This is a genomic window from Alicyclobacillus sendaiensis NBRC 100866, assembly GCF_001552675.1.
Taxonomy (GTDB): Bacteria; Bacillota; Bacilli; order Alicyclobacillales; family Alicyclobacillaceae; genus Alicyclobacillus; species Alicyclobacillus sendaiensis.
The window spans coordinates 1-57,671 of record NZ_BCRQ01000002.1 but is presented as its reverse complement, the minus strand read 5'-3'; the positions used below and the strand labels follow the sequence as shown (position 1 = coordinate 57,671).

The following is a 57,671-nucleotide window of genomic DNA, read 5'->3' as shown; positions in this document are numbered from 1 at the left end:
ACGGCGTGAGGATAAATACCTCTTCAAACGGCGCCAGGTGCAGCGCCGCGTCCTCCTCGCGGGCAATGCGCACCGCGGTCTGGAGCGAGGTCCCGGCCGGATATCCCACGTTGACAATCACGGGCATCCGCCTCAGGCGATGGCGGATGGACGTCAGCAACTGCAGCGTGCGCTGGCAATGCGGACACCAGTACGCCGCGAAGAGCAGCGGTTGGCGATCCGCCGTCAGCACCTCCTGCCGGCCGCTCGCCGTCCAGACCGTCACCGCGCCGTACAACCCTGAGGAAGCAGGCCGGGGATCCCAGCGCGGATCTTGTCCCTGGTTCATCGCGCCCGTGAGATTCTGAAACACCAGCGGATGCGCGCGATCCCGCCCGCTGCCTTTGGCCACTTGTCCACTCCCCGCCGAATGCCCGATGGCCCCGCACCCCACCGCCAGCACGGCGACCAGGCTCACCAACATCCACGCCCACGTCCGGCGCATGCGCGGCCACCTCCACAAAGGTCATCCCCACCACCCTAACGCGGCGCGAAGGGTGTCGCAATCGCATGCGGCAGACCTTCATCGCCTTTGGGAGACGCGCACATCAGGCAAGCCCACGGGGCCGAAAGACGCGCGCCGCCTCCAGGCTTCGCGCGTACTCCGTGAGCCGAACTGTCATCTCGTAGCGAAGAAAAGGCGTGACGAGGTAGATGCCTGGAAAGTGTCGGATGGCCACCTCGACCAACTCTCGCGCGATGGCCTCGCCGACGGCCGGCGCTTCCTCCGGCGCGGCCTCCTGCATGCGGCGCAGCGCCTGTTCGGACAGGCGGATCCCGGGTACCTGGTGGTGCAAAAATTCGGCATTCCGAGCGCTCGTCAGCGGCATGATGCCCACGAAGACTGGGACACCCAAATCGCGCGTCGCCTCCGCAATCGCGGTCATCAGCTCGGGATCGAACACAGGCTGCGTCATGACGAAGTCCGCGCCCGCCTCGACCTTTCGCCGCAGGCGCTCCACCGCCTTGCGAAAGTTGTGCACGTGCGGGTTGAACGCTGTGCCAATGACAAACCGCGACGGCTGCTTCAGCGGCTGACCAGAAAACCCGATGCCCTCATTCAACCGGCGCACCATCTTGGTCAGGTCCATGGACGACACGTCGTACACGCTCGTGGCACCCGGCAACTCACCGTACCGGGACGGATCGCCCGTCACAAGCAGCACGTTGCGGATACCAAGGACCGCGAGCCCCATCAGGTGCGACTGCTGGCCGATGAGGTTCCGGTCTCTGCACGTGACGTGGACGAGCGGCTCGATGCCCCGCTGCTTCAAAAGGCTCGCCAGCGCCATGTTGGACACGCGCACCGACCCGAGCGAATTGTCCGCCATCGTAATCAGATCGGCGCCAGCCCTCGCGAGCGCTTCGGCCCCCTCTAAAAAGCGGGCGATGGACAAGTGCTTGGGCGGATCCAACTCCACCACGATGGCCTTCTTTTCCTTGGCGATCTCGACGACGCTGATGCCGTCGTGATACGTCCCCCCGTCGGCGGTCACCGCCATCGGCCGACTCGCCGCGTGAGGCTCCACCTGAACGGAGCCATGTGGTTCGCGATCCGCGCGCATCAGGGCATCCCGAAGGGTCCTGATGTACTCCGGCGTCGTTCCACAACAGCCCCCGAGCCAGCGGACGCCGAGCTGCGCAATGCGGAGCATCAGGCGCGAAAAGTCTGCGGTGTCCCCCGTGTACGCGATCTCGTCTCCCTCCGACCGCTGCAGAATCCCAGCGTTCGGCACGGCCGCGTACAAGGCGTCGCCTTGGACGCCCGCCTGCTCGTAGGAACGCAGAATCCCGTAGGGTCCGAGGCGACAGTTCAACCCCACCACATCGGCGCCCGCAGCCTGGAGCCTGCGGAACGCCTCCCCCAGCGGCACCCCGTCGCGCGTCACCCCGATCTCCTCTGGCGACAGGTTGACCACAAGCGGCAGATCTCCCAGGATGGGGCGCACGGCGGCCACCGCGACGAGCGCCTCTTCGAGATCCGGGAAGGTTTCAAGCAGCAGCCCGTCGATCCCGGCGCTCACGAGCGCCTCGGCCTGTTCCGCGTACACGCGCGCAAGCATATCGCGCTCTTCATCCTGCAACAGGGCCCCGTATCGGTAGCCGCCCATCGCAGGCCCCATGGTGCCGTACACGCTCGCCTCGTCGCGAGCGGCGGAACGGGCGATCTCGACGCCCCTTCGATTGAGCGTTTGCACGTCGACGGCCAGGCCGTGGCGTTCCAACGCGACTCGGTTGCCCATGAAGGTATTGGTCTGCACAACGGTACAACCCGATTCGATGTAACGTCGATGGACGCGCGCGACGAGATCGGGCGAAGTCAAGTTGAGTTGCTCGACCGGGGTGCCAATGGGCACGCCCATCTGGTGCAGGTAGGTCGACATGGCCCCGTCGAAGATGACGTATGCGCCGAGCGGTCCCTCCACGTCTCGGGGCGGACGGCGCCACTGGCGCCACACTGCATCGCTCATGGCGGACTCTCCTTCTCGTTCACTCGATGCGTGAGAGGTTTGCGAGATTTTCGACATTGTAACACATGCGCGCGCCGCGAGGTCTCGCGAGCCGAAAAAAGGCGATCCGCCGAAGCGGACCGCCCAGGGCGTGGGTTGGTCTCACCCGTTCGACTGCCTCTTGCCGTGAGGCACATTCGCCCGGTGATATGCCTTCCAGGGAACCACCGCATCCAGACGCGAACTGAGCATCTGGTTCCGCCGCTCCACAAACGCCTCCACGTCGTGGTTGTGGCTCAGCGCGCCCACGAACGTGAACTCGTCGTTGTGATGTTGCGTGTGTTCACCTGACATCTGGCCCACCCCCGGTTTAGCATGGCACCGCGACGCCGGTTCAATGCGCTCACCAGGTCGCGCCGGACGCCCGCAGTTGGTCGTCCAGCCACGTGCGCACGCCCTCGATGGGAATTCGCACCTGTTCCATGGAGTCGCGCATCCGGACAGTGACTTGCCCGTCCGATTCCGACTCGAAATCGTACGTCACGCAGAAGGGCGTGCCAATCTCGTCCTGCCTCCGATACCGTTTCCCGATGGATCCCGTCTCATCGTAGTCCGCACTGTACGCCTTGATCAGATCAAGATACAGCCGGTGCGCGGGTTCATTCAGCTTTTTCGACAGAGGCAACACCGCAACCTGATAAGGCGCGAGCTTTGGGTGCAAGCGGAGAACGACCCGCGTGTCTCCTTCCGCCACTTCTTCTTCGTCGTAGGCATCGGCAAACACGGCGAGGAAGAGACGGTCCGCCCCGATGGAGGGCTCGATGCAATACGGAATGAACGGTTCCCGCCCTTCCTCCTGCACCGTCATGTTTTCTCCAGAATGTTCCTGGTGCGCCTTCAGATCATAATCGGTGCGATTCGCGACGCCCAAAAGCTCGCCCCAGCCGAAGGGGAAGTGGTACTCGATATCCGTCGTCGCCTTGCTGTAGTGAGACAGCTGCTCCTTGGCGTGATCGCGAAACCGCAGGTGTCCGGGCCGGATGCCGAGCGACAGCAGCCAATCCATGCACGTCTGCCGCCAATACGAAAACCAGTGTTCGTCGTCGCCCGGCGCGCAGAAGAACTCGAGCTCCATCTGTTCGAATTCGCGCGTGCGGAAAATGAAGTTCCCGGGCGTGATCTCGTTGCGAAAGCTCTTGCCAAACTGGCCGATGCCAAACGGCAGCTTCTTGCGCATCGTGCGCTGCACGTTTTTGAAATTGACGAAAATGCCCTGCGCGGTCTCGGGGCGGAGATACACCTCGTTGGCCGCGTCTTCCGTCACACCTTGAAAGGTCCGAAACATCATGTTGAACTGCCGGACATTCGTAAAGTCCTGAGCGCCGCAGTTGGGGCACGCGATGTGAAGTTCCTCCATCAGGCGCTCCATTTCGGCAAACGGCAGGCCATCGACAACCAGGGACATGCCCTTCGCCTCGGCGGCCTCCTCGATCAGCTTGTCGGCGCGAAAGCGGGCCTTGCACTGGCGGCAATCCACCATGGGATCGTGGAAGTTCGCGACGTGCCCGGACGCGACCCACACCTGCTTGTTCATCAGGATGGCCGAATCCAGGCCGACGTTCAAGGGGTTTTGCTCGATGAAAAACCGCCACCAGGCGCGCTTCAAGTTGTGCTTCATTTGAGCACCAAGCGGCCCATAATCCCACGTGTTGGCCAATCCGCCGTAGATCTCAGAACCGGGGAAGATAAAGCCTCGCCGCTTCGCGAGCGACACCAACGTATCCATCGTCACCTGCATCGACTGTTCCTCCTGCTCGTCCTCAATATGGTCATGATAGCCGAGGCTGGTGCGTGCGCGCAACGGAGCGCGTCCGCTGTGCCTATTTTGGCAACGTGTTGTGTATAATGAAACTCCGACTGGTCTCACACCGGCGCGAGCGGTCGCAGCATGGGGGGAGTGTTCGTGAAGACCAAGCAACGCGTCAAGATGGTGTTTCTCGACATCGACGGAACGCTGTTTGTGAACGGCCGGATCGTGCCCAAAAGCGCCGCGGCGGTCGCGAAACTCATCGAAAACCACATCCCTGTCGCCGTGTGCACGGGTCGCAGCGTCATTCACGCCCAGCACGTGCAGGCCTCGCTGGGGATCCCATACGGCATCTACTTTAACGGCGGTTTGGTCAAGGCCGGAGACCGTGAGATCTTTGCCCTGCCGTTTTCGCGCGATGTGGTTCGAGGCATCCTGGAGTCGGCAGAGCGCCGCGGCATCCAGACCATCATTCACACGCACGATCACGCCTTTAGCCTCAAGCCGATCCCGCCGGAGTACCTGCCGGTTCTCGCGTCCTACGACTTCCCGCCCATCGCGTGCGAACCGACGATGGCCGACCGGCTGGATGATATTGGCGTGTTTCAGCTCAACGCCTTCATGACGGCCGAGTGGGACGACGTCTTTGAGCGCGAGTTTCCCGAATGCTACGTGTACCGTTGGCACGAACAGGCCGTCGATTTCCAGCGCCGCAAGTCGGATAAGTCCATCGGCGCTCTGCACCTCCTCTCGTACCTCGGCATCTCCCCGGAGGACGCCGTGCACATCGGAGACGGCGGGAACGACGTCGGCATGTTTCGCATCATGGGATACTCCTTCGCGATGGGCAACGCCAGCGAAGAGGTCAAGCGGGCGGCGAAACGCGTCACGTCGAGCGCCGACGAGGGCGGCGTCGCAGACGCTTTGGCTGAACTCGGGCTCCTCTAACGCCCCTCGAGAACGCCCCGATGCCGAACACGTGTTTGCAAACGTGCGTTCGGCGTGGTACAATGAGCCGGAAGGGAGTGGGGACGGTGAGCGGTCTCACGGCTCGTCAACGCGCAATTCTCGAGTTTATCCGAAAAAACATCCGCGAAAAAGGATATCCGCCATCTGTTCGCGAGATAGGAGAGGCGGTCGGGTTGGCGTCAAGCTCGACGGTTCATGGACACCTCGAGCGGCTGCAACAGAAGGGTTACTTGCGCCGAGATCCGACCAAACCGCGAGCACTGGAGCTCCTGGTGGACGATGAGCCGGAAGATGTCGTGCTCGCCCCCATCGTGGGTCGCGTGACGGCGGGACTTCCCATTTCGGCGCTGGAAGACATCGAAGGGTACTTGCCTTTGCCGCGTGACGTGGCGAAGGGCGACGAAGTGTTCGCGCTGCGCGTCGTCGGCAACAGCATGATCAATGCGGGCATTCTGGATGGAGATCTCGCCATCGTGCGGCGTCAGACGTCGGCCGACAACGGCGACATCGTCGTGGCCATGACGGACGAGGACGAGGCCACCATTAAGCGGTTTTACCGGGAGGATGGGCATGTGCGCCTCCAGCCGGAGAACGACGAGATGTCGCCGCTCTACTTTCCGAGCGTGACCATCTTAGGGAAGGTCATCGGGATCTTTCGGCAGATCCGATAGAGAAAAAACATGCGGCGCAAGCCTTTCCGCTTCGCCGCATCTTCAGAACACCTCTTCGAGACCAGGTTCATCGAGAGACGCCTCACGCGGTCACAGCGAGCTTCCTCGCTCCGACTGGAGCCAGTCGCTTTGGATCTTCTCCATCGTCTTCTTGCTCGTCTCCGGCACCATTCGTTGCATGAAGACGGCCATGGCGATGCAGAACAGCGCGAAGATCCAAAACGTCCACGTGCCGCCGATGGCTTGCAACAAGATGGGGAAGAACTGCGCGACCAGGTAGGTCGCGAACCACAGCGCAAAGGATGCGATGGCCATGGCGCGCCCGCGAATGGCGGTCGGATAAATTTCGGACAAGACAATCCATACGCCGCCTCCCCACGACAGCTCGTACGCAATGGTGTGCGCGAACACCAGCGCAAGGACCAGCCACGTGATCATGTGTGGCAGGGAGAAGGCGACGCCCAGGACGGCGAGAAACAGCGCCATGAGCAGCCCGTTCCACACAAGCAACCGCTTTCGTCCGACGCGATCCACGATGAGCATCAGTACGATGACAAACAGGACCTTGATGGCGCCAATCCACACTGTGTCGTAGAACGAAGCGTTGGTGCCTGCCCCGGCCGCCTTGAAGATCATGGGGGCGTAATAGCCGACGGCATTGGTACCGGTGAACTGTTGGAAGATGGCGAGGACGACGCCAATGCCGAGCGCCTTTCGAATGCCCGGGCGCGACAGTTCCTGGAACAACGAATCAGGTACGACTTCGAGCGACTTGCGAATCTCCTCGGCGTCCCGGCGCGCCTGTTCGGGCCCGCTCACCCGTTGGAGAATGGCGACGGCCTGCTCCTCCCGTCCCCGTTTCATGAGATACCTGGGGCTTTCCGGCACGAAGAAAAGCAGGGCGAAGAAGATCACGGCCGGGATGACCCCCATGGCAAACATCCACCACCACCCCGTCGTCTGGTTCCAGGCCGCGGTGTGCGAACTCACGATGGCCGCGTTCACAAAGTAGACGATGAAGATCCCGGACACGATCGCCAACTGGTTCGACCCGACCAACCGGCCGCGGATTCGCGGCGGGGCAATCTCGGCGATGTAAAGCGGCGACAACAGCGACGCCAGACCGATGCCGACGCCCCCAATGAACCTTCCCAGAACCAACACGCCGACGCTCGGCGCAAACGCCGAGATCAGGCTCGAGGCGCCCATGGACTCCCTTCGGCGTTTTCGCGTCCATGAGCCGCGTGTCCCACCCCCCTTTCAGCGCTCTGGCCCGTCATAACGAGGCGACGGCCTGAACCGGGCCATGGTGCAAGGCCGTGTCCACGAAACGAACCCATTCCTCCAAGACGCCAGGCACCTGGGTCAGATCTGTCGACCAAAGCGCGGTATCCGATAGAATGGCCTGGGCCGAGGCCGCGAGATCGTTTTGCCACCATCCCCGCAGCCGTTCCGCCGCCGGATCGGGTTCCGCTGTGTGCTCCATCCCAGGTCGGTACGCAAGGCAGACCGCCGCCACAGCCGCCGTGAGCCGTCGCGCGTCGCCCGAGCGCTCCACGGCGTCGAGGAGCGTCGGCACGAGCCGGATGCGCGCCTTGGAGATGGCGTTCATCGCAATGGAGCGCAGCCTGTGCTCCAGAAAGGGGTTCTGAAACCGCTCAAGCACATCCCGGGCGAACGCGCGCAACCGTTCCGGCTGCGACACGCGCGGCTCGGTGGCCGGCACGATTTCCTCCTCCACGAGCTGGTGAACGTACCGCGAAAGCGTTGGGTGCTTCATCACGTCGAGCACGGTTTCGAGGCCCGCCATGAGGCCGAGATTGGCAAGCGCGGTGTGCGTCCCGTTGAGGGCGCGAAGCTTCTGGAGCCGAAAGTCGCGGATGTCGTCCGCGTAATGGACATTGAGGCCGACGTCCTCAAACGGCCACAGCGACTTGAGCCGATCACTGCCGCGGATGGCAAACAGATAGTACGGCTCGACCGTCACCGCCAGATGATCCTCGTAGGCAAGCGGCGGATCGCCGGTGTAGGGCGTCACGATGCGGTCGACGAGCGTGTCGCAAAAGTCGACGCGGTCGCGCAACCAGCGATCGAAGTCCTCGCCGAGCTGCCAGTCGGCCGCGTGGCGCTCCACAATCGACCGCAGCTGCTGGCCGTTGTCGTCGATGAGCTCACACGGGACGACGATGAGCCGGCTTTCTTCCTGCCAACCGAGCGCGGCGTACCGCTCGTACAGAAACTGCGTCAGTTTGGCCGGATACGTGGCCGGCGGCACATCCGGCGTCGGCCTCGGCACCGGTTCATATCGAATGCCGAGCTCCGTCGTGTTGGACACGGCGATCTCGACGAGCGGATCGCGCGCCAACTCGAGGACCTGCCCCCAGGCGCGAGTCGAGTCGTACGCGCGGGCGACGGAGGTGACCACCTCCGCGTATTGCACGGATCGGCCGTCGCGCAGGCCGCGCACGAGGACCGTGTACAACCCGTCCTGTTCTTGCCACTGCTGAATACGGTGAGCGCCGCTCGGCCGCGGATTCACCACGGCGATCCGCCCCTGAAACGCGCCGGACTCATTCAGGTGGTGAACCAGCCAGTCGACGAAGCCTCGCAGGAAAATCCCTTCGCCGATTTGAACCACCCGGACGGGCATGGCCCGCGCGCGCTCGAAGCTAGCGCGGGCCTCCCCTTCCAATGCGCCTGCGTGTAACCGCATGGTCTCGTCTCCCCACGGAAATGTTCGAACGTCAACCCCACGACCGCTCGCGGACCCAGGCGTGGGCCGGATCGTCGTGCGGGATCATCACGCGATCTACGGGCCCCGCCATCAGCCACAGGTAGTACAGTTGGTATCCGCCCGCGGCGCAAACGGGATGATACCCACGCGGGATCATGAACGCATCGCCGTGTCGCACGCGATACGTCTCGTCGATGGCGCCATCCGATGTGTAGATGGACTGAAGCCCAAATCCCTGAGGCGGATCGAGTTGATAGAAATAGATCTCCTCCATGAGCGCCTCAACGCCTGGGATATACTCGTCGTGCTTGTGCGGCGGATAACTGGACCAGTTGCCCGGCGGGTTGAATGTCTCGCCGACGATGATGCGGTGAACGCGGCCCTCGGCCTGCTGCACGACGATATCGTGGACCTTGCGTTCGAAATTGGCCTGGCCCACGGTCTTCACCTGGACCTGGTCCGGCGTGACGACGAACGGCTCGTGGACCTCCTCCGCGACCGCCTGACAGACGGCGACCTCCAGCACGCCGTCGCCTGCGTTTTCGACGCGAAACGGCCGGCCGACCGGCACGTATACGGCCGTCGCTCGGGCCGCGAAGACATTCGGCCGCTCGTAGGGCCCAAAGGTGTGGTCACCGATCGACACCCGCATGGCACCCGAGAGGAGCACGAGGACGACCTCGCGGCCCTGAACGGCCGCTTCGTGCGCCTCCCCTGGGCCCAGCCGCAGATGGCCAAACGAAATCCACCGGAGCCCGGCCGCATTCTCTTGCGGCACCAGCTCGTGATACCCGTTTTCCGACTTTCCTCGCACCAGATACATCCTCATCCAACCTCCGCTTCACTCAAAGGGTGACGCCGTCCTTGAAGATGGCAATCTCGCGATACCCATTCACTTCGTTCCGGGCCAGTTCTTCCCCGGACGCCACGCGAATGACTTTGTACAGCAATTCGTCGGCGAGATCGTCCATCGATTCCCCCAGCACGATCCGGCCCGCGTCAAAGTCGATCCAGCTGGGTTTCGACGAGGCAAGCTGGCGATTGCTCGCAACCTTCAGCGTCGGTACAGGTCCGCCAAACGGCGTGCCCCGGCCCGTGGTGAACAGAATCACCTGCGCACCGCTCGCGGCGAGCGCGCTCACCGACACCATGTCGTTTCCGGGCGCCGAAACCAGGTTGAGGCCTGGTTTCACGGCTGGTTCACCATAGCCCAGCACGTCGACCACTCGGGAGAGCCGGCCGCCCTTTTGCACGGCTCCAAGCGACTTCTCCTCCAACGTGGTGATGCCACCCGCCTTGTTGCCGGGCGAAGGGTTCTCGTACACGGGCTGGCCGTGGCGCGTGTAATAATCCTTCCACGACTGAATCAGATCCACGATTTTGGCGAACGTCTCCGGGCTGTCCGCGCGATTCATGAGCACCGTCTCCGCGCCGAACATCTCGGGCACTTCGGTGAGAAGCGCGGTGCCGCCGCGCGCGACGACGCGATCCGCCACCTGGCCCACGAGCGGATTCGCCGTCACACCGGACAGGCCGTCGGATCCGCCGCATTTGAGCCCCAGTTTCAGCCGGGAAAGCGGCACGGGCTGGCGGACACACTCCCGCGCTCGCTCGACCAACGCCTCCAGGCGTCGCATGCCCTCCGCGAACTCGTCGGTGGTTTGCTGCAGTTCGAGGAACGCCACGTTCGGCAGCGTCTCCGAATGCAACCGCTCCCGGAACACCTCAATCCGGTTGTTTTCGCATCCGAGCCCAATCACGAGCACGCCGGCTGCGTTCGGGTGTCGGACGAGGCCCGCGAGCAGAGACTGGGTGTAGACGAGATCGTCGCCAAGCTGTGAACACCCGTAGGGATGCGCAAAGTGGTACACGCCATCGATGCCGTCTCCGCGCCACTTGGCGTCGGCCATCGCGGCGAGCCGTTCGGCCACTTTGTTCACGCACCCGACCGTGTTCAGGATCCAAATCTCGTTCCGGACGCCGACCTGCCCGTCGGGCCGGACATAACCCATGAACGTGAGGCCGTCGTCGAGGACGGGTGCCGGCGAACCGCTCGGTCGGTACGCGTAGGACCCGCGCTCCGAGAGCGCCGTGCGCAGGTTGTGCGTGTGCACCCACTCGCCAGGTCGGATGTCCTGCGTGGCGACACCGATGGGAAAACCGTACTTGTGCACCGCGTCTCCGCACTTCACCGGTTTGACGGCGAGCTTGTGCCCCATCGCCACGGGCTCCCGGGCGTCCACCGGGCCGAAGGCCGTCTCGACGACCTCCCCCGCGTCGAGCGGTTCAAGCGCGACGACGACGTCGTCCACCGGCGAGAGATGCAAAACCTTGGGCGCCACGCGGAACCGCCTCCTTTGTCGCCTGTTCCATTGTGCAACTGATGTGCAACTTACGGTTAGCATAACTGTTAAATTAACATATTGCACAAACAAAAAACGGCACCATGAATGCGATTTCTCTCGCGATTCAAGTGCAGTATACGCCGCTCGAAAAAGCGTTGTCAATATGTTATCTTTCACATGAAAAAGGTTCGAGAGAAGGATGACCAGCGTGACCACGATGGCGGATGTCGCGAAGCGCGCAGGCGTGTCCATCATGACCGTATCTCGCGTGGTGAACAACTCCGGTTATGTCAAGCCTGCCACGAGGCAAAAGGTGCTCGCCGCCATGCAGGAACTCAACTACGTGCCGAAGGGCCAACAGTCGTCTCCGCACGATACGTGGATGCTCATCGTGCCCGACATCACCAACCCGTTTTTCACCTTTATCGCGCGCGGGATGGAGGACGTGGCGCGCAAACACGGCTTTCGCGTGTTCATCGCCAACACGGACGAAGACCTGCAGAAAGAGCAGGAATACGTGCAGATGTGTCTCGATTACCAGGTGCGCGGATTGCTGGTGGTTCCCGTTGGGGATCCGTCAAGCGAAAACCTGGCGCGGCTCGCCGAGCAACAGGTGCCGTTTGTCCTCATCGACCGCGAGATCGAGGGACTCGACGCCGATCTCGTCAAGGGCGACATTCGCGAGACCTCGCGCCGACTGGTGGAACACCTCTTGGACCTCGGGCACGAGCGCATCGCCGCCGTGGTGGGCCCGCTCCACAGCGCATCCAGCCGCGAGCGGCTCGACGGGTACCGCGATGCCCTTGTCCACCGGTCCATTCCTGTTGATGAGAGCCTGATCTTCACCGCGCCCATGACGAGAGACATGGACGCGTCGTTCATCGATGGGCTCGTCGGGCGCCCCGACGCGCCCACCGCCCTGTTTCTCGGCAACATGTTTCAGTACGCGCACATCGTCCGAAGGCTGCGCGCGCTCGGCCTGTCCATTCCTCAGGACATCAGCGTGGTCAGCTTCGGCAACACGGACGATCTCGCCTCCGTCGATTCGCTCGCCACGGCGGCGATTCAACCAGCGTACAACTACGGCTCGCTCGGCGCACAGCTCCTGCTCGAGCGCATTGAAGGCGTGCGGAAGACGCCGACGCGCATTGTGCTCCACTCGGAGATCGCCGTGCGCAGTTCCACGGCGCCGCCTCCCACGCGGATCGCGAAGAAGGGGTGACCTCAGGCGGCCACCCCTGGCGAGCGATTCAATAGATGGTGAAGTACTGCTCGCGCTCCCACTCCGTCACCTGCGTGCGGAACATGTTCCACTCGATGCGCTTGGCCTCGATGAAGTGAAGCAGGACGTGTTCGCCGAGCGCGTCCATAATCACTTGGTCCCGGATCAAGGCGTCCAGCGCCTCGTTGAGGTTCGACGGCAGGCTTCGAATGCCCGCCTCCTCCTTTTCCGCTTCGGTCATCATGTAGATGTTGCGATTGACGGGCGGCGGAGGCTCGAGCTCGCGCTCAATCCCGTCGAGCCCGGCGGCGAGCAGCGACGCGATGGCGAGATACGGGTTGCAGCTCGGGTCAGGGCTGCGAACCTCGACCCGCGTCGACATGCCGCGCGCGGCAGGGACCCGGATGAGCGGCGACCGGTTTTTCCCGCTCCAGGCGATGTAGCTTGGCGCTTCGTAGCCGGGCACCAGGCGCTTGTACGAGTTCACGAGCGGATTGCAGATGGCCGTGAACGCCCGGGCGTGCTCGAGCAGCCCAGCGACAAAATGGAGCGCTGTTTCGCTGAGCCCCATCTCCCCTTCGGGGTCGTAGAAGGCGTTCTGGCCGTCGCGGAAGAGCGACAGGTGCGTGTGCATGCCGGAACCGTTGATGCCGTAGAGCGGCTTCGGCATGAAGGTGGCGTGCAGCCCATGCTCTCGCGCGACCGTCTTCACGACCAGCCGGAAGGTGGTGAGGTTGTCGGCCGCCTCCACCGCCTCCGCGTAACGAAAGTCGATCTCGTGCTGCCCCGGCGCCACCTCGTGGTGCGACGCCTCAATCTGAAACCCCATTTGCTCCAGCGCGAGGACGATGTCGCGCCGGCAGTTCTCGCCGAGATCGACCGGGGCCCAGTCAAAGTAACCCCCTTCGTCGTTGAGGTCGAGCGTCGGTTTCCCGTTTTCATCGAGTTTGAACAGGAAGAATTCCGGCTCCGGGCCGACGTTGAACGCGGAGAACCCCATCTGCCTCGCCTTCTCGCACACGCGCTTGAGCACCGATCGCGGATCGCCCGCGAAGGGCGCGCCGTCCGGAAGATTCACATCGCAGATCAGGCGGGCCACTTTGCCCTGTGGCGTGTCCCACGGAAAGATGAGCCACGTCGACCGATCCGGCGCCAGATACATATCCGACTCCTCGATGCGGACGAACCCTTGAATCGACGAACCGTCGAACATGATGCGGTTGTCCAGGGCCTTCGGCAGCTGGTCCACCGGGATTTCCACGTTCTTCACGATGCCGAGCAAGTCGGTGAACTGTAGGCGCACGTACCGCACGTCGTTCGCTTCAGCCAGTTTCAATATTTCTTCTTTTGTGTATTCTTTCCGCATACGATCCTCCCTCGCGGCTCATTCAGCGGTGGCGGTAGAAGCGAGACAAATCGCCCTGAAACTCGCCCGTTTGCCGCCGCTCCATCAGCTCGCGCTCCAGCCACTGATACACTTCGGAATCGGGCACGTCGCGTGTCGCCAACGGGCGGCTCGATCTCGGCCGCCTGTCTTTCTCGAGAAGGTTGCGCTTCACGCTCGCGATGTTGTGACCTTCGTCGAGCAATTGCCGGATCTGCATCAGGCGCTCCACGTCGGCAAACGAAAACTGCCGCTGATTCCCGGGCGTGCGCGCCGGCTGGATCAACCCGTGCTCTTCGTAGTAACGGATTTGCCGTGCGCTAAGCCCCGTCAGCTTTTGCACCGTGCCTATCGAAAATAAGGGCATGTTCCTGCGCTCTTCCAAATCCACGGCGCGCCCCTCCCTGTGCGACCTGTTGAGACTTATCGTAACATGGAGGGCGCGCCACGACAATCACTCACGTGATATTCTTTGACGCAAGCGGCGCGATCGCGGCCACGACGCGGCGAACCGCCAACACCACGTGTTCGTAGGTCAGCCCTCCTTGCACGTACGCCATGTACGGCGGCCGCATCGGCGCGTCGGCAGTCAATTCCAGAGAGGCGCCCTGAATGAACGTCCCCGCGGCCATGACGACGGGATCGGCGTACCCCGCCATGGGCGCCGGTTCTGGGCGCACGTGCGAATCGACGGGCGCAACCGACTGAATGGCCCGGCAGAAGGCCAGAAGGCGATCCGGCGAGCCCAACTCGACGGACAAGATGAGGTCCGTCCGCTCTGCCTCTGGCTCGGGACTCACGCGGAAGCCAAGTCCCTGAAGAGCCGCGGCCATGAGGCGAGATCCTTTCACCGCCTGAAGCACAGCGTGCGGCGCTAGAAACAGCGCCTGAAACATGGTGAGCAGGTAAGGTCCGGTGGGTCCGTACTCCGCCGCCGTGCCCGGCGCCACGAGCCGCGCGGCGACGCGCTCCACAATCTCTCGCCGCCCCACGACGTAGCCGCCCGTCGGGCACAGCCCTGCGCCCGGATTCTTGATGAGCGACCCCATCGCGACGTCAGCACCCACATGGCAGGGCTCGCGCTCCTCCACGAACTCGCCGTAACAGTTGTCCACCGCGATCCAGACGTCCGAGCGCACAGCTCGCACCGCCGAGAACGCCTTCTCGAGTTCCGCGATGGAAAACGATCGCCTCTCTCCATATCCCCGCGAGCGCTGAAACAAGACCATTCGCACCTCGGGCGCCCGCACCGCGCGTTCGATGGCGCCGAGGTCCATGTCTCCATCCGCGCCGAGCGCCACGATCTCGACGTCCACGCCGTGCTCCGCGAGCGATCCGGCCGCCGGACGAAGCCCCAGCACGGCATGAAGCGTGTCGTACGGGACGCCCGTGGCGACAACGAGCCGCTCACCCGGGCGCAGACAGCCAAACAGCGCGAGGGAGATGGCGTGCGTCCCCGAGACCATCTGCGGGCGCACCAAAGCGGCCTCGGCGCCAAACACGTCCGCGTAAAGGGCCTCCAACTTCTCCCGGCCCGCGTCGCCGAGCCCATACCCGGTCGATCCGACGAGGTGGAACTGCGCCACCTCGTGGCGCCAAAACGCCTCCAACACGCGCTCCTGATTCGCGAGGGCCACCGCCTCCGACCTTCGCTGAAAAGGCTCTATCTTGCGCGCGCACGATTCGACGTACGCGTGAATATCGTCTGCCTTCGCATCCAAAAACATCCTCAGTCCGCCTTCTCCTTTGCTTGCTGCAGCCTCGCCTCGACCGCCTGGTACAGCGGCTCCAGGTTCCCGCCGACGGCGCTTCCGTACACCGTCTGTTGTGACTCGAGATCCGGCGGCGGCTGCCAAGCTGCGAGATCCATCTTGTTGTAAAACGTGATGATGGGCTTGTCCAGCGCCCCTAGATCCGCAAGCACCTGGCGCGTCGCCCGCAGATGCCGCTCCGGAGCGCGTGACGCGTCCACCACAAGGACAACCACGTCCGCGTACACCACTTCCTCGAGCGTCGAGCGAAACGCCTCGACCAAGTGGTGCGGCAGGTGTTCCACGAACCCGACCGTGTCCGTCACGACGTAGGGCTCCCCGCTTCGCGCAAAGACGCGCCGCGCCGTGACGTCGAGCGTGTCAAACAGCCGATCCCGCCCGAAGGTTTCCGCCGTTCGCCCCCGATCCGCCACCCACCGCGCGCGCACGGTGGTCTTGCCGGCGTTCGTGTACCCGACAAGCGCCACCACCGCGCTGTCGCGGACCCGGCGCTGCCGAAGCCGCGATCGATGCGCGGCGAGCTCGGCGAGATCGCGCTCCAGTTTGGCGATCCGCGCGCGAATCCGCCGCCTGTCGAGTTCGAGCTTCGACTCGCCCGGTCCGCGCGTGCCGATGCCGCCGCCGAGCCGCGACCACGCCGCGCCGCGCCCGGCAAGCCGTGGCAGCAGGTACTTGAGTTGGGCGATCTCGACCTGAAGTTTCCCTTCGCGGCTCACGGCCCTGCGGGCAAAGATGTCGAGAATGAGCACGGTGCGATCGACGATGCGCCGGCCCACGGCGTCCTCCAAGTTGCGCGCCTGCGTAGGCCGCAGTTCGCCGTCCGCCACCACGAGGTCCGCACTCGTCGCCTCCACCAGCCGACCGAGCACCTCCACCTTGCCTTGACCCAGGTACCAACGGGCATCCGGGGATCTGCGCCGCTGCACGACGGATCCCACCACGGTCGCGCCGGCCGCTGCGCACAGCCCCGTCAACTCCTCGACGCGATACGCAAGGTCGTCCGGCGACTCGTCGTCGCGCTGCCACACCAGAAGTACGGCCTTCTCATCTTCCACAGCTCTCGCGCTCTGCCTCCTCGCCGCTTGATCCTTCGCTATCATCGCAGATCGGGCAGCGCGCATCAAGCTGATAGCGCATGCGGAGCGCGAGCGGCGCTTCCGCCCAGCCGACCCGACGCCCCGATTCAAATCCCGCGCGGCGCCCGGCGTGGTACGACAGGGCGGCGAGCAGGAGCACGAGCCCCGTCACGAGAGACGCGACCATGGCCCCTCCCCCCTATCTTCCGGCACCAGTTTCGACGTCGTCATCTCGGATACGACCGTGACCGCGGCCAAGGCGACGAGTCCGACGAGGCTCCAGATCACCTCGGAAAAGATGGCGACGGCGAGCGCGCCGAGAATGACGAGCAACGCTTCCACGAGGCCAAAGCGAATCACCGCGTTCCATTGGCCGGTCGCCGCGTCGCGAAAACGGTCGACGAGATCGTCCAGCCAGTCCACGGCGAGCATGAAGGATGCGGCCCACAAAGCGCCCCGCCAGCCGACGATGATCGAACACAGGCAGAGCGCGACGAGGCTTTCCGCCCACGCCGGGAGTTGGGATGGCAGCCGTTCGAACGGCCGCGCAAACATCCCGACCGCGTACGCCCCCAAGAACGCCGCGATGGCCGGCGATTGGGCGAGCGCCACAGCGCACGCCATGACGACCATGGCGTAAGGAAGGGCCGCCCGGCCGAATCGCGCGGCGAGCGTGCGCTGACCCTGACAGAGGTCGTAGTCCACGTCGAGGACGTCGTCCATCCACTTGACCGCAAGGCCGGCCAAGAGCAGCGCACCAAAGAGGCGAACGAGATCAAGCCAACTTCCATACATATCGCTTCACCTCGTCAAAGCCCGCACCCGTCTTGGCGGACGTGGCGATCACGCGCGCGTCGTGGAGGCGCCCCCGCAACCATGCGACGCCTCGCTCCGCGAAAGGCAAATCGATCTTGTTGGCGAGCACAAGGTAAAACGCCTTCGTGCGCCCAATCGCCACCAGCTGTTCGTCCAGAGCGTGAAAGGGCGCTGCGCGAGCCTCGAGCGAGCGCCCGACTTCCGCCGCGTCGACTACGTGCAACACGGCCTTGGCCGAGATCAACGCGCGGAGCGTCTGGCCCATCGCGCGGCGGACCCGCTCGTCCCCGACGCGGCCGTCCGCCAATCCGGTGCTGTCGACGATGTCGACCGACCGGTTCACCTTTCCCCTCGCCACGGGAATGGTGAGCGTCTGGAGCGATGTGGTCGAATGGGGCTCCCCCGACGTGAGCCAGCGCTCGGCCTCGCGGATGGGCAGCCTGCGCCGTTCCTTTCCACCGTCCGTTCGCTCCACCATCCAGACCAAATCTTCCACGCCAAGGGCGCGCGCCAGGCGAAGACACGCGGAGGTCTTGCCCGCGTTGGTGCGGCCGATCACGACGACGTCGCTCATCGCGCCTCGCCTCCTTGCCAGTCCCGCGCCTCGATCAGCATGAGGGCGTCCCGCTTGGGCCTTGCTTCTTCAAAGAGGCGCACGGCCTGACGCCGAATGGCCCCCTCCACCAGGTTGCGAACAAACCTGGCGTTCGAGAACGGTTCGAGCCGTGGCTCGCGGAGCGCGCGCTGGAGCAGGCTGCGGAGCGCCCACTCCGCCTCGGCCGTCATGCGGTAGTCTCTCGCGGCGAGGATCTTTTTCGCAATCTGCACGAGATGATCCACGCTGTAGTCCGGAAAGCGGATCTGAATCGGAAACCGGCTTGGCAGACCCGGGTTGGTACTCAAAAACCAGCGCATCTCGCGCTCGTAGCCAGCCAGGATCACAATCAGCTCGTGCTTGTGATCTTCCATCGCCTTGACCAGGCAGTCGATGGCTTCCCGGCCGAAATCCTTTTCTCCCCCGCGCGCGAGCGAGTACGCCTCATCAATGAAGAGCACACCGCCAAGGGCCTTTTGAATCTGCTCCCTGGTCTTCTGCGCCGTGTGGCCGATGTATTCGCCGACGAGGTCCGCGCGCTCCACCTCCACCAGATGCCCCTTCTCCAGCAGGCCGCACTCGTGAAACATGCGCGCGAGGATGCGAGCGACCGTCGTCTTGCCCGTGCCGGGATTTCCGTAGAAGATCATGTGAAGCACCGTCGGATCGGCCTTCAGCCGATGCTCCTTGCGCAACTGCTGCACGTACACGAGCGCGAAGATCTCGCGCACCACCCGTTTGACCTCGTCGAGCCCGACGAGATCGTCCAGTTCGCGCAGCAGCTCGTGCATGCGCCGCTTGTCAATCGGCGGCGCGGCCGAGACCATCGGGTCGTCGACGCCTGAGATCCTGGCGAGCGCGTCGTTCAGATCGATATGGCCTCGCTCGTACAGGTCGATCACGCCCGCAGCTTTCCGGGTGTCCACCGCACGCGCGGTTCTGCGACCCGTGTTTCGTGGTGTCATTCGCGTGTCACCCCTCACTTGGCCGGCAGCGCCGACCCACGCCACAGGGTATGCGCGTGCGCGCCCATGGGTGATCGCCCATGCGAACCGCATGAAGAGAGGCCGCCCCCCGCGAGACCAGGGGACGGCCTCCACAAGCGTTCGCTCGTCGAGTCGCCGATTTAATAGACGCCTGGAGCGGTCTCGGCGTAATTGGCGGTGTCGACGGGCCACCACTTGATGCCGATGCTCGGCGCCACACCGTCCGAGCGGTTTTCCTGAATCAGGTTGGCCGAAACCGGGGTATTGCGGATTTCGATGACGGTCTCCGCGGGATTCGATGTGTAAAACGTCAAACCGCGGATATCGTCGACGGTCGGGACGTACGCGCCAAACACGGGATCCAGAGTCGCCAGGATGTGAATGTACGCCTTTCCATCCTGGTACGTCACGCGATACGACACATACTGTTGCACCACGTTGTAGTTGAGCAGGCGGCTCGTCCGGGTGACGAGGATCTTCCCCTCGTAGTATTGCTGCGCCAACCGCCGCAGTGCCTGCACCGCCGTCTGGGGCAAGACCCCCGGATAGGTCGTCCCGCAGAGGTGCTGCGCCACGATGGAATAGTCGTGATGGATTTCGATCTCGCGGAGATGAGCGGGCGACAACTGCTCGTCGAGGCCAAACGGCGTCCAGTTCCACTCCGGATCTCCCTTGGCGTTAAATGCCTCACACGTGTAGCGCCAAAATCCCCACACCTCCCGGCCGTCCGGCAGCCGCAGCGGATAGATCATGGAACTCATGCCGAACTCATCGCTCGCGCCGTCCGGCCAGACAAACCGAATGCCGTACGGGATGGTGATATCGGTGTGGTAGTATTTCGACCACGGATTGGCGCCCTGCTGATAGTTGTAAAACGGCGTTCGGCCGTAATCCCCGAAGTTGTCCACGTTCGACTTGTTGCCGTGGTCCGTCCACACCGTGAGGTAGTCTCCGTCCGCTTTCAGCGCGTCAATGGCCTGAATGGCGAGCTTCCGGGAGAAAAGCGTCTCGTTCTGATTCCGCTCGCTGAAGTCGCCGAAGGTGTGCATCGTGTCAATCCAGCCGACGTGGATGTAATGGTTCAGAATGGATGCTGCGTACGGCTGATCCGAGACGCCTTTGAACCAACTCAGTTCGTCGGACATCGGCTCGTGATGGATGTCGACATCTCCGGGCAAGTTGTCCTCGTTGTACATAAAGAACGAATCCGCGAAATCGAGCCCGAGCCCCTTGCCAAGCGGTGTCATCTGCGTGGTATTGATGAACTCGTGAATCAGGTTGAATTTCCGCAAGGTTTCGCTGTCCGCGTCGGACGAGATGGCGAGCATCGCGTCGTACGGGTACGGGAACTTCCTCATCCCGTACACCTTCGGAGGCACATGCGTGTTGACCACGGGGTAAGGCTGGCTCTCGGCGTCTGCCGAATTGCCCGCCACGCCCCCGGACGTCGCCGTAGTGTTTCCCCCCGCGCCCGACGTCGATCCCGTCGACGGTGTCTGGACGTCGTTGCCAAACGCTCGCACGGCCACGTCGGCCGCGCCCTCCGCCTCGGGCCCGCCGACGGTTCCACATCCCGTCACACCCACTGCCGCGAGCCAAACCGCGGCAGACATGGCCAGCATCTTCACTTTCATCTACCGCTTCCCCCGTATTTCTCTTCGCTTATCGGCGATAGCGCGGCAACGAGCCCCGCAGGGATGTTCGCCTCCGCCTCTTTCTGACACGAGGGTAGCGCACCGAGTTCAAATGCACTTCAAGCGATTGGTGGAACTGAACCTGCCTTCCGACGCTCGTCGAATTCGAGGTCTTTGTCCAGCCGATGTGACATACCCTTTCGTTGACGGAAATGTGGGGTGGAAGCGATGACCAGAAGCCGACAGTCGTTTTTGCACGGCGCGGCCGTGCTAGCCTTCGCCGGCATCGTCACGCGCGCCATGGCGTTGACCGTCCAGATGGTCATGGCGAGAACCATGGGTGCCCAAGGTTTCGGGCTCTTCCAGACCATCAGTCCGCCGTACTTTCTGCTCGTGACCCTCGCCACGTTTGGACTCCCACCCGCGGTCTCGAAGGTCATTGCGGAGAATCTCGCCGTCGGAGACGTCGCGCGCGCGCGCAAGGCGTGGATCACCGCGAACGCGTGGTGCGCCGTCTCCGGTCTGGCCATGGTGTGCCTCGCCTTTGCGCTGTCGCCCCACCTGCACCGCTTCATGGACCCACGGGCCATCCCCGCGTTTCTCGCGATGATCTTTCGCATCCCCATCGTCTGCCTTTCGTCGGTCTTGAGCGGCTTTTATATGGGCATTCAAAATCAGACGCCGCCTGCGCTCGCGTGGATCGTGGAGACCACGGTGCGCGCGGCGGCGTCGGTGCCGCTCATGCTTTGGATGAGCCCTTGGGGCGTGCGATACGGCGCGCTCGCGCTCGTCATCGGCGGGGGCGTCGGGGAACTCGCGGGCTATCTCACCATGCTCGGCGCGTATCTGCTCCGCTACCGGCGCCTGCTGGTGACGCCGGGGCGTTCGGCGCGGCCCGCTCACGGCGTCGCGCGCGATCTCGCCCAAGTCGCGGTGCCGACCGTGCTCGCCAACGTCTTGGGCGTCATTGCGTTCGCTGCGGAACCCACCGTCATGTACCAAGCGTTTCTCGAGGCTGGGGTGTCGCGCCGCGAGGCCACGGCCATGTACGGTGCCTTCGGCATGGCCATGGAGCTTTTGTTCATGCCGACCGTGTTGTCTGGCGCAATCTCCTCCGTCATCGTCCCCGCCATCTCCGAAGCCAAAGCCCTTTGCGACGATCGGCTCGCCGCGCGCCGCATCGCCCAGTCCATCCACGCAGCCATGTTCGTGGCGCTGTTTGCGGCTGCGCTCTTTATCGCGTCGGGCGAGGACGCGGCGACGGCCCTCTATCGAAACCCGACCGCAGGACATATCCTCGCGTATCTCGCGCCGTCGTGTCTATTCTTTTACCTGAGCGATCCGCTCTTCGCCGTTCTTCAAGGCCTGAACCGGGCGTTCGCCTCGACCATCATCACGTTTGTCTCGAGCGCCGTCCGCCTCGGGTGCATTTACGAATTCGTCGCCGCGGGACATCAGGGGGTTCGCGGACTGGCGTCGGCCGTGGCCGTGAGCGGCATCGTTTCCGCCATGCTCGCCATCTTCGCCGTGAGGCGGTATCACCATCTCGACCTCGACCTCTGGATGAGCTTCAAGATGGCGCTGGCCGCGGTGATCGCCTGGCTGCCCATGAGCAGCGTCCAGCACGGCGCAGATCAACAGGCGCCTTGGGCTCAGTTCGCGCTGTGTACCGCCCTTGGCATGGCCACGTACGTGATCGCGGCGATGTATCTCGGCCTCGCGACCGTCGACGAGATCGCCCGGATCCCGGTCGTCGGCCGACCGTTGGCGCGCGCGATGCGCCGGCTGCCATTTCTCGGGGCGCGTTGAGGATTGTTCAGGCGGGATCGTAGCCATTGGGATTTTGCGACTGCCACCGCCAGGTATCCCGGCACATCGCGTCGAGATCCTGCGTGGCCTTCCAGCCGAGCACGCGCGCCGCTTTGGACGGGTCCGCGTAGCTCACCGCCGCATCGCCGGGGCGCCGCGGGCCGATGCGGTAGGGGATGCTCCGTCCGCTCGCGCGCTCGAAGGCCCGAATGACCTCGAGAACACTGGATCCTTTTCCAGTCCCTAGGTTGAACGCTTCCGCGCCCGCGTGCGACAACACCCAGTCGAGTGCGCGCACGTGCCCGGACGCCAGATCCATCACATGGATATAGTCGCGAACGCCCGTGCCGTCGTGCGTCGGATAGTCGCCGCCAAACACGACGACCTCCGGCCGCTTGCCGACGGCCACCTGTGCGACGTAGGGGACCAGGTTGTTCGGAATGCCCTGCGGATCCTCGCCAATCCGGCCGGAAGGATGAGCCCCAACCGGGTTGAAATAGCGCAGCAGCGCCGCACCAAAATCTTCGGTCGCTGCGGCGACGTCGCGCAAGATCTGTTCGATCATCGCCTTCGTCTGCCCGTACGGGTTCACCGGCGCGATGGGCATGTCTTCCTTCAACGGCATCTCGTTCGAAGCGCCGTACACCGTCGCCGACGAGCTGAAGACGATTTTCTTGACGCCATGCCGGAGCATGGATTCGAGCAGATTCAGCGTGCTGCCGAGGTTGTTCCGGTAGTAACGAAGCGGCTGCGCCACCGATTCCCCGACCGCCTTGAGCCCGGCGAAGTGAATGACGGCTTGAAATTCGTAGGTGCGAAACACGTCGTCGAGCGCCTTCGCGTCGAGCATGTCCACCGAGTGCACGGGAAACGATGTTCCGGTGATCTCGGCGACCCGGCGCAGCGCCTCAGGTTTGGAATTCGCGAAATTGTCGATGGCGACGATATCGTAACCGGACGTCACGAGCGCCACACAGGTGTGCGAGCCGATGTATCCGGCCGCGCCTGTCACCAAAATCATGGCTTCACCCCCAGCGAAGTAGAACCACGACCACTATACCAAAAAGGGGCCGGATCGCGATCCCGCCTCGCGGTTTGGGTCAGCGCGCTCGCCGCCGGTTGCGCAGAATGGCCGGCACGCCGCCCAAATCGCTCGCTGGCCAGCGGATGAGAACGTCCCGCATGCCGTCCTTCCATGTGAAGGGAATGAGCGGCCACAGATACGGCTTGCCGAATGATTTGGTGGTCAGAAGCAGGAGGAACCAGGATGCCGTGCTCAGCAGAAAGCCGCCCCAGTTGAGCGCGGCGGTCCACAGCATAATCCAGATGCGCGCCATCTGGTTGGCGGACGCCAGCTCGAAGGACGAGGTCGCGTACTGAGCCAACATGACAAACCCCATGTACACGAGCACCTCGGGCTGGAGCAGTTGAATTTGCGTGGCGAACTGGCCAAACAGCAAGGCGGAGACAATGCCTATCGCGTTGGACAGCGTGACGGGCACGTTCAACACGGCGAGCCGCAGCACGTCGAGCGCAAACTCCGCCAACAACAGTTGCGCCCAGAGTGGCAGGGGATCGGCGCGAGTCGCCATGAAGAACTTGGCCCAGGAGGGGGGCATCCCAGGGTGCTGGTTCACCAACAAGAAGATGCCCGGCAGAAACACGCTCATGAAGACCGCGATGATGATGATCCAGCGCAGGTACGTCCCAACCAGAGGAAACGAGTGGTATTCCTGCGGGTGCTGAATGTGTTGAAAGAACGTCGTGGGCGCGATGATCACCTCGGCGGTGGCATCGACCACAATCACGACATGTCCCTCGATGAGCGCCGTGGCCGCGACGTCCGGCCGTTCCGTGTAGCGCACGATGGGATACGGATTCCACTTCACCTTGCCGATGAGATCGACCAACTGCTGCTCGCCCATCATCATGCCGCCCGTCTTGATGCTCCGCAGAAGCTCCCGGATGGCCGACACGGTCTCCTCATCGGCCACGTCCTTCAAGTACATGAGGCTTACGTCGGTCTGGCCGCGATCGCCCACCTGATACAGTTCGTTGCGAAGGCGCGGATCCCGAAGCCGGCGGCGGATGAGCGTGGTATTCATGAGCATGGTTTCGGTGAATCCGTCGTGGTTTCCGCGAACCACGCGTTCAATCATGGGCGGCTCGATTCCCCGCATGGGATACACGCGGGTGTCGACGACGAGGACCTTGTCGTACCCGTCGATGAACGTGACAAGCGGCCCCGAGAGAATGAAGCGGACCGCGTCCGACATCTGGTCGATCACCTGAACCTGCACGAAATCGATGTGCGTGTTCAGGTAGAACACCAATTCCTCGATGTCGTAGGTTCGACCCTCGTGTTCGCGCTCGAACGCCTCGACGTTCCGGTGGAAGCTGTCGAGCACGAGGACGACGTTCATCGTCAGGAAAAATCCGTTGGTCACGTACGACATCATATTCAGGCGGCCGTACCGGAACGGCTTGGCCATGATGTCCCACGTGGTGCCGATGCCGAGGAGTTGGTTGATGTAGTTGACGTTGTGCTCCAGGGTGCGGCTGATGGGCTGACTCACCAAGGGCTCGGCCGACTGTCGCATGGCATCTCCTCCGTCTCTTCGTCCATGGGTGTATCCCATCCTATCCATGCCTTGGAATCCACGTTTTTATGTGTCCCGGAGCGCGCGCCGCTGCTTGGCGCCGACCGTCTGCACGGCGCGGATCCCGTAGAGAACGCCTGGCAGGAGTACGGCGGTGGTGAGAAGATAGCCAGGGACCACGCGCACGATAAAGTTCGTCACGTCAAAGACATTGCGAAACAGATAGTTGGACAGCGACCATCCAAGCAGCGCAACGGGAACGGGAATCCACGTGCGCTCGTGCGATCCACTCACGTCTTTCACCGCTTCGCCAACGGCGAGTTGAAACGTCGCAAGCTTCAGGACCAGCGTGATGGACACGCCCATGACGTACAGCGTGTCCAACCGTTCGACGAATTTGCCTTGGCGGATGGCGCGCACGAGTTCAAGTACGGGGTAATTCAAATATCGGGCGGGTTCGCCGAGGACGCCCACGGTGAGCGTCACCAGGGCGGACAGGGCCACGGCGCTGATGGCCCCGGCGATGACGATGTCCCACGGCAGCGTGCGCGGCGTGCGGAGAGCAGGAACCCACTGCAGCGCAATGGCAAACTCCAGGCCGTACGCGAAGGCGGGCACCACAGCTGCGCGCCACGCGTCCACGGCGGGATCGCCCAAGAATGGTTGAAAGGGCGAGGGGTCAAACAACCGCGCCGCGAGCAGGAACAGGACGGGAGAGACCACGGCGGCGAGCGGCAGGATGAACTCGTTCACGCGCGCCACCACTTCGATGCCGAGATAGGCGAGGTACATGGATACCGCAAAGGCGATGGCGCTGACCAGGAAGTCCGGCGTGTTGGGCAGCACGGAGATGCCGATGAAGGCGCTCATCTCGCGGCCGATGGTGGCCAAGGTCACGAAGCCGTACGCGAGGAACCAGATGCCGTAGGCGCGGCCAATCACGGGGCCAAGCGCGTCGATGGCGGCCTGCGTGAGCGTTCGCCCGGGAAACAGGCGCACGTGCGCGAGCGCAATGACCGCGCACATCCCGGCGCCGAGCATCAAGCCGAAACCTGCAATCCATGCGTCGCGGAGCGTGAACTGGGCGATGGTCCCTGGCATCGTGACGATGCCGGTTCCGAGGACGGTCCAGATGAGCATGAGGATGAGTTGGTAACGAGAAACCTGAACCATCGTCACGCCTCCTTCAGCCCGGTTCTGCCGCCGTACAGCCACGAGCTTAGGCCGGAAAATGCGAGATCGAACAGATGGAGGGGGCCGAAGGGAGGCCACAGGTGGAGATCCGACGCCACGGCGACGCCGACGGCGAGCGCCGTCAGGACGAACCACACCACCCATTCGCGCCACGACCTGGGCACCCACCTGCGAACATCCACGACGGCGCCGAAGATGGCCCACAAAACGGCCCACACGCTCGTCATGATGATCCCGCGCCCCCTTCGGTCCTTCGCGCGAACGGCGTCGTGGCGGCGAGTTGGCCGTGGACTAGGTGAGGTTCGACGTCATACTCAACCGGAATGCGTTTCCACGCCCCCGGGCGAAGTGGGATGCCCTTTTCCGAGCACGCGTTGGCCAGGCCAAACGCGTCCATGTCGACGGCCCGGGCGTGATCGAGGGCCCGCGCGAGGCGGTGTTCGACGTCCTCGCGAATGGCGCGCTCCAGAGCGGCGAACGTGTCGGCACTCATCGCTTCGCTCGCCTGCCAGCGCTCGATCTCGCCCGTCCCGCGCCACACCACGCGCAATCTCAGCGATCCGCCGGAGGTATCAACCACGCGGCGCGTGGAAGTGCGCAGCCAATGGACCCCGATGACGCCCCGGTGCCCGCCATAGCTCCAGGGCACCGCCTCGCGCACGTCCAACGTCCGCCCCAACCACCACGCGTTGTCCAGCAACTGCGCGCGATCGACGGTATCCAACTTCCCATCTCGCCTGAGATACGCCAGACCCTGAATCTCCGGCAACCCGTCCGGCCCTTCGTCAATGGCCGCCAACGGGGCGACACCCGAGGGCCGAAGCAGTGCCTTCACCACGTGCAGCTCATCGCTCGCGAGGCACGCCTCTCGGCGCGACGCCTCGTCCACGAGATCTCGGATCACCAGCGAGATGGGCTCACTCTGCCCAGTCGACTCGCGGAACACGGATTCAGCGGACATCGGCGTGACGACCCACAGCTGGCTGCGACGCAGCTGTCGATTTCGCTCCAGCGCGTCCGCGATGGGCGCGAAGTCGCGCACGGCGTCCTCGGAAAACAGCACAAGGGCGTTGTGCTGGAGGTACAGCGCGTGAAACAGCTTCGCCTGCAGCGTGCTCATCGCCTCTTCAAACGTCGCCGCTTCCGCCGACACGATGCGGTCCGGCGCATTGCTCTGCGCGTTCGAGCTGTCGCCCGTCGCCGGGTTCCCCGCGCCTCCGGGCTGGACGAGGTCCATGGACAGGCGCACGCCATGTCTTCCTCGATCCACGCCCATCCCGGTCGCGATGTAGAGGTGGTCGATGTCGTTATAGTCGCACCCTGTCGTAAGGGCGGCGCAGAGCATCGCGGCCGAGATCGCGCGCCGACGCTTGCCAACCGCCTCGCGCCTCGTCACGGGCGCCACCTCCACCAGGGCGTCTTCTTCGGCGCGGGCGCGGCATCTTGCGGCACGCGCTCGCGCTCGACCGATTCGAACTGCCGCGGCCTGCCCTGCATCATCCACCACGGCGCGCGGACGATCACGTCCTTCATGTCGCGGATGAAGGTGGGCGCGATGGGCGCGAAATAGGGCACGCCGAACGACCGAAGCGAGGCCATGCGGCCCAAAAGCGCCATGCCCAGCATAAGCACGCCGTACAAACCGAACAGCCCCGCGGCCAGCACAAACGGAAACTGGAGCACTCTGGCCGCTTGCACGAGGCCCAGGGCAGGCAGCGTAAAGGAGGCCACGCCCGTGGCCGACACGATGATCACCATGCCCGGGGACACGAGCCCTGCGCGCACGGCCGCGTCGCCGATCACGAGCGTGCCGACGATGCTCACCGACTAGCCCACCGCGCGAGGCAAGCGCGTGCCGGCCTCGCGAAGCGCCTCGAAAGCGATCATCATGCCGAGCGCCTCGATGATGGTTGGGAACGGAATGCCCGCGTGTTGCGCGGCCACGCTCACCAAAAGAGGCGTCGGCAAAAGGTCCTGGTTGTACGTCACAAGCGCCACGTAGAGCGCCGGCAAGAGCACGGCGCTCCAGAACATGAGGTGCCGCAGCAGGCGAAGCGGCAGCGCAAGGGAGTAGTGCATGTAATAATCTTCCGGAGAGCTCAGATTCATCGCGAAGGTGACCGGCACCATGAGGCATGTCGGCGATCCGTCCGCGATGATGGCCACGCGCCCCTCCATCAGCCCGGCCACCACGCGATCCGGCCGCTCGGTCTCCTCGGTCGTCGGGAACACCGAGAAGCGCGGGTCGTTGATGAACTCGCGCACCTCGTTGCTGTCCGCGACGTAGTCGACGCGGATCCGGCTGATGCGCCTGCGAACCTCCTGCACCAGGTGGGGCTTCGCCATGCCGGCTTCATACAGGACCGCGATGTCGCACGGAGCCGTCTCGCCGACGGTGAACGTCTCGATTTTCAACCGCGGCGACTTCAGGCGCTTGCGCACCATGGCCAGGTTGACGGCCAGGCTCTCGATCAACGCTTCCTGCGGTCCGTGTAACGTGGGCTCGTTTTCCGATCGCTCCACGGACCGGGCTGGCGCTGCGCTGAGCCGCCACGCGCGCGCCCCACTCGCCCCGTCTCGGGCGATCACGGCACACCCATCGAGGACGGCCCGCACCGCCGCGGTGAGGGTCCGCACCTCTTCCGACGGGACGCCAGGGTTCCCACTCGCCTGCCCCTCACATCCACGCTCGCGCAGCGATACGAGCGCCTCCTGCAATCGGTCGGGATCGACAAGCCCTTCGAGCCACACCGCGACGCCGCGATGGCGCCTTGAAGTCCACGCCTTCACGCGAAGGTCCGGACATGGCTTCAGGCGTTCAGCAATCTGCCTCGCCACGTCGGATGCCCTCCGCGCCAGGAAATCCTGCTCCAAACGCGCCGTCACCTCGCCACTTGCCCTTTTACTCCCTAACCTGGATCATCTGTACCGTTTTCATGTGTGGAATTTCGCCGCCAAATCGAAAAAGGGGCGTCCCGAGTGCCCTGCACTCGAGAACGCCCCTTTCCGCCACACGCCCGCTCGGGCGGTCAGCAATCAGCCGTGCACCGCCGAGAACCCCGGAACGCCGTCGAACGTGTACAGATTTTCGGTTTTGATGACGTCGAACCCCGCGTCCACGATCCTCCGCTGCAACTCCACAACTTCCGCGGCCTGAACCGGCGCGCCGCCCTCTTTGCGGAACCGACACCGCCAGTGATCCGTGCAGAACGTCTCCGGCAGACCGTTCGGCCACACCTTGATCCCGCGGTTGGTGATGACCTCGAGCCTCAACCCATTCACGTGGATCTGGCTCAGCCGGCTGCCGAGATCGTCCGGCGCCCCCGGCCCCCAATCGAGGAACACGTCCACGCCGACGAGCTGCTTCTCGGCCTTCGGCCCCGGTTGCCACGTGCGCCTTGCGATGGAAGCCGCGTCTTGACGGTACGACACGGGCTTCAAGATTTGCGGGCGCTCGCCCAAGCGCTCGATCACGGCGTCCGCAAACGCGTCCGTCCCCACGAGCTTTTTGCTCGAGCCCTCGCGGTAGATGTCGCGCGTGTGAATGCCGTCCTCAATGGTGCGCAGCCAGGCGAGATGCACCTTCTCGGCCACAGCCGGCTGACCAATGTGGATGAGCATCATGACCGCCGCGAGCAGAAGCCCGGACGGATTGGCGATGTTCTGGCCCGCGATGTCCGGCGCGGAGCCGTGAATGGCTTCGAACATCGCAAACCCATCCCCAATGTTCGCCGACGGCGCGAGCCCCACCGAACCGGACAGCTCGGCGGTCACGTCGGACAGAATGTCGCCGTACAAATTCGGCATGACCACCACATCAAATCGCTCCGGCATGTTGGCCAGGCGCGCCGCCCCGATATCGACAATCAAGGTCTCGTGCTCGAGGTCCGGGTATTCGGCCGCAATGCGTTCGAACTCCTTGTGGAATAGTCCGTCCGTGAACTTCATGATGTTGTCCTTCACGAAGCACGTGACCTTCTTCCGCCCATTGGCGCGCGCATAGTCGAACGCGTAGCGGATGACCCGCTCGGACCCAGGCTGGGTGATGAGCTTCAGGCACTGATACACCTGCTGCGTCTGGCGGTGCTCGATGCCCGCGTACAAGTCTTCCTCGTTCTCGCGTATGATCACGAGGTCCATCTTCGGGTGCGTCGTCTCGACAAACGGGCTGTACGCAACCGTCGGGCGCACGTTGGCGTACAGATTCAGCGCCTTGCGGAGGGTCACGTTCAAGCTCTTGTAACCCCCACCCTGCGGGGTGGTAATGGGCGCTTTGAGGAGCACGCGCGTCCTGCGCACGCTGTCCCAAGCCTTGGGATCCATCCCGTTGTCAATGCCGCGCTTATAGACCTTCTCGCCGATCTCGACCGTCTCCAAGTCGAGCTCCGCACCGGCAGCTTCCAAGATGCGCAGCGTCGCAGTCATGATCTCGGGACCAATGCCGTCGCCATACGCAACAGTAATCGGTGTTTTCGCCATAAGAAAGACCCCTTCAACCACAGATTCGAGTCCGACCTGCCATCGGTACGACCGTAGTGTATCATAGCTCACGCGTGGTTCGCATGGTCAACCCGTGATGAAAAGTCTTCTACCATATGGTGAACAATTTTTTACTGAACATTCACATCATTTTCTATGCATTTCCTGATAAGAGGTGCCTTTCGCCGCCCGATTCACTCGCAGCAGAAAGCGTTCTCACGTGAGGGGAGATCTTTTCGTCATGAGGCTTTCACCGGTTCGCAACCGCCCATGCCGGGCGACGCAAAACAAAAATCCCTTGCAGCACAAGGGATTTTTCCAGTTTCCATATGGTGGGCGTTGACGGACTCGAACCGCCGACCCCCTGCTTGTAAGGCAGATGCTCTCCCAACTGAGCTAAACGCCCTCTGGAGCTCCCAACCAGGCTTGAACTGGTGACCTCATCCTTACCATGGATGCGCTCTACCAACTGAGCTATGGGAGCGCGGGGAATTTCGAGGGGAAATGGCAGGGGCGGCAGGATTCGAACCCACGACATGCGGTTTTGGAGACCGCCGTTCTACCAGCTGAACTACGCCCCTGCGTGGAACCTGTGGAGGATGAACCTTTCACCCTCCACCGTCTGGAGCCAGCGACAGGAATCGAACCTGCGACCCACTGATTACAAGTCAGTTGCTCTACCTACTGAGCTACGCTGGCATTGTCGCGGCGAGGATCACTATAGCACGGGGCGCCTCGGATTGTCAACCGTCTTTCGTCTCCAAATCCAACACGACCGACGCGCAACAGCCCTCGCCGGTTCTCATCATTCGGCTGGCTGATCAACCTCCGCATTCGGCTCGGGCTGCACCAGCGATACCGGCCTCATCGGCGCAAAGGTGGAGATGGCGTGTTTGTAAATCAGCTGCTGCTTCCCATCCGTCTCCACCACGATGGTGAAGTTGTCGAACGCGCGGACCAGGCCGCGAATTTGAAAACCGTTCACCAGGTACACGATAACCGGAATTCGCTCTTTGCGCACCTGATTGAGAAACGTGTCCTGAATGTTGACCGACGACTTCGACATGCTACGATTCACTCTCCAATCTGCAGGTGCTGGATCTATTCGCAGTCGACCACCCGATATCCTGCAAAAAGTGGTCGATACATGCCCACAATCGCGCTATTTCGTCCGTCGAAAACAGGCCATCGTCGCCCTTCGCGAACCAGCGCACTCGAGGATCGCGCCGAAACCACGACCACTGCCGCTTGGCAAATCGCCTCGTGTTCTGTTGTATGATGCGAATGGCCTCTTCTTCCGATACGGCGCCCGACAAATACGCGACCACTTCCTTGTAGCCAATGGCCTGCATGGCGGTCCCGTCAAGCGGCACGCCGGCCTCGAGGAGGCGCTTCACCTCGTCCACCAGGCCGCGGCGCCACATCTGTTCCACGCGCTCGTCGATCCGCCGATACAGCGCCTCGCGCGGCATCGTGATGCCCAAGACGAGTGCCTCGTACCGCCCTTGGCGCGGCGTCCAATCGTAGTCCTCCGACATGCCGGTCCCCCGGACCATGGCCACTTCGAGCGCGCGGACAATCCGCTTCCGGTCATGCGGATGAATGCGCTTCGCCCGCTCCGGGTCCCGCGCGCTCAGCTCTTCGTACAACGCCTGCACGCCCTCTTCCTCCGCGCGCCGATCGAGGGCCGCCCGCAGCTGCGCGTGTTCCGGCGTCTGCGAGAAGTCGAGATCGTCGAGGAGCGCCCGGACGTAAAGCCCTGTTCCGCCGCATACCACGGGAAGGCGGCCCCTGGTGACCACCTCGTCGATGACCGCGTCCGCCTGTCGCTTCCAAGCCGCAACGGTGAACTTCTCCGCCGGGTGGGCGATGTCGAGCAGGTGATGAGGAACGCCTTGCATCTCCTCCGGGCGAAGCTTCGCGGTCCCGATGTCCATCCCCCGATAAATTTGCATGGAGTCCGCCGAAATGACCTCTCCGCCATAGCGCCGCGCGATCTCGACGCTGAGCTCGCTCTTGCCGACCCCCGTGGGCCCGACGACGCACACGATGGGTTTCTTGTCCGTCATCGCGGCCTCCTCCATACCCCGTACGCGAACCGACCCGCCGTGCGGTCGGACTGAAGGCCGAGTGCCTCAAACACGCCCGACTTGGGCCGCTCCTTGACGATCACGGCCTTGCGGGCAACGCGCTTCGCCTCGTTCAGCACCTCTTCGGAGAGGGGGGCTTCCCAGGCGACGGGCCGAATCGGTTGCATGTGCGCGGACTGGTGCACGGGCTCTCGGAACATCGGGTCAAAATACACCACATCGGCGCTTTCATCGGGCTTCGACCTGAGCCAATCGGCGTGATCGGCATGGACGAGCAGCACGCGCCTGAGGAGCTCGGCTTCGCGCGGATGGGCTTCGGAGCCGTAGACCTGCACCGCGCGCAGCAAGCCGTACAACACCGGCGAGCGCTCGACGCCTTCGACACGGCCTCTTGCGCCGACCGCCGCTGCGAAGACCAGCGCGTCGGTGCCGAGGCCCAACGTGGCGTCAATCACCACGTCCCCCGGCGACACGCCAGCAAGCGCGAGCAGGCGATCGGGCTCTCCCTGCGCGATCCGCCTGAGCCGCTGGTGAGCCATGCTCGGGTGGAAGAAGAGCGGGTGCTCCACGCCGCGCACGTGCACGACGGCCGGATCGCCCACCACCACGACGGCGTCTGCATCCGCGAGCAGATGGGCGATGCTCTGGCCGCGCCTCGGCACCACGGCGCCCCCAAACCAGGGCGCCATCTCGGACGCGCGCGCCACCTGATGAGGTTTCGGGCGAAGCGGCGTGGTCACGAGGATGCGCATATCTTCGTTGGAAGCGTGTGTCATACGATCCTCCGGAACGATTTCGCCAGGTCTCGCTCGCTCATCCGCACGAAGACGGGGCGCCCATGCGGGCAGTGATACGGATCCCGCGCGCGGGTCAATCGTCGGCAGAGCGCCTCCATCTCCGGCAGGGTGAGCGTGTCGTGCGCTTTGATGGCCGCCTTGCACGCTCGGGTGGCCAGCCGGTGCATGATGTCGCGCGCGGTCGCCTTCGGTCCCATCGACGCGACATCGTCCAGCGCGTCGCGCAGGAGCGCTGCGTAATCGAGTCCCTGCCACGAATCGGGAATCGTGCGGACCACGGCGGTGTGCGCGCCGAACGGATCGATCTCGAATCCGAGCGCCAACAGTTCGTCTCGGCGGGCCATGACCTCTTCGAAGGCCGACGGCGCGAGCGAAAGTTCAAGCGGCGCCAGAAGCGGCATCGGCTGGACATCGCCTCGCTGCCACGCGTCGAGCAGGTCCTCGTACAGCACCCGCTCGTGGGCGGCGTGCTGGTCGATGATGTAAAGGTCATTCCCATCTTCGGCCAGGATGTACATGCGCAGGGCCTGACCAATGGGGCGCAGCTGCCAGTCCGCGGGCCGCTCCTGGGGGGTCTCGTGCACGCCGTCCGCGCCGTCCGCCTTTGGTTCGATCTCGGCACTGCCCTCCGGCGCGCCCGCCGATTCGCGCACCGCGAGCGCGGACGCCCACGCCTCCTTCGGCGCGACGTCCGGGCCCGCCCCTTGGCCAAGTGGCAGCAGCTTCCGCGCCGGCCTGTACGACGATTCATCCCGCCGCGCGGCGAGTGGCGAGTCCTGCGGCGCGCTGCGCAGGCGCTCGGGCTCTTCCGGCAAGGGGAGCGGCACGGGCGACCCGAGCCGGGGGCTCGTCCGCACGCGCGGCACCGCCGTGAGCATCACGCTGTCCAAGGCCGCGCGAACGGCCGACTCGACGAGCACACAGACGTCGCGCTCCTCGCTCAGGCGCACCTCCCATTTTTGTGGATGAACGTTCGGATCGATGAGCGCCGGGTCCATCTCCAGGTACAGCGCGTAGACCGGATAGCGCCCCACCATCAGCCGTTCGCCGTAGGCGCGCTCTACCGCCTGCTGGATGGCCGGATTGCGCACAGGCCTGCCGTTGATGAACAGGTAGCCGTGCTGTCGCGAGGATCGGGCCTGCGTCGGCCGGCCCACGTAACCTCTGAGCGCGCAGTCGCCCGCCGCGCCCTCGATCTCGAGGAGCATGCGAGCTTCGCCCACGCCGTAGAGCGCCGCCCACACCTCGCGCGCATCCCCGCGCCCTGGCGTCTGAAACAGCACTTGGCGCTCCGTCTTGCATACAAAAGCCACCTCGGGATGGGCGAGGCTCTCGCGCTGGACCACTTCGAGGGATCTCGCCTGCTCCGTCTGCGGGCTGCGGAGATACTTGAGGCGCGCAGGCGTGTTGAAGAATAGATCTCGCACCTCAAGCGTCGTGCCAAAGGGCGCGCCGATGGGCTCCGGCGGGTGCATCTCGCCCCCCTCCACGCGCACCAGGACCCCCGATTCCTCGCCGCGCGCCCTCGTGATGAGGCGAACGCGCGCGACGGACGCGATGGCGGCAAGGGCTTCGCCGCGGAAGCCGAGCGTGCGGATGCGGGCGAGATCGCGCGGTTCACGCACCTTGCTCGTGGCGTGGCGGTGGAACGCCAACAGGGCGTCCTCGGGCGACATGCCCTCGCCATCGTCGGTGACCGTCACGCAGGCGATCCCGCCTTCCGCAAGCGAGACCTCGATGCGCGTGGCGCCGGCGTCGAGGCTGTTCTCGACCAGTTCCTTGACGCACGATGCAGGTCGAGCGACGACTTCGCCCGCCGCAATTTGGTCGGCCATCACCTTCGGCATTACCTGGATCTTGCCCATCCGACCAGATCCCTCGCTTTCTCCGCGGCCTCGTGCAAGACCTGCATCGCCTCGAGTGGCGTCATCCGCATGACGTCTTGCGCGGCCAGCCAATCGACGAGATCGCGATACGGCGCCGAAAACAAGTCGAGCGCCACGGGGCCATCTTCGCGCACGGCCGCGCCTGGGCGACGCTCACGGCGATCCTCCCCGGCCGCCGCCACCTCCGGCCTGGCCTCTCGCTCCGCCAACAATTCCATAGCGCGCCGGATGACCCGATCCGGCAGACCCGCGAGCCGGGCCACCTGGATGCCGTAGCTTCGGTCGGACGGGCGCGTCACGACGGTGTGCAAGAACCGAATGCCCGCGTCCGTTTCCTCCACGGCCACGGACTGATTGCGGACACACGGAAAGCGCTCGGAAAACGAGATGAGCTCGTGGTAGTGCGTCGCAAACAGCGTGAGCGGCCGGTCGCGCCGTTCGGCCAAATCCTCCAACACCGCCTCCGCGATGGACAAACCGTCGTACGTCGACGTGCCGCGCCCAATCTCGTCGAGCAACACGAGGCTCCGCCCGCTCGCCTCGCGCAGGATCTCCGCGAGCTCCGTCATTTCCACCATGAACGTGCTCTGACCACGGCTGAGATCGTCCGAGGCGCCGATGCGGGTGAAGACGCGATCGACGAGGCCGATGTGGGCCGAGCGGGCGGGAACGTACGAGCCCATCTGCGCGAGAATCGCGATGAGCGCCGCCTGGCGCATGTAGGTGCTCTTGCCGCCCATGTTCGGGCCCGTCAGGAGGATGATGGGCGCATCGGGCGTGAGCACGAGATCGTTCGGCACGAATTCCGCCCCGATGGACGCCTCCACGACCGGGTGCCGTCCCTCTCGGATGTCCATGCCGACGTCTTCCGTCACCTCGGGCCGGACGTAGCCGCGTTTCACGGCCAATTCGGCCAGCCCCGCGATCACGTCGAGCGTGCTCGTGACCTCCGCCAGCCGCTGAAGTTCGCCCGCCTGCTCCTGGACGCGATGGATCCACGATTCGAAGCGCGCGCGCTCGAGTTCCACCACGCGCTCGGCCGCGGTGAGCATGTCCGCCTCCCGCGCCTTGAGCTCAGGGTGCGTAAAGCGCTCCCCGGCCGCGAGCGTCTGCTTGCGCTCGTACTCTGCGGGGACGAGCGACAAGTTCGGCTTGGACACCTCGATGTAGTAGCCGAACACCTTGTTGTACCCGATTTTGAGCGACTTGATTCCTGTCCGCTCCCGCTCGCGCGCCTCGAACTCGCGCAGCCAAGTGCGGCCCTCCGATTGCAGCGAACGCAGGCGGTCGATCTCGGCATCCACGCCATCGCGGAAGATGCCGCCCTCGGCCGCGGTCGCAGGCGGATCGTCCACCAGCTCGCGCTCGATGTGTTCCGCAAGCGGCCGGAAGTCAGGCAAGTCTCGCGTCAAGTAGCGGAAAAGCGCCGGGCCGTCCTCGGGCAAGAGCGCGATGGCCGCCTCGCCCCTCTCGATGGCGTGCGCGAGCGCGAGAAGATCGCGCGGCGTGGCGCGGCCGATGGCGCATTTCGCAAGGAGCCGCGAGAGATCGCGCATGCCCCTGAGCGACTCGCGGATTTCCTCCCGGAGGAGCGAGTCGTCCGCGAGCGCCGTCACGGCGTCGAGCCGCTCCTCAATCGCCGCTCGATCGGTGAGCGGCCGAAGCAGCCACGTGCGCAGCAGGCGGGATCCCGCGGCCGTCACCGTCTCGCGCAGGACGTCGTACAGGGACGTCCGCCGCTCTCGGCCGCCTCCTGCCGGCACAAGTTCCAGGTGTTCGATGGTGCGCTCCGACAGCCACATCCGGCCAGGCTGACGAAGCGGCCGCGGCGGGCCGAGATGGCAGAGCGCAGCCATCTGCGTGTCCCTCAGGTATTGGAAGGCCATGTTGCAGGCGGCAAGCGCGGCCGATCCCGGCCGCAGGCCGAGCGCCTCCGGCGACGTCACGCCGTAGTGCACGAGAAGCGCGTCGCCCGGCGGAGCGGGGACGCGCGTCACGACGGTTCCTTGCCGATGCACCGCCTCTTCGAGCCAACTGGGTACGGCCTCGTCGCCCTGGATCAGCATCTCGCGCGGACGAAACCTGGCGACGTGATCGCGCACCTCGTTGGCGCTCCCGTCCCCGAACCACACGTCGCCCGCGCCGACGTCCACGAGCGCAAGCCCGACTTCGCCATCCCGACACGCGAGCGCCGCGAGGTAGCGCGCCTCCGACTCGTCCGTCACGGCCGTGCCCGGCGTGACGATGCGGACAATCTCCCGCCGCACGAGCCCCTTCGCCGCCTTCGGGTCCTCGACCTGATCGCAGATGGCCACGCGAAATCCCTGCTCAATGAGCCGCTCCAGATACCCGTCCAACGCGTGATGAGGCACGCCGCACATCGGCACCCGCCCGGCTTCGCCCGCATCGCGCCCCGTGAGCGTGATGTCGAGGGCCTGGCTCGCGACGACGGCGTCTTCGAAAAACAGCTCGTAGAAGTCTCCCAGGCGGAACATCAAGAGCGTGTCGCCGTCGAGCTTGGACTTGATTTCGCGGTATTGCCGCATCATCGGCGTCAGGCTCACGAGTCGACCTCCTCACCTTCCCGCGCCCGCGTGGCAGGACCCGCCACAACCTCCCGAACACCCGCCGCTTCCGCACAGGCGCGGCCCCCGCTCGACGGGAAGCGTCCCGTGCAAATTCGCCAAGATGACCTCAATGACCTCCTGCACGAGCGCATTCAGCTCGTCTTGCCAAGCCTTGTACTGAAGCGCCACGGGGATCTCGTACAGCCGCTCCCAGAGGGCATCCGTCTCCTGCTTCATGCGCAGGTACTTGTCGTGCGATTCCCCGAGCCTGTCGCGGAGCGTCCAGAGCCCGTTCGTCTTCTTCTTGAGCTCGTCAAACAGGCGCTGCGCCCGCGGGTTGCGTTCCATCTTTTCTCGCGCGCGCCAGTACGAGCGGCACTCGTCCGAGCGGCGGATCATCTCCGCGAGTTCGTCCGCGACGGCCAGAATCGCCTCCGTGTCGACACGCGTCGCGACGGCCATCACGAGACCACCTCTTCCACCTGCGCGATCTCGCCCTTCAGCAAAAACGTCTGCGGCTCCGTCACGCGCACGCGGATACGCCTCCCGATGAGCGACTTATCGCCGCGGAACAACACCAACTTGTTGGTCCGCGTGCGCCCCGAGAGCACGTCCGGGTTGGTCTTGCTCTCGCCATCGACGAGGACCTCGACGAGCGCGCCCCGGAGCTTCTCGTTGTGCCGCCGGCTCACCTCGTTTTGCACCTCGTTCAACCGCAGGAGGCGCTCCTTTTTCTCCTCGAGCGGCGTCTCGTCCTTCCACCGCGCTGCCGGCGTGTTCTCCCGCGGCGAGTAGATGAACGTGAAGGCGTTGTCGAACTCCACCTCTCGCACCAGGCGCAGCGTGTCCTGAAAGTGCGCCTCCGTCTCTCCAGGAAAGCCGACGATGAGATCGGTCGTGATGGACACACCAGGAATCCGGCTGCGGATCTTTTCGACCAGCCGCAGGTAGTACTCGCGCGTGTGCGAGCGGTTCATGCGGCGCAAAATCTCGTTGTTGCCGGACTGCACGGGCAGGTGGATGTGTTCGACCACGTTCTCCGATTCGGCGATGGCGTCGATCAGCTCATCCGTGAAATTCCACGGATTGGAGGTCGTGAACCGGATCCAGCCGACGCCGGGCACCGCATTGACCTGGCGCAAGAGGCGAGCGAAGTTGGTCGTGCCGAGATCGACACCGTAGTCGTTCACGTTTTGCCCGAGCAACGTGATGTCCTGATACCCTTCGCGGACCAATTCTGCCACTTCGCGCAGGACGTCCTCGGGCAGCCGGCTCCGCTCGACGCCGCGCGTATACGGGACGATGCAGTACGTGCAGAACTTGTTGCACCCGTACTGGATGTTGACCCAAGCGCGCACGCGGTCCTTGCGCAGCTTCGGCCAGTCCTCCACGGTCTCCGGCGCGCTCTCCCAGACCTCCATCACCGTCTCCTGCGAGGCGCGGGCGGCGAAGAGGAGCGCCGGGAGGCGATGGATGTTGTGCGTGCCGAAGACGAGATCAATCCACGGGTACTTCTCCCGAACCATGCGCTGCACGCCCTTCTCCTGCGCCATGCAGCCGCACAGGCCGAAGATGAGCTCGGGATTCTGGCGCTTGAGAGGCCGCAGGCGGCCAATCTCGCCAAACACCTTTTCCTCTGCGTTTTCGCGAACCGCGCACGTGTTGAAGAGAATGAAATCGGCCTCCTCCACATCCTGCGTCGGCTCATAACCCATGGCCGTGAGGAGGCCCGCCATGACCTCCGTGTCGTGCTCGTTCATCTGGCAGCCGTACGTGCGAATCAAAAATCGGTACGGCTCCCCGCTTGGTTTTCGACCCACGCGATATGCGCGCGTGAGGGCCTCCGCGTCGTAGGACACGCGCACCGCCTGATTCGGGCGATGCGTCTGCCCGAACACGAGGCCGAGGCCCTTCTCGAGCCTTCCCTCGCGCGCGAGGCGAATCAAGTTCTCCATATTTCAACACTCCGTCGTGTGGAAGGGTGGTTTCATCTTGCACATCTAATCTCACATGATACCATAAGCAGTAAAGCGTATAAACGTGGTGAGGACTTCATCATGTCGGAGAAAGTGAACATTCCTACGTTTGAGGTGCACGTCGCCTTTCGCGAGGAGCCGCTGGACGGGGCCGTGGTCTCGCCCAATAAAAAATCGTACGCCAGCGACTTTCCGGAGATCGACGAGATTCTTCAATCCCATCGAGCTCTGCTGGTGTACGATAGCAAATGGCATTACATTCCCCTGCACCAGATCCAGTATGTGACGAAGGGCAAGCAACGCTTTCTGCTGCCGTGGCCGCTTGTCTAGCGAGAGACGTTGGCGAGATCGCGCAAGATCTCGATCACGCCTGCGCTCGCGCGCCGCGCGATGTCCGGCTCGTCAAACCGCATGGGCTTCGCGTTCGCCTCAAAGAACCAGGGATGTCCGGCCTCGTCGAGTCCGACGTCGATGGACATCTCTCGCACGTGCCCGGGCATCGACCGTTCAATCGCAGCCGCCGCGGACTGGGCGAACGAGATGAGCCGAGCGTCCACCTCCTCGCTGCGGGAACCGAACGCGTGACGCAGGACCACCCACCGGTCCGCAATCCGTCCTCCGTTCGGAACGTGGCTCGTGATGCTTTCAGCGCCGCTGACGCGAATCCCGTATCCCACCACCTTCCAGTGCGCCCCTGGGCGCTGCAGGAGCACGCGCGCGTCGCACGGCCGTCCCTCGAACCGAATGACGGGTACGGCCGCTTGCGCCACGTAGACGCCGGGGAGGCGCGCCCGGCGCAGCGCTTCGTCCAACTCCCGCAGGTCGTGAATCGCCCAATGCTCTGCCCGCGTGCTGCGCTGCGTCCAAACGTCGAACGACGTGCCCCGGCGCTCGACCCGCACGATGCCCCGGCCGATGCTGCCGCCCACCGGCTTGAGATAGACCGCCTCATGACGGCTCAGCAGATCCACGACCGATCCCGTACCCTCGAAGACCTGCGTCTCCGGCAGATGATGGCCGAGCCCCGCGCTCCGAATGGCCTCGTAGATCTTCGCCTTGTTAAAGTAGCGGTGGTTGAAGAACGGGATCCCCATGGCTTGGAGCGTCGCCCGTGCGCGTTGAACGGCAGCGCTCGCCTCAAGCGCCCTGTTCGGGATGCGGTTGTAAACCGCGAGCGGGCGAGGCAGCCACATCCGCCTCCAATTGCGGTAGCCCAACCGCACATACCCCTGCCACCAAACGCCCTCCGATACGGATGGCGGCGTCACGATGTAGACGAGGCATCCTCGCTTTTGCCCAGCGGCGATGATATCCCGAAAATACCGCCTGGAGCCCGCGAAGCCGGAGGGGTGTTCGGCGGTGAGAATCGCGAACGCAGGCCCGTCGTGTTTCCACACGATGTCTTCCGCCCGTTCGTCCGGGACACTTCCGTGAAAGGGTTCATTCATCGTCCACACCTCGCGCGACCGTGCCGTTTACTAGCTGCGAGCGGCGAGGACCTTCGCCCGCCTTGGCCCCTGCGCGCGCCGCAGGGGCACGCCCCACTCCTGACGAACGTCCACTGTTTCGTCCCAGGTCTCCCCGCGTTCGATCATCGCAAACAAAGGCTCGATGGCATCTCGATGGTGCGCATACTCGGGATGCGCGCGGATGGCGTCGATGTTCCGCAGCAGGATGGGCTGCAGCGTCTCGCGGTCCGCTTGGTAAAACGCGAACTGAAGTTGCGGCGAGTAGATGTCGTACAGCGGGAGATCGCGATAGTGGCGAGCGACGAGATGTGCCAGGTGAAACGCGGCGCGCGTGGCCGCCTGGCTGCACACGAAGCTCGCGGGCGTCCGGTACTCGAATCCGCCGTGCGACTTCTGGCGCACGTCGCCTAAGAATCCGTACTTGGGCCGACGCCACTTGGCGCGCACGGGATCCTCGACGGCCATGAGCGGCAAACCGACGTAGTGATCGAGCGCCCTGACCAGCCGCGCGCAAAGCGGCACCCCGGAGATGTGAATGTGGCCTCCCGTGCAGTACGGCCGAAACGGCGCGCTCCCGGCCCTCCACTCGACGCCGGGCCGGTTGATGGTCTCGCTCGCCTCCTCCATCAGTGCGCGCAAATGGCCGACGAGGCCGTCGGGCGAGGCGTCCGGCGCCGGCCGAAGTTCCATCAAGGGCAGCCGCCGGCCGTCGAATTGGACACTGCGATCGTCGCAGCCGATGCGCCCTTTGCGAGGAAAGTACTTGCTCGCGAGCACCATCTTTCCCTGGGCGTTTCGCAACATGATCTCGACGTCGGCGCCAAGCGTGACGTCGGGAGGACCCTTGCGTTGCCACGCCTCCTCCCGCTCGACGAAGCGCTGAACGGCCTCCCGGTACAGCTCCAGCAGGCGCCCCTCCAAGATGGGCGCGGCGCTGACGTCCAGGACCTGCAGGAATCCTCGTTCGGACACCCCGATGGAGACAAGGCCGAAGTCGAGTCCCAGCGCGTGCAGGGTTCGCGTCGCGAGGTACGTGGCGCGGCGGGTTTGCCCGTCGCTATCAAACGGCACCTCCTCGAACGAATCGTGGATCCGCGAAATGCGGGAGGAAGTCCAGTCGACGGCCGAGTCGGAGCGAAAACAGCCGATCGGCACGAAGTCGAATATCGGAATGCGGTACTGGCGGCTGAACGTCGTAGGAAGCCCGTCGCGATTGACGCGCGGCGCCACGCGCACGCCCACTCGCCGCAGAAATTTCGCCATCTGCGCGCGCGACGCGATCCGCCGCTGCGCTTCGCTTGCATTGAGCACCGTCCCACGGGCCGGATCGCTCTCGTTCACCATTCCCCATCGAACCAAGACGTCGCGATCCGTCATTCGATTGCTCGCTGTGTACCTGGAGAGGCGAGGCACGCTTGCCATGAGCCGTCTTGCCGAGGGCTGGTTTTTAAATAAAAGGTAGTACGCCATCTGCTCTCCCCCCTGGTTCGGCGCGGGCTCACGACGATCGTCGCGCGAGGAACAGCGCGTATTCCATCGGCCGCCTGAACGAGAGTTCGACCAGGTCGTCGCGTCCGCTCGCCGACGCAGGTGCTTTGCGCGGCTTGGAATTCACCTCAATGACCCACACGAAACCGCGTCGGTCGACGCCGAGATCGATGCCGAGTTCTCCGAAGGTGCGGCCCGCGCCCGTTTCCACCGCTTCCGCCACGGCCTCCGCAAGCCTGCGGATGGACGCGCGCACGCGCTTCTTCGCGCCCTCGGGAAAGGCGCCGAGAATCGCCCGGTCGACAGGCATGGCGCCGCCGCCCGCCGCGAGATTGGACGTGAAGTCGCCGGACCTCGCGACCCGAGCAAACATCTTCGTGCGCTTCCAAGCGCCGGTCCCGTCGCGCTGGAGCAGGATGCGGACATCGACGGGCCGACCGTCCAACGCGACGAGATCGATACCCTGCTGCCAAATATACGGCCGCCTTCGCAATTGCGTGCGGAACAACTGCACGGCCTCGGCGGGTGAGGCGGCGGTGCCGTGGACGACCCCGTCGCGCGATCGTTTCCACTCGTACGACACGGACCCGTCCTTATCGAGGGCAAAGCGCACAATGCCCAGGCCGAGGCTCCCGTGAAGGGGCTTCAGAAAGGTGACGGGATGGCGAGCGACGAAGGCCGTGGCTTGGGCCAACGACCTGTGGCGAATGGTCTCTGGGACGTGCGGTCGCACCGGCGAACGGCGCAGCCACTCGTAGATCTGCCACTTGTCGAAGAAGCCATCGTTGAAGAACCTCTCGCCGTACGCGGCCGAAAGCGCCTGCCGGATCGACCGATACGCCTGGTTTCGCTCGACCTTGCGAGAGACGAGTTGATCGTAAATCACGTCCGGAAATGGATAGACGCGCGCGACCCATCGGTCGTCCAGGCGCGAAAACCCGCGGATCTGCTTGGACTTGAGGTCGACGTCCTGCAGACCAAACACGAACGCCTCGGCACCGAGCGACTGTGCGATCTCGACCATGCGCCGGATGCCCGCCATTTGATCGGTCTCCCTGAGGGTCTGATGGCGTTCGTCCCATCGCGGGGAGTCGAGAATGCCGATGAGCGGCCGCTGAACCATCTTCCTCACCCCCGCGCGTATCCCCCGCGCCGCTGTCGAACTTGGATAGCATATTCCAGCAGCGCTTGGAGTGACAGACGATGCACCTTTGGGTCCAACCGGCGCAACATCCGCCGGCCGGGCGTGGGGTTGAGCTCGATGAAATAGGTTCGGCCGTCGTCGCTCACGGCGAGATCCAGGCCCAATTCGGCGTACGGCCCAAACTTGTCCCGCGCGAGCTGTGCCACGGCTACGGCAATATCGTCCAGCTGATTGACGAGATCGCCCGCCGTTTGCGCGCCAAACGCCTCCACGAGGGCCATCTCGGCGGCGCGCGGCTCGCTGCCCGTGTGAATGTTGGTGGTCACCGCGCGGGGCTTGGCAAGCCGCGCGACCCGGGCGATGATCTGCGGGCAGTCGCCGTCGCAGACGAGCCAGCGCAAATCAAACGGCCTGTTTCCCACGCGGGCAAGCGAGATGGTGGTCTGAGCCACGGCGGGCACCCAGGCATCGGCGGGCCAGGCGCGCTGAAGCTCCGATGGCGTCGCCACCGAGATCAATCCTCCGCCAGCCGCGGGCAAAAGCTCAATCTTCCCTGCTCGGCGCCGAACGCGATAAATGCCGTGGCCTTGCGTCCCGTTGAGCGGCTTGACGTACAGATCGTCCTGGCTCGCGAGAAGCGCCATCAGATCCTCGATGCGAGCGCACAGCCACGTGCGCGGAAGGTGGGGGCGCAACCGCGCATCGCCGCGCAGCCAGGCATACAGCTTCCATTTATGCCCGCTTTGTCGAGGGAGTGTATGTAGAAGGCCTTGGCAGCGGAGCGCGACGAGTTCCCGGGCGGCGACCGCGGGGTGGCGGTGGAAGACGCCGGAGCGGCGCAACACCACGTCCATCGCGGCCCGCGGCGCCGTCTCCCACGCGGTGCCCGTGAACACGTGCGCGCGCCCTGTCGACAGATCACCCGGCGTCAGCACCTGCACATCGACGCCCGTGTCGCGCCCGAGCAGGGAGAGGTCTTCAAACAGCCGCGTCTGTTCGCCGAACTTCCGTGGCCCGGGATACGGTCCGTCCACGTACACGGCGAGGTGCGTGCGCCCGACATCATCTCCCATGCGGCCACCTCCTCCGGGCACAAAGCGAGGGGGCGACTGCCCCCTCCGACGCGCCTTGGGCTTCAGTCTTCGATCTCGACTTCCTCGACCTGGCTCTCCTCCTCGAAGAAGTCGATGTCCTTCTTGTCCGCGAGATCGACCGTAACGACGCACAACTTGGTCTGACCGATGACCTCCACCCCGAGTTCCTTTTCGACGCGCACCAAGACCTCGGAGCCGTTGCCTGTCAGCGTTGCGTCGAGGCAATTCGGGCTCTGGATCACGTGCACGCGCACCTCCCGGCTGTCGCGCACACAGGCGTCGTCGATGTCCCGCAGGGCAATTTGTTCCGTGTACGTGACGGTCTCCTTGGCGATCGCCGTGTCCGTGTTGCCGTTGTACGAGTACCATACATTGATGTCAAATCGGCCCCGGACCTCGACGTAGTCGCCTACCAGCTCCGCCTCGTACACGTGGTTCATCACCCAGCAGCCTCCGATCGTGCTCGGGCGATGGGCCGGGCGAACCGTATACGTGGTCTGCGTGTACTTGTTGCCGCGGCCACACACGGCATTCGCCATGATTTCCCGGTAGCTGAGGTCTTTGCTGGACAGCACCATGCGGCTACCTCCTCTGTGCAGAATCGAGCGGACCTGCGCTCGCAGGAATCGAACCGTTTGCGAGGCATGGAGCCCATCGGGCGTGTCGCCCGGCGGCTTCTGCCCAGTCGCGCTCACAGCACATCGTATGCATGGGCGAACGGAGGTGCGCCGCGTGGGGAAGGGCCGGGGGAAAATTGGGCCATGGCCCACCGAACCGGTCACGGGGAGGAAGGACGTGAAGGAGGGTCGAACGAGGCGAAGGCAAGCGCGGGCCGCCTCCGGCGGAGGCGGCGGTCACAGCGGCGACGTGGACGGCAACTGTCGCATGAGAAAGGCTTCGAAGTTGCCAAAGAGGAAGGCCTGCGCGAGGTCTTGGCCGTATCGGTCGCAGAGCCGTTCCGCGAATGCGCGGTAGTCCCTGCTCGCAGCGAGGCCGGGAATGTCCGCGGACGTGCCGTCGAAATCTGAGCCAAACCCGACGTGGCGATGCCCGCCGAGATCGAGGACGTGATCCAAGTGGCGAAACACGTCGTCGATGCTGACGGGATCCCGCCCGACGAACGACGGCTGAAACGTGAGACCCATCCAACCGTCTCGGCGGATGATCTCGCGGATGACGTCGTCGGTCAGGTTCCTGCGGTGCGGATGAACGGCTCGAGCATTGGCGTGAGAGGCCATCACGGGCCCGTCCGTGAGCCGAAGCACGTCGCGCACGCCAGCGTCGTGCAGATGGGCGAGATCGATCCACATCGACAAATGCTGCATTTCTCTCAGCACGTCGCGGCCGGCGCGGGTGAGTCCTGCTCCCCGCAACTCTCCGCAGCCGTCGGCCAGTTCGTTGGCGTCGTTCCACGTCAAGCCCACGCCCCGAACGCCGAGGCGATACAGGATGCGCAGGATCTCGACGCTGCCGCGGAGACAGCCGCCACCTTCAAGCGACAGGATGGCCGCCATCTGTCCCTGCTGGCGGGCGACGCGCAAATCCTCTCTCGAACGCACCGCCCGCACATCGGCCAGCACGGCAATCTGTTGGTAGAACGCGTCGATCTGCCGCAGGACCACGGCCAACTGGGTGTAGGAATCCAGGGACGGATCGACGTACAGCGCGAACACCTGTGTGGCGACACCGCCCTCGCGCAGCGAATAGTAGTTCGCCCGCAGGTCGGGCGAGTCCTCCAGAAAAGCCACGCGGCCCTCCGCCAACTTCATCAAGACATCGACATGCGCGTCGGCCACAAGCATTCGCGCCACCGATCTCATCCTTTCTCAGCGAGGCTCCACGAGCAGGCGAATGGCAGTTCGGTCCTCGCCATCAATTTTAATGTCTGTGAACGCTGGCACACAGATCAGGTCGATGCCGCTCGGCGCGACAAACCCTCGCGCGATCGCGACAGCCTTCACGGCCTGGTTGAGCGCCCCCGCTCCAATCGCCTGAATTTCTGCCGAACCTTGCTCTCGCACGACTCCCGCCAGGGCGCCGGCGACCGAATTGGGATTCGATTTTGCGGAGACTTTTAACACATCCACAGTGAGATGACCTCCTCTGTTCCGTCGGCAGTAGGACACTATACGATATTCGCCAAAAAGGCCATTATGCCAACGGACAAGGGGGCGAACGCCGTTCAACGCCGCGCTCCGAGGGCTCTCGCGCGACCTGGATAAAAATAGGGCCAGCCCACAGGCTGCCCTATTTTGCGTATTCAACGGCTCTAGTTTCTCGAATTACCGTCACCTTGATCTGGCCGGGATAGTCGAGTTCGTTCTCGATCTTCTTCGATATCTCCTTCGCAACCAGCGCAGACTCAGCATCGTCGACCAATTCGGGTTTTACGATGATGCGGATCTCCCGACCCGCTTGAATGGCATAGCTCTTCTCGACACCCGCGAACGAATCCGCAATGTGTTCGAGTTTCTCAAGGCGTTTCATATACACTTCCAGCGTTTCGCGGCGCGCACCCGGGCGAGCCGCGGAAATCGCATCGGCGGCCGCCACAATGACGGAGATGGGCGAAGTGAACTCCACGTCGCCGTGGTGGGCGGCGATGCAGTTGATCACGACGGGATGCTCTTTGTATCGGCGCGCAAGGTCCACGCCGATTTCCACGTGCGATCCCTCCACCTCGTGCGTGACCGCCTTTCCGATGTCGTGCAGCAAACCGCCTCGCCGCGCAAGGGCCGCATCGAGCCCGAGTTCAGAGGCCATCATCCCCGCGAGATGCGCGACCTCGATGGAGTGTTTCAACACATTTTGTCCGTAACTCGTGCGGAAGCGGAGGCGGCCGAGAAGTTTCACGAGATCAGGATGCAGGCCGTGGACGTTCGCGTCAAACGTAGCCTGCTCGCCCTGCTCGCGGATGACATCCTCGATTTCCCGGCGTGCCCGCTCCACCATCTCTTCGATGCGCGCGGGGTGAATGCGTCCATCCGCAACCAGTCGCTCAAGCGCAATTTTGGCGATCTCCCGGCGGATGGGATCAAAGCCGGACAGGATGACGGCCTCCGGAGTGTCGTCGATGATCAGATCGACGCCCGTGAGCGACTCGAGCGTTCGGATGTTGCGACCCTCTCGCCCGATGATGCGTCCCTTCATCTCGTCGTTCGGCAGGTTGACCACCGTCACGGTGATTTCGGAGGCGTGATCCGCCGCGCACCGCTGGATGGCATTCGCAACTATTTCCCTTGCCCGGCGATCCGCCTCTCGTTTGGCCTCCTGCTCAATTTGTTTGACCATCACCGCCGCATCATGGCGCGCCTCGCGCTCAACCTGTTCCAGGATGAACTGCCTCGCGCTCTCGCGCGTCAGACCGGAAATCCGCTCGAGTTCCCGGACCTGTTCCTGGCGCAGCGCCTCGGCTTCGTCCTTAAGCGCCTGGATGGCCATTTCTTCTCGGCGAAGCTCCTCCGACTTCTGCTCCAGGACTTCGAGCTTCTTATCGAGCGCCTCCTCTTTTTGGAGGATGCGGCGCTCCATCCGTTGAATCTCGTTGCGTCGCTCGCGCAGCTCCTTCTCGGCCTCCTGCCGGATGCGGTGAGCTTCTTCTTTGGCCTCGAGGACCGCTTCCTTGCGCCGAGCCTCGACGTCCCGCTGCGCGGCCTCTATAATTTCCAATGCGCGCGCTTCTGCCGCGCCAATCTTGGCCTCGGCGACCATGCGCCGGACCACGTACCCAGCACCTAAACCAATCCCTAGACAGACAAGCGAAACCACAATCAACAGCCAGACTGCGACTTCCAATGAGGCGCCTCCTTGCTCCGGTCGACGATCACCTGTTCGCATCGGAACCATGACGTCTTCGAGCTAGAGGCCGTAGGTGATACGCACTTTTATTCTACGTGTTGTTTCAAAACGGTGTCAAGAAAAGGCGATTACGCCGGCGGATTGTCGTCCTGCGCCGCCAGGCGCTTGACGGCTTCTCGGACAGCCTGGCGCGCGATGGAAGGCGAAAATCCCTTTCGAACCAGGTGCATCAGGGCCCGGCGCTCATCCACGTCCGCAGGGCGACCCGCCGCGCGCCGAACGTACTTCTCCGCATGTCGGACGGCAGCCTCTCGCTCCGCCTCGTCGTCCACACGCGCCTGTACGGATTCGGTCACCAGTGCTGCCGGCGCTCCCCGAGCTCTCAACTTCGCCCGGATTTCCCGGCGACTTCTCGTGCCTGCCCAAGCTTCCACGCGGTCTCGCACGAGCTCCTCGTCGTTCAGAATCCCCTTCTCGCGCAGGCGGGCGAGCGCCGCGTCGATCACGTCGCGCGGCAGTCCCTTTCGCTGCAGCGCCCGGCTCAATTCTGCTTCAAACCGCGGACGCACCTCGAGCAGCTTCAGCGCCTGGTGCCACGCCTGCGCAACCTTCGCGCGCCTCGCGAGCGCCTCGTACTGCTCCGCAGACAGCCGCATCCCCACTTTGAGCCCGCAATCCACCCAGTCTTCGGCGGTCAGGTACAGAGAAGGCGCGTCCTCGAAATCCGCGCAAATCAAGGGGCGCCATCTGCCCGTCGCCTCAGTGCGCCCCACCAAGACCACGGCTTCCCCATCAGAAGGCGTCGAATTCGTCGAATGCGTCATCTTCCGCATCCTCCGCAGCAGCCGCGACCAACGGCTTCGCCGGGTTCACGTGGAAGTACTCGCGAACCGCCGCCTCGATTTGCTCCGCAATCTCCGGATGCTCCTTCAGGTACTGTTTTGCATTTTCGCGCCCCTGTCCGAGCCGCTCCTCGCCAAACGAGTACCAGGCCCCGCTTTTCTGAACGACGTCGATCTCGGTGGCGATGTCGATCAGGCTGCCTTCGCGCGAAATCCCTTCCCCAAACATGATATCCACGTCGCACTGGCGGAACGGCGGCGCCACCTTGTTCTTCACCACTTTGATCCGCGTCCGCGATCCCACGACGTCATTTCCCTGCTTGATGGCCTCGACGCGCCGAACCTCCAGGCGCACAGAGGCGTAGAATTTCAGCGCGCGCCCGCCGGTCGTGGTCTCGGGATTTCCGAACATGACGCCGACCTTTTCGCGGATTTGGTTGATGAAAATGGCGATGGTCTTCGATTTGCTGATGGCGCCCGCCAACTTGCGCAGCGCCTGGGACATCAGGCGCGCCTGCAATCCGACGTGCGAATCGCCCATGTCGCCCTCGAGCTCGTTCTTCGGAACCAACGCTGCCACGGAGTCCACGACAATGACGTCCACCGCGCCGCTTCGTACCAGCGCCTCGGCGATTTCAAGCGCCTGTTCTCCCGTATCCGGCTGGGAAATGAGGAGCTCGTCGATGTTGACGCCGAGCTTTTGGGCGTAGACCGGATCCAGCGCGTGCTCCGCGTCGATGAACGCCGCCTGTCCGCCGAGCTTCTGCACCTCCGCGACGACGTGCAGCGCCACGGTCGTCTTGCCCGACGACTCCGGCCCGTAGATCTCCACAATTCTCCCCCGAGGCAGTCCTCCGACACCGAGCGCAATGTCGAGCGCGATGGATCCTGTCGGCACGGTCTCCACCGTCATCGCGGCCGCTTCGCCGAGTCTCATGATGGAGCCCTTGCCGAATTCCTTCTCGATTTTTCGCAGGGCTTGTTCCAAAGCCGCCTTTTTGTCTCCCATGACACACCATCCCTCAACTTCTTCGAGCGCATATGCCCGTGAGCCACGTCTCCGCTTGCCCCGAACACGGGAACCTATTCGCGAACGCTCGCAGGAATCCTTCGATCCGATTGTACACGTTCCTGCGAAAAACGCAAACAAACGTTCGTATCTCGTCCCGAGGGCTCGAAACACAGGAAGAGCCGGACATCTCCCATGTCCGGCTCCCCGTCCCCTGCGCCGTGCCGCTCAGCGGCGCGACGAGCGCGGCTTCGCGGGCTCCAAATTCACCCGCGTGCCATTGATTCGGCTTTGGCGCAACGCCTCGTAGACAAACGGCGCGCTCTCTTCCTCCACCTCGATGAACGTGAACTTCTCGAACATATCGATCCGGCCGACCGCGTCGCCGGGCACCCCGGCCTCTTCGGAAATAGCGCGGACAAAGTCCTGCGGGCTCATCCGGGACGTGCGGCCCACATTGACGAAAAACCGCACCATGCCGGGCCGGGCTCCGGTGTCTCCGAAGTCGTATTCGTCCGATTCCGTCCGATTTCCATCCCCGGACGACGCCAACTTCAACAGGGCCGAAGCGATGTCGATGGGATCGTGCTCGTCCACGAGAGCGCTCAAAATGGCGCGGTACGGCGCGAGTCCTCCCTCGCGGATGACATCCACGATCTTGCTCCTCCACATCTCAGCCTGCCGCTCCGCCACATCCTCCAGCGACGGAACCTCGCGGACCGTGATCTTTTGCTTGATCTCGCGCTCAATCTGTTTCAGCAATTTGTACTCTCGCGGCGTCACGAGCGTGATGGCCAAGCCTCGCTTGCCCGCGCGGCCCGTCCGCCCGATGCGGTGCACGTACGACTCGGGATCCTGCGGCACGTCATAGTTGATGACGTGCGTTACGTCGTCCACGTCGAGACCGCGAGCCGCCACGTCCGTCGCGACCAACAGCTCGATCTCGTTTTTCCGGAACTTCCGCATGACGCGATCGCGCTGAGCCTGGCTCAGGTCGCCGTGAAGCCCATCGGCGAGGTAGCCGCGCGCGAGCAAGGCTTCGACGAGATCGTCCACGCCCCGCTTCGTCCGACAGAAGATAATTCCGAGCTGGATGTCCTCGCTGTCCACGATCCGGCACAGGCTGTCGAGCTTGTTGCGCTCGAGCACCTTATAGCACACCTGGTCGATCTGCGGCACGGTCACCTCGCCGCGATTGACCGTGATGTGCTGCGGATCCCGCATGTAGCGCAGCGCCAGCCGCTTGACCTCGTTGGGGAAGGTAGCCGAGAACAGCATGGTCTGCCTGTCGCTCGGCGTCTCGCGCAAAATGGCCTCGATGTCGTCGATGAAGCCCATATCGAGCATTTCGTCGGCTTCGTCGAGCACCACCATCCGGACATCGCTGAGCGACAATGTTCCGCGGTGAATGTGATCCAACACCCGGCCCGGCGTGCCGATGACGATTTGCACGCCTTGCTTCAGCGCGCGGATTTGGTGCACGATGGATTGACCGCCGTAAATCGGGACGGATCGAACTCGCTTGTATTTTGCAATCTTGCGGATCTCACCCGCCACCTGGATCGCCAGTTCGCGCGTCGGCGTCAACACGATGGCCTGCACGCGCGGTTCCGTCGACACTCGCTCCACGAGCGGAATGCCGAAGGCCGCGGTCTTCCCTGTGCCTGTCTGGGCCTGGCCGATGACGTCTCGTCCCTCCAGCACCACCGGGATGCAAGCCGCCTGAATCGGCGAAGGCTCTTCAAACCCCATATCGTGAATCGCCTGCAGTACGCGGCGGTTCAACCCAAAAGACTCAAACGATGACATACTCTCAACCTTTCTCTCCTCTGCCTGCTTTGTCTTTTCCCACATCAGAATCTCCATTCAACTCCTGCCATAGTCTCCAGAGCGCTTGTTTACAGCTTCGGATTCGAATCTGAGCGCGGGAACCGCGCAGCCTGAGCTCAAACACCTGCGACCCGCGAGGACTCGCGAGCCCCACGTACACGAGCCCCACCGGTTTCTCCGGCGTGCCGCCTCCAGGCCCCGCGATGCCGGTCACGCCGACGCCGTACGTGGCGCCGAGCTTCGCGCGGACGCCTTCCGCCAGTTCGCGGGCCGTCGCTTCCGAGACGGCCCCGTGCGCCGCGAGCGTCTCCGCGCGCACCCCAACGACCGAGGTTTTCACCCGATTGTCATACGCGACCACGCCGCCTAGGAACGCCGCCGAGCTGCCCGGGATCTCCGTGATCATCTGCGCCAGCATGCCGCCAGTGCAGCTTTCTGCCACGGCCAGGGTGGATCCGGTCTCTTGAAGCTTCCGCAAGACGACGGAAGCCAGCGAGTCGTCGTCCACCCCGTAGATGAAGGGCGAAAACCGCCTCCGCAACTCGTCTTCCACCGGGCGAATGAGTTCCCAGCACGCCTCTTCCGAAGGGCCGGATGCGGTGATGCGGAGCACCATCTCGCCCTCGCCGGCGTACGGAGCCACGGTCGGGTTGTCCTTGCACGTCAGATCGGCGATTCTCGCATCCACATCTGACTCGCCGATGCCGCAGAAATGGAGAATCCGGGAAACCAACTTGCGCGTGCCGCCAAAGTGGTCAACCAGGCGAGGAATCACATAATTTTGCAGCATGGGACGCATTTCGAGGGGCGGACCCGGGAGAAGAAAATAATGCACGCCGTTGTCGAACACGTACTGTCCGGGAGCGGTCCCGTTCGGGTTCGGAATCCATTCTCCGCCCTCGATGACGAGGGCCTGCTTCCGGTTCTGGTCCGGCATGGGCCGGCCTCTGCGTTTGAAATACGACTCGACCTCCGCGAGCGCTTCTTCGGAGAGCACAAGCCTTCTCCCCAGAAACTTCGCCAGCGCTTCCTTCGTCAAGTCGTCCTGCGTCGGCCCCAGTCCCCCGGTCGCAATCACGGCGTTCGAGCGCCGGGACGCGATGGAGAACGTCTCGATGATCCGCGCCTCGTTGTCTCCTACCGCACTGTGATAGTACACGTACATTCCGTGCTTCGCAAGTTCCTGAGAAATCTCTCGAGCATGCCCGTTATGGATCTGCCCGATGACAATCTCCGTACCTACCGCAATCAGCTCGGCGCGGCAAGGCTCTGCCAAGGCCACAGCCACCCTCTCCATCCTGACGGCGCCTCAAGAGGCGCGTGACAAGATCATCTCTCGATTCTTCAAGAAATAGTCGATCGCCGACACCACGGTCATGATCACCATCACGTAGATCATTACCTGGGCAATCGGAACATCAATCACAGAAAAAGGAAAATTATTCAACACCAAAAGCACGATTCCCACCATCTGCGCGGTCGTCTTCCACTTCCCCCACTGGCTCGCCGCCATGACCACGCCGTCTCCCGCCGCAATCAGCCGGAGCCCGGTGACGGCGAACTCGCGACTGATGATGACAATCGCAACCCAAGCCGGCATCCGCTGCATCTGGACCAGAATGATGAGCACCGCCGACACCAACAGCTTATCCGCCAGCGGATCGAGAAACTTGCCGAAGTTCGTGATCATCTTCCGTTTCCGCGCGATCCGCCCGTCCAGCGCGTCGGTGGCTGCCGCCGCGATGAACACCAGAGCAGCGAGCGCCTCGTTCGCCGTGGTGGTTTGACCGTGGAACGTTACCGAACCGATGTGAAAGGGTACCAATAAAATCACGCAGACGACAGGCACCAGCAGAATCCTGGCCAGCGTAATCCGATTCGCCAGATTCAATGGCCCACGCCCCTCTTGTCCAATTTGCGCACGGGCACCCCATTACGAGCGATAATTCGTGAACTGCAGCGGAACATCGAAATCCTCGTTCCGGAGCATCTGAATGACTGCCTGAAGGTCGTCGCGGCTCTTGCCGGAGACGCGGATCTGGTCTCCCTGAATCTGCGCCTGGACCTTGATTTTCGAATCCTTGATCATCTTGGTGATCTGCTTCGCGTGGTCCGCGTCGAGGCCGTTGACGAGCTCGATCACCTGGCGAACCGTGCCGCCCGCGGCCGGCTCCACCTTGCCCGGTCTCAGCGCCTTCAGCGACACGTTTCGCTTGACGAGTTTGGTCCTCAGCACATCCATCAGTTGCTCGAGTTTGTATTCGTCGTCCGAGATCAGCGTGAGCTTGTCGCCCTCCAAGCGGATCTCGCTCTTCGAGCCTTTGAAGTCAAATCTCGTTTCGATCTCCCGCCGAGCCTGCTGAACGGCATTCGACACCTCCTGCAGATCCACCTTGGACACGATGTCGAACGAAGCCTCTTTCGCCATGTTCCCGCCCCTCTACATCCAGTGTACGCTTCCGATGCTTCCTCGTCACCCTCGTTCGATCACGACCACCGGCGCCCACGTGATGTTGGGAAGTTGGACAGGCTGCCCATCCACCGTGATCGACACGCCCTGAACGTGACCGAGATGGAAGGTGACGTTGTTCTGCGCCGAAAACGACTTCGACTGCCCCTGGTTCAGGATGACGTTCGGCGCCACCGCCTGGCCGTCCGCGGTCGCGCTGAACCACAGCTCGCCCGAATTCACGGTGATCACCACCTGAAGGCTGTCGGCGTCGAGCACCTTGTACGTGTACGCCCCGTTCGCATAGGGCAACGCCACCACCACAGGCTGAGCCTTCTTCTCCGGCTGCGTCGCCTGCTTCGGCGGCGCCGACTTGTGCGTGACGGGCTTCGTGGCCTGCGTCTTCTGCGGACTTGACGTGGTGGAATTCGCCCCGCGGGCCGCCTGGCCGTGGTGGTGATGCAGCAGAACGTACAGCCCGCCCACCACCACGAGCGCGCCGACGATGAGCAATCCTTGTCCGACCCAGGACCCGACCGGCCGGACGGGGCGCTCATAGATCTCGCGCCGAGATCGCTCAGGTCGCTCGTGCGAGCGCGACCTCGTCCGCTCCATCTCATGGACCGATCTCGGCTCCACCATCCGCGCCGCCGGCTTTCGTTCCGCGGCGGGATGTTCCGAGATCGGCGCGCGAGAGTCCGTTCTCGCCCCCGGCTCGGCGCTCACCCTTTCACCATGATCCACGTACTTTTCCAAAAGCTCGGTCCCGTCCAGCCCGAGTACCTCCGCGTAACTCCGGACAAAACCGCGCGCATACACTGGGCCGGGAAGGACATCCCATTGCCCCGATTCCAGTGCCTCAATATAGCGCTTCCGGATTTTTGTCCGCTCCTCGATATCTTCGACCGTGAGTCCGAGCGATTCGCGCCTGGCGCGCAGAACTTGCCCCAACTGCTCGTGCACGCGTCGCCCTCCCTTGTCCTGTGGCATCTCTACTCCTGAGCCCACGTGGCCGTTTCATCTTCGAACATATCATAGCGAATTTCTTCCTGCGGATCTCGGCGCAACTCGATCAACATGTCGAACAAATCCCACGTGTAGCGCGTCCTCCGGACGAAGATGTCCGGATGCTCGATCACGACTGGCGCCTTCATCCGAAGAATTTCATCCACGCAGCGCATGTGGTCCTCGCCGCCGCGCATCACGGACACAGCGCCGTCAATGATGTAGACGAATGGCTCAGCGCGAAACGTTGCGGAAGGAAGTTCGCGCATGATGGTCTGCTTCAGCAACGTGGACGACACGAAGAGCCAACGCTTATTCGCGTACACGCTCGCCGCGACCACAGCCTCGGTCTTGCCGACGCGCGGCTGACCGCGCACGCCAATGACCTGCCGACCAGGCCTTTTCAAAATCTCCCCTAAAAAGTCAACGAGAACCCCGAGTTCGTCTCGGACGAACCGATACGTCCGCTTCTCCGTGTCGCTCCGCTCAATGAACCGCCCATGGCGGAGCGCCAACCTGTCCCGCAGCGTCGGCTCCCGGAGCGCCGTCACCTCGATGTCTTCCATCGACTCGAGCATCGTCCTCAACACGTCGAGAATGTCCGGCCGGTCGACGTCGATCAGGAACCCTCTTCCATACTCCGAGACTCCCGATAATTGTACGATGTTGACACCGAGCATGCCAAGCAACGAGGCGATATCGCCCAACAACCCGGGGCGATCCCGGCGAATGTGATACTGAAAGTAATACTCGGCCACGCCATCTCAACCTTTCCCGAAGTCCTACGACAGGTGGAACGAGTTCGCGAGGTTCGTTCGCACGTTGGCCGGCAGCGAGGCAAAAGTCGCGTCCACACGGGCTGCTTGGGCTTCGGCCCGAACCTGGAGCGCGGCCCACGCGGTGAGTACCGAAGCGGGCAACCGCTTGTCGTCGAGCGCGACCGATGTCAGGTCGAGTACCAGATGCTCTCCAGGCTGCCAAGACTCAGGCGATGCGAGGGTCCGGAACCCGCGAAGCACCTCCGAAGCCGCAAGGTGACCAGGCGCGATGGCGCAGCCTGAACCGGCGGCGGTTCCGAAGTACCCCCAATTCGGGGTGACGCCGCTCAGCGACTGGATCTCGGCAGGTGGCGCGTCGCCCGCCACGACGCCGAGCTCCACGGCATATCCGTACATCGACAAGCTCGGCGCGGATTGCTGGGGAAGCGCGACCACCCGGGCGTTCGCGTTCGTCTGATACAGACCGACGAAGAACGCCTTTTGTTCAGCCACGCTCGCGCCTTGCGGCACATACACAAGACTCGGCACACCGCCTAGGGCCGCGCCACTCGTCGATCCCGACGCCATAGCCGTCATCCAATTCCCGCAGAGCGCCCCGATGCTGTACGCGATGCCGACGGGATCCTGCGCAATTTCCGCCACATTGGTCGATGAGGCAAGAGAAGCTGGCCAATCGCTGACCACGAGAAAGCGCACGGAAGGATGGGAAGCTGCCAATTCGTCGACGCCCGGCGCGACGGCGCTCGCGTCTTGGCACACGAGCATGACACCGGTCAACCGGCCCCTTGCGAGCTCCTTCACCGCCTCCGACCGCCATGCGCTCGCCGACACGCGCACGACTTCAACCGCTGTGGCTCCCGCCGTTC

At 63.8% G+C, this 57,671-nt stretch carries 52 protein-coding genes, 4 tRNA genes and 1 pseudogene (1 of these 57 running past the window's edge); 5 read left to right on the top strand and 52 right to left on the bottom strand.

The annotated features are described in order from the left end of the window. From AS26_RS00875 to AS26_RS00860, 4 genes are all read right to left on the bottom strand, one after another. A protein-coding gene (locus AS26_RS00875; RefSeq protein WP_062305363.1) for a TlpA family protein disulfide reductase crosses the window boundary here: on the bottom strand, positions 1-484 show its 5' portion. It extends 119 nt beyond the left edge of the window; only the first 484 of its 603 coding nucleotides appear in the window; it begins with the start codon at positions 482-484; the stop codon falls past the left edge of the window. Between the two features lie 103 nt (positions 485-587). Further along, entirely contained in the window at positions 588-2,510 is a 1,923-nt protein-coding gene (locus AS26_RS00870) for a bifunctional homocysteine S-methyltransferase/methylenetetrahydrofolate reductase (protein ID WP_062305362.1), read from the bottom strand. Between the two features lie 141 nt (positions 2,511-2,651). Continuing rightward, on the bottom strand, positions 2,652-2,843 hold the full coding sequence (locus AS26_RS00865; RefSeq protein ID WP_062305360.1) for a hypothetical protein: 192 nt from the start codon (positions 2,841-2,843) through the stop codon (positions 2,652-2,654). Between the two features lie 49 nt (positions 2,844-2,892). Then, positions 2,893-4,287 (bottom strand): glycine--tRNA ligase, encoded by a 1,395-nt coding sequence (locus tag AS26_RS00860; RefSeq protein WP_062305358.1) that lies wholly within the window; start codon positions 4,285-4,287, stop codon positions 2,893-2,895. Positions 4,288-4,452: 165 nt separating this feature from the next. On the opposite strand from AS26_RS00860, the gene AS26_RS00855 reads away from it, so the two are divergent. Continuing rightward, on the top strand, positions 4,453-5,244 hold the full coding sequence (locus AS26_RS00855) for a Cof-type HAD-IIB family hydrolase (protein WP_062305356.1): 792 nt from the start codon (positions 4,453-4,455) through the stop codon (positions 5,242-5,244). A 62-nt stretch (positions 5,245-5,306) separates the two neighbouring features. Further along, a complete protein-coding gene (gene lexA / locus AS26_RS00850) occupies positions 5,307-5,936 on the top strand; it encodes a transcriptional repressor LexA (RefSeq protein WP_505592642.1) in 630 nt (209 codons plus the stop codon). Positions 5,937-6,026: 90 nt separating this feature from the next. Here lexA and AS26_RS00845 read toward each other — a convergent pair whose 3' ends face one another. The 4 genes from AS26_RS00845 to AS26_RS00830 all read right to left on the bottom strand — a co-directional run bounded on the left by AS26_RS00845 (position 6,027) and on the right by AS26_RS00830 (position 11,012). Next, complete coding sequence (locus AS26_RS00845) at positions 6,027-7,145, bottom strand: sugar porter family MFS transporter (RefSeq protein WP_245629531.1); 1,119 nt, start codon at positions 7,143-7,145, stop codon at positions 6,027-6,029. A gap of 67 nt (positions 7,146-7,212) precedes the next feature. Continuing rightward, complete coding sequence (locus AS26_RS00840; RefSeq protein ID WP_062305353.1) at positions 7,213-8,649, bottom strand: tagaturonate reductase; 1,437 nt, start codon at positions 8,647-8,649, stop codon at positions 7,213-7,215. Between the two features lie 31 nt (positions 8,650-8,680). Then, complete coding sequence (iolB, locus tag AS26_RS00835; protein WP_062305352.1) at positions 8,681-9,493, bottom strand: 5-deoxy-glucuronate isomerase; 813 nt, start codon at positions 9,491-9,493, stop codon at positions 8,681-8,683. A 22-nt stretch (positions 9,494-9,515) separates the two neighbouring features. Then, positions 9,516-11,012 (bottom strand): UxaA family hydrolase, encoded by a 1,497-nt coding sequence (locus AS26_RS00830; protein WP_062305350.1) that lies wholly within the window; start codon positions 11,010-11,012, stop codon positions 9,516-9,518. A gap of 220 nt (positions 11,013-11,232) precedes the next feature. On the opposite strand from AS26_RS00830, the gene AS26_RS00825 reads away from it, so the two are divergent. Beyond that, positions 11,233-12,237, top strand: coding sequence for a substrate-binding domain-containing protein (locus AS26_RS00825; protein WP_245629536.1), 1,005 nt, complete (start codon positions 11,233-11,235; stop codon positions 12,235-12,237). Positions 12,238-12,265: 28 nt separating this feature from the next. Here AS26_RS00825 and glnA read toward each other — a convergent pair whose 3' ends face one another. The 9 genes from glnA to AS26_RS00780 form a co-directional block, all read right to left on the bottom strand. Continuing rightward, complete coding sequence (glnA, locus tag AS26_RS00820; RefSeq protein WP_062305348.1) at positions 12,266-13,603, bottom strand: type I glutamate--ammonia ligase; 1,338 nt, start codon at positions 13,601-13,603, stop codon at positions 12,266-12,268. Between the two features lie 22 nt (positions 13,604-13,625). Next, positions 13,626-14,012 (bottom strand): MerR family transcriptional regulator, encoded by a 387-nt coding sequence (locus AS26_RS00815; protein ID WP_012810890.1) that lies wholly within the window; start codon positions 14,010-14,012, stop codon positions 13,626-13,628. Positions 14,013-14,079: 67 nt separating this feature from the next. Then, positions 14,080-15,348 (bottom strand): methionine gamma-lyase family protein, encoded by a 1,269-nt coding sequence (locus AS26_RS00810; protein ID WP_062305347.1) that lies wholly within the window; start codon positions 15,346-15,348, stop codon positions 14,080-14,082. A gap of 2 nt (positions 15,349-15,350) precedes the next feature. Further along, on the bottom strand, positions 15,351-16,448 hold the full coding sequence (hflX, locus tag AS26_RS00805; RefSeq protein WP_062305345.1) for a GTPase HflX: 1,098 nt from the start codon (positions 16,446-16,448) through the stop codon (positions 15,351-15,353). Further along, positions 16,438-16,656 (bottom strand): hypothetical protein, encoded by a 219-nt coding sequence (locus AS26_RS00800; RefSeq protein WP_062305344.1) that lies wholly within the window; start codon positions 16,654-16,656, stop codon positions 16,438-16,440. The genes hflX and AS26_RS00800 overlap by 11 nt, the downstream gene beginning before the upstream one ends. After that, on the bottom strand, positions 16,638-17,264 hold the full coding sequence (locus AS26_RS00795) for a hypothetical protein (RefSeq protein ID WP_062305342.1): 627 nt from the start codon (positions 17,262-17,264) through the stop codon (positions 16,638-16,640). Before AS26_RS00795 ends, AS26_RS00800 begins: the two co-directional genes overlap by 19 nt. Beyond that, a complete protein-coding gene (locus AS26_RS00790) occupies positions 17,245-17,859 on the bottom strand; it encodes a GTPase (protein ID WP_062305341.1) in 615 nt (204 codons plus the stop codon). The genes AS26_RS00795 and AS26_RS00790 overlap by 20 nt, the downstream gene beginning before the upstream one ends. Continuing rightward, on the bottom strand, positions 17,856-18,845 hold the full coding sequence (locus AS26_RS00785; RefSeq protein WP_062305339.1) for an AAA family ATPase: 990 nt from the start codon (positions 18,843-18,845) through the stop codon (positions 17,856-17,858). Before AS26_RS00785 ends, AS26_RS00790 begins: the two co-directional genes overlap by 4 nt. A 161-nt stretch (positions 18,846-19,006) precedes the next feature. Continuing rightward, positions 19,007-20,500: a hypothetical protein gene (locus AS26_RS00780; protein ID WP_062305337.1), complete on the bottom strand. Its 1,494-nt coding sequence runs from the start codon at positions 20,498-20,500 to the stop codon at positions 19,007-19,009. 228 nt (positions 20,501-20,728) lie between these two features. Between AS26_RS00780 and AS26_RS00775 the strand changes: the two genes are divergently transcribed. Then, positions 20,729-22,309, top strand: coding sequence for a putative polysaccharide biosynthesis protein (locus AS26_RS00775; RefSeq protein ID WP_062305336.1), 1,581 nt, complete (start codon positions 20,729-20,731; stop codon positions 22,307-22,309). A 7-nt stretch (positions 22,310-22,316) separates the two neighbouring features. Here the strand turns inward: AS26_RS00775 and galE are convergent, their stop codons facing one another. From galE to miaB, 18 genes and pseudogenes are all read right to left on the bottom strand, one after another. Beyond that, positions 22,317-23,330, bottom strand: a complete 1,014-nt coding sequence (gene galE / locus AS26_RS00770; protein WP_062305334.1) for a UDP-glucose 4-epimerase GalE — start codon at positions 23,328-23,330, stop codon at positions 22,317-22,319. Between the two features lie 79 nt (positions 23,331-23,409). Beyond that, positions 23,410-24,909 carry a spore germination protein gene (locus tag AS26_RS00765; protein ID WP_062305333.1) on the bottom strand — a complete coding sequence of 500 codons (1,500 nt, stop codon included), beginning with the start codon at positions 24,907-24,909 and terminating at the stop codon, positions 23,410-23,412. Positions 24,910-24,975: 66 nt separating this feature from the next. Beyond that, positions 24,976-26,082, bottom strand: coding sequence for a GerAB/ArcD/ProY family transporter (locus AS26_RS00760; RefSeq protein WP_062305331.1), 1,107 nt, complete (start codon positions 26,080-26,082; stop codon positions 24,976-24,978). Positions 26,083-26,084: 2 nt separating this feature from the next. Next, positions 26,085-26,330 carry a hypothetical protein gene (locus AS26_RS00755; RefSeq protein ID WP_062305330.1) on the bottom strand — a complete coding sequence of 82 codons (246 nt, stop codon included), beginning with the start codon at positions 26,328-26,330 and terminating at the stop codon, positions 26,085-26,087. Next, positions 26,327-27,499 carry a Ger(x)C family spore germination protein gene (locus tag AS26_RS00750; protein ID WP_083515936.1) on the bottom strand — a complete coding sequence of 391 codons (1,173 nt, stop codon included), beginning with the start codon at positions 27,497-27,499 and terminating at the stop codon, positions 26,327-26,329. The genes AS26_RS00755 and AS26_RS00750 overlap by 4 nt, the downstream gene beginning before the upstream one ends. Beyond that, positions 27,496-28,893 (bottom strand): annotated as a pseudogene (locus AS26_RS00745) (spore germination protein). The gene AS26_RS00750 and the pseudogene AS26_RS00745 overlap by 4 nt, the downstream one beginning before the upstream one ends. Before the next feature lie 246 nt (positions 28,894-29,139). After that, positions 29,140-30,582 (bottom strand): NADP-dependent isocitrate dehydrogenase, encoded by a 1,443-nt coding sequence (locus AS26_RS00740; RefSeq protein ID WP_062305328.1) that lies wholly within the window; start codon positions 30,580-30,582, stop codon positions 29,140-29,142. 330 nt (positions 30,583-30,912) lie between these two features. After that, a tRNA-Val gene (locus tag AS26_RS00735) sits at positions 30,913-30,988 on the bottom strand. Between the two features lie 2 nt (positions 30,989-30,990). Further along, positions 30,991-31,066, bottom strand: a tRNA-Thr gene (locus AS26_RS00730). Between the two features lie 21 nt (positions 31,067-31,087). After that, positions 31,088-31,163, bottom strand: a tRNA-Trp gene (locus AS26_RS00725). A gap of 42 nt (positions 31,164-31,205) precedes the next feature. Next, a tRNA-Thr gene (locus AS26_RS00720) sits at positions 31,206-31,281 on the bottom strand. A gap of 106 nt (positions 31,282-31,387) precedes the next feature. Then, positions 31,388-31,648, bottom strand: coding sequence for an RNA chaperone Hfq (hfq, locus tag AS26_RS00715; RefSeq protein WP_062305327.1), 261 nt, complete (start codon positions 31,646-31,648; stop codon positions 31,388-31,390). A 1-nt stretch (position 31,649) separates the two neighbouring features. Continuing rightward, positions 31,650-32,651, bottom strand: a complete 1,002-nt coding sequence (gene miaA, locus AS26_RS00710) for a tRNA (adenosine(37)-N6)-dimethylallyltransferase MiaA (protein ID WP_062305324.1) — start codon at positions 32,649-32,651, stop codon at positions 31,650-31,652. After that, positions 32,648-33,448, bottom strand: a complete 801-nt coding sequence (locus tag AS26_RS00705) for a class I SAM-dependent methyltransferase (RefSeq protein ID WP_062305323.1) — start codon at positions 33,446-33,448, stop codon at positions 32,648-32,650. Before AS26_RS00705 ends, miaA begins: the two co-directional genes overlap by 4 nt. Further along, the gene (mutL, locus tag AS26_RS00700) at positions 33,445-35,334 is read right to left on the bottom strand and encodes a DNA mismatch repair endonuclease MutL (protein WP_245629530.1); all 1,890 of its coding nucleotides are present in this window, start codon (positions 35,332-35,334) and stop codon (positions 33,445-33,447) included. Before mutL ends, AS26_RS00705 begins: the two co-directional genes overlap by 4 nt. Continuing rightward, positions 35,316-37,919 carry a DNA mismatch repair protein MutS gene (gene mutS, locus AS26_RS00695; protein ID WP_062305321.1) on the bottom strand — a complete coding sequence of 868 codons (2,604 nt, stop codon included), beginning with the start codon at positions 37,917-37,919 and terminating at the stop codon, positions 35,316-35,318. The genes mutL and mutS overlap by 19 nt, the downstream gene beginning before the upstream one ends. A 12-nt stretch (positions 37,920-37,931) precedes the next feature. Next, positions 37,932-38,384: a YlbF/YmcA family competence regulator gene (locus AS26_RS00690; protein ID WP_062305320.1), complete on the bottom strand. Its 453-nt coding sequence runs from the start codon at positions 38,382-38,384 to the stop codon at positions 37,932-37,934. Continuing rightward, complete coding sequence (miaB, locus tag AS26_RS00685) at positions 38,384-39,877, bottom strand: tRNA (N6-isopentenyl adenosine(37)-C2)-methylthiotransferase MiaB (protein ID WP_062305318.1); 1,494 nt, start codon at positions 39,875-39,877, stop codon at positions 38,384-38,386. The genes AS26_RS00690 and miaB overlap by 1 nt, the downstream gene beginning before the upstream one ends. A gap of 102 nt (positions 39,878-39,979) precedes the next feature. Here miaB and AS26_RS00680 point away from each other — a divergent pair, with 102 nt between their 5' ends. After that, complete coding sequence (locus AS26_RS00680; RefSeq protein WP_062305317.1) at positions 39,980-40,228, top strand: hypothetical protein; 249 nt, start codon at positions 39,980-39,982, stop codon at positions 40,226-40,228. On the opposite strand, the gene AS26_RS00675 is transcribed toward AS26_RS00680, so the two are convergent. The 17 genes from AS26_RS00675 to AS26_RS14375 form a co-directional block, all read right to left on the bottom strand. Further along, on the bottom strand, positions 40,225-41,346 hold the full coding sequence (locus tag AS26_RS00675; RefSeq protein WP_062305315.1) for a YheC/YheD family endospore coat-associated protein: 1,122 nt from the start codon (positions 41,344-41,346) through the stop codon (positions 40,225-40,227). The genes AS26_RS00680 and AS26_RS00675 overlap by 4 nt on opposite strands. Positions 41,347-41,376: 30 nt before the next feature. Then, on the bottom strand, positions 41,377-42,837 hold the full coding sequence (locus AS26_RS00670) for a putative amidoligase domain-containing protein (protein WP_062305313.1): 1,461 nt from the start codon (positions 42,835-42,837) through the stop codon (positions 41,377-41,379). A 28-nt stretch (positions 42,838-42,865) separates the two neighbouring features. Then, positions 42,866-43,978 (bottom strand): YheC/YheD family endospore coat-associated protein, encoded by a 1,113-nt coding sequence (locus AS26_RS00665; RefSeq protein WP_062305311.1) that lies wholly within the window; start codon positions 43,976-43,978, stop codon positions 42,866-42,868. A 5-nt stretch (positions 43,979-43,983) separates the two neighbouring features. After that, entirely contained in the window at positions 43,984-45,072 is a 1,089-nt protein-coding gene (locus AS26_RS00660) for a YheC/YheD family protein (protein WP_062305310.1), read from the bottom strand. A 62-nt stretch (positions 45,073-45,134) separates the two neighbouring features. Continuing rightward, a complete protein-coding gene (cotE, locus tag AS26_RS00655; protein WP_062305308.1) occupies positions 45,135-45,671 on the bottom strand; it encodes an outer spore coat protein CotE in 537 nt (178 codons plus the stop codon). A gap of 276 nt (positions 45,672-45,947) precedes the next feature. Next, positions 45,948-46,895, bottom strand: a complete 948-nt coding sequence (locus tag AS26_RS00650) for a dipeptidase (protein ID WP_062305413.1) — start codon at positions 46,893-46,895, stop codon at positions 45,948-45,950. Between the two features lie 24 nt (positions 46,896-46,919). Further along, positions 46,920-47,180 (bottom strand): stage V sporulation protein S, encoded by a 261-nt coding sequence (locus tag AS26_RS00645; protein WP_008340016.1) that lies wholly within the window; start codon positions 47,178-47,180, stop codon positions 46,920-46,922. A gap of 160 nt (positions 47,181-47,340) precedes the next feature. After that, positions 47,341-48,930, bottom strand: a complete 1,590-nt coding sequence (rny, locus tag AS26_RS00640; RefSeq protein ID WP_062305411.1) for a ribonuclease Y — start codon at positions 48,928-48,930, stop codon at positions 47,341-47,343. Between the two features lie 89 nt (positions 48,931-49,019). Further along, the gene (locus AS26_RS00635) at positions 49,020-49,715 is read right to left on the bottom strand and encodes a regulatory protein RecX (RefSeq protein ID WP_062305306.1); all 696 of its coding nucleotides are present in this window, start codon (positions 49,713-49,715) and stop codon (positions 49,020-49,022) included. After that, a complete protein-coding gene (gene recA / locus AS26_RS00630) occupies positions 49,684-50,742 on the bottom strand; it encodes a recombinase RecA (RefSeq protein WP_062305305.1) in 1,059 nt (352 codons plus the stop codon). Before recA ends, AS26_RS00635 begins: the two co-directional genes overlap by 32 nt. A 228-nt stretch (positions 50,743-50,970) precedes the next feature. Next, a complete protein-coding gene (locus tag AS26_RS00625) occupies positions 50,971-52,551 on the bottom strand; it encodes a DEAD/DEAH box helicase (RefSeq protein ID WP_062305303.1) in 1,581 nt (526 codons plus the stop codon). Between the two features lie 4 nt (positions 52,552-52,555). Beyond that, a complete protein-coding gene (locus AS26_RS00620) occupies positions 52,556-53,854 on the bottom strand; it encodes a competence/damage-inducible protein A (protein ID WP_083515935.1) in 1,299 nt (432 codons plus the stop codon). Positions 53,855-53,881: 27 nt separating this feature from the next. Next, on the bottom strand, positions 53,882-54,463 hold the full coding sequence (pgsA, locus tag AS26_RS00615) for a CDP-diacylglycerol--glycerol-3-phosphate 3-phosphatidyltransferase (protein ID WP_062305300.1): 582 nt from the start codon (positions 54,461-54,463) through the stop codon (positions 53,882-53,884). 42 nt (positions 54,464-54,505) lie between these two features. Next, positions 54,506-55,000, bottom strand: a complete 495-nt coding sequence (locus AS26_RS00610; RefSeq protein WP_062305299.1) for a YajQ family cyclic di-GMP-binding protein — start codon at positions 54,998-55,000, stop codon at positions 54,506-54,508. A gap of 45 nt (positions 55,001-55,045) precedes the next feature. Next, positions 55,046-55,984, bottom strand: coding sequence for a helix-turn-helix domain-containing protein (locus AS26_RS00605; RefSeq protein ID WP_062305410.1), 939 nt, complete (start codon positions 55,982-55,984; stop codon positions 55,046-55,048). A 29-nt stretch (positions 55,985-56,013) separates the two neighbouring features. After that, the gene (locus tag AS26_RS00600) at positions 56,014-56,784 is read right to left on the bottom strand and encodes a DUF3388 domain-containing protein (protein WP_062305297.1); all 771 of its coding nucleotides are present in this window, start codon (positions 56,782-56,784) and stop codon (positions 56,014-56,016) included. Between the two features lie 24 nt (positions 56,785-56,808). Further along, positions 56,809-57,671 (bottom strand): hypothetical protein (locus tag AS26_RS14375; RefSeq protein ID WP_062305296.1); only part of this gene is annotated, 863 nt, incomplete at its 5' end.

Coding starts and splice junctions, on each gene's coding strand:
- AS26_RS00870 (WP_062305362.1), bottom strand. CDS start 2,510: ATGAGCGATGCAGTGTGGCGCCAGTGGCGCCGTCCGCCCCGAGACGTG.
- AS26_RS00865 (WP_062305360.1), bottom strand. CDS start 2,843: ATGTCAGGTGAACACACGCAACATCACAACGACGAGTTCACGTTCGTG.
- AS26_RS00860 (WP_062305358.1), bottom strand. CDS start 4,287: ATGCAGGTGACGATGGATACGTTGGTGTCGCTCGCGAAGCGGCGAGGC.
- lexA (WP_505592642.1), top strand. CDS start 5,307: ATGAGCCGGAAGGGAGTGGGGACGGTGAGCGGTCTCACGGCTCGTCAA.
- AS26_RS00845 (WP_245629531.1), bottom strand. CDS start 7,145: ATGGGCGCCTCGAGCCTGATCTCGGCGTTTGCGCCGAGCGTCGGCGTG.
- AS26_RS00840 (WP_062305353.1), bottom strand. CDS start 8,649: ATGCGGTTACACGCAGGCGCATTGGAAGGGGAGGCCCGCGCTAGCTTC.
- iolB (WP_062305352.1), bottom strand. CDS start 9,493: ATGTATCTGGTGCGAGGAAAGTCGGAAAACGGGTATCACGAGCTGGTG.
- AS26_RS00825 (WP_245629536.1), top strand. CDS start 11,233: ATGGCGGATGTCGCGAAGCGCGCAGGCGTGTCCATCATGACCGTATCT.
- glnA (WP_062305348.1), bottom strand. CDS start 13,603: ATGCGGAAAGAATACACAAAAGAAGAAATATTGAAACTGGCTGAAGCG.
- AS26_RS00810 (WP_062305347.1), bottom strand. CDS start 15,348: ATGTTTTTGGATGCGAAGGCAGACGATATTCACGCGTACGTCGAATCG.
- AS26_RS00800 (WP_062305344.1), bottom strand. CDS start 16,656: ATGGTCGCGTCTCTCGTGACGGGGCTCGTGCTCCTGCTCGCCGCCCTG.
- AS26_RS00795 (WP_062305342.1), bottom strand. CDS start 17,264: ATGTATGGAAGTTGGCTTGATCTCGTTCGCCTCTTTGGTGCGCTGCTC.
- AS26_RS00790 (WP_062305341.1), bottom strand. CDS start 17,859: ATGAGCGACGTCGTCGTGATCGGCCGCACCAACGCGGGCAAGACCTCC.
- AS26_RS00785 (WP_062305339.1), bottom strand. CDS start 18,845: ATGACACCACGAAACACGGGTCGCAGAACCGCGCGTGCGGTGGACACC.
- AS26_RS00780 (WP_062305337.1), bottom strand. CDS start 20,500: ATGAAAGTGAAGATGCTGGCCATGTCTGCCGCGGTTTGGCTCGCGGCA.
- AS26_RS00775 (WP_062305336.1), top strand. CDS start 20,729: ATGACCAGAAGCCGACAGTCGTTTTTGCACGGCGCGGCCGTGCTAGCC.
- galE (WP_062305334.1), bottom strand. CDS start 23,330: ATGATTTTGGTGACAGGCGCGGCCGGATACATCGGCTCGCACACCTGT.
- AS26_RS00765 (WP_062305333.1), bottom strand. CDS start 24,909: ATGCGACAGTCGGCCGAGCCCTTGGTGAGTCAGCCCATCAGCCGCACC.
- AS26_RS00760 (WP_062305331.1), bottom strand. CDS start 26,082: ATGGTTCAGGTTTCTCGTTACCAACTCATCCTCATGCTCATCTGGACC.
- AS26_RS00755 (WP_062305330.1), bottom strand. CDS start 26,330: ATGACGAGCGTGTGGGCCGTTTTGTGGGCCATCTTCGGCGCCGTCGTG.
- AS26_RS00740 (WP_062305328.1), bottom strand. CDS start 30,582: ATGGCGAAAACACCGATTACTGTTGCGTATGGCGACGGCATTGGTCCC.
- hfq (WP_062305327.1), bottom strand. CDS start 31,648: ATGTCGAAGTCGTCGGTCAACATTCAGGACACGTTTCTCAATCAGGTG.
- miaA (WP_062305324.1), bottom strand. CDS start 32,651: ATGACGGACAAGAAACCCATCGTGTGCGTCGTCGGGCCCACGGGGGTC.
- AS26_RS00705 (WP_062305323.1), bottom strand. CDS start 33,448: ATGACACACGCTTCCAACGAAGATATGCGCATCCTCGTGACCACGCCG.
- mutL (WP_245629530.1), bottom strand. CDS start 35,334: ATGGGCAAGATCCAGGTAATGCCGAAGGTGATGGCCGACCAAATTGCG.
- AS26_RS00690 (WP_062305320.1), bottom strand. CDS start 38,384: ATGGCCGTCGCGACGCGTGTCGACACGGAGGCGATTCTGGCCGTCGCG.
- miaB (WP_062305318.1), bottom strand. CDS start 39,877: ATGGAGAACTTGATTCGCCTCGCGCGCGAGGGAAGGCTCGAGAAGGGC.
- AS26_RS00680 (WP_062305317.1), top strand. CDS start 39,980: ATGTCGGAGAAAGTGAACATTCCTACGTTTGAGGTGCACGTCGCCTTT.
- AS26_RS00675 (WP_062305315.1), bottom strand. CDS start 41,346: ATGAATGAACCCTTTCACGGAAGTGTCCCGGACGAACGGGCGGAAGAC.
- AS26_RS00670 (WP_062305313.1), bottom strand. CDS start 42,837: ATGGCGTACTACCTTTTATTTAAAAACCAGCCCTCGGCAAGACGGCTC.
- AS26_RS00665 (WP_062305311.1), bottom strand. CDS start 43,978: ATGGTTCAGCGGCCGCTCATCGGCATTCTCGACTCCCCGCGATGGGAC.
- AS26_RS00660 (WP_062305310.1), bottom strand. CDS start 45,072: ATGGGAGATGATGTCGGGCGCACGCACCTCGCCGTGTACGTGGACGGA.
- cotE (WP_062305308.1), bottom strand. CDS start 45,671: ATGGTGCTGTCCAGCAAAGACCTCAGCTACCGGGAAATCATGGCGAAT.
- AS26_RS00650 (WP_062305413.1), bottom strand. CDS start 46,895: ATGCTTGTGGCCGACGCGCATGTCGATGTCTTGATGAAGTTGGCGGAG.
- rny (WP_062305411.1), bottom strand. CDS start 48,930: ATGCGAACAGGTGATCGTCGACCGGAGCAAGGAGGCGCCTCATTGGAA.
- AS26_RS00635 (WP_062305306.1), bottom strand. CDS start 49,715: ATGACGCATTCGACGAATTCGACGCCTTCTGATGGGGAAGCCGTGGTC.
- recA (WP_062305305.1), bottom strand. CDS start 50,742: ATGGGAGACAAAAAGGCGGCTTTGGAACAAGCCCTGCGAAAAATCGAG.
- AS26_RS00625 (WP_062305303.1), bottom strand. CDS start 52,551: ATGTCATCGTTTGAGTCTTTTGGGTTGAACCGCCGCGTACTGCAGGCG.
- AS26_RS00610 (WP_062305299.1), bottom strand. CDS start 55,000: ATGGCGAAAGAGGCTTCGTTCGACATCGTGTCCAAGGTGGATCTGCAG.